Origin of the sequence: Alistipes senegalensis JC50, from assembly GCF_025145645.1 — a bacterium.
Classification (GTDB): Bacteria; Bacteroidota; Bacteroidia; order Bacteroidales; family Rikenellaceae; genus Alistipes; species Alistipes senegalensis.
On the sequence record NZ_CP102252.1, the window covers coordinates 1,268,177 to 1,325,847 of the forward strand.

Here is a 57,671-nt window from a genome sequence, read left to right on the forward strand (position 1 = left end):
AAACAGAACACCGTCCAGTACGACAATCTCAAAAAGCGGCTGGACAGCCAGACCGCATCCGCCGACAAGGCAAAGCAGCGGCTCGACACGCTGACCCGGCAGATGAACGTCAATACGATGACCATCGGGGAACTCCGCAAGCATGTAAGGAACCTTTCCCGGGAACTGAGCCAGATGGACCCGCGGGATGCCAGGTGGAAAAAGCTGAACGCCGAGCTGCAAACTACAAAGAACCGACTGCACGAGCTGACCGGCGTCTCTCGGGGAATACAGGGCGTGTTCGACAAACTGGGATTCGGGAAAATAGAGGCTGCCGTCGGAAAACTGTTCGTCTACTACAACGTCCTCAAGGGCATCTTCAGTCTCTTCACCGGCGGGATCAACAAAATCCGGGAGTTCGAGCAGGCGAACGTGAACCTCTCGACGATCCTCGGCGTCCATGTCTCCCAGATGACGGGGCTCACCAAATCGGCGTTGGAACTCGGACGGACGACCGAATACACCGCATCCCAGGTCACGAACCTGCAAACCGAACTGGCCAAGCTGGGCTTCAACCAGCCGCAGATATTGCAGATGACGAAACCCGTGTTGCAGTTCGCCACGGCCGTCGGAGCGGAACTCCCGGAAGCCGCGGCGCTGGCCGGCGCAACGCTCCGGGCCTTCGGCAAGGATGTATCCGAGACGGATGACGTACTGGCGACGATGGCCGTAGGGTGCAACAAGTCCGCCCTCTCGTTCGAGTACCTGCAAACCGCCATGTCGATCGTCGGGCCGGTGGCCAAAACGTTCCGGTTCGATGTCAAGGATACCATCGCCCTGCTCGGAACCCTTGCAAACAGCGGCTTCGATGCTTCGAGCGCCGCGACGGCGACCCGCAACATCCTGCTCAACCTCGCCGATGCGAACGGGAAACTCGCCAAGGAACTCGGCCAGCCCATACGCTCCCTGCCGGACCTGATCGACGGGCTCCAGCGGCTCGACGCCAAAGGCATCGACCTGGCCAAGACCCTCGAACTGACCGACAAGCGCAGCGTGGCGGCATTCAACACGCTCCTGCGGGGTGCCGGCTCGATGGGAGAACTCCGCGACAGCCTGCAAGATGTCGGCGGGGAACTCAAACGCATACAGGAAGAGCGGCTGAACACTGTCGAAGGTTCCGTAAAACTCTTGCAGAGCGCATGGGAGGGGCTGATGCTCTCCTTCTACAACAGCAGGGGATTCATAAAGGCCGTAATCGACGGGATCACCGGGCTGATCGAAGGCGTCACCAAACTGATCGGGCCCAGCGAATCCCTCATAGACCAGTTCGACCAGCAGCTCGACAGGGTGGCCACGCTGGAAAGCACCATCCCTCCGCTGGTTTCAGAGTACGAAACGCTCCGCAGCAAAACCGAACTGAATGCCGACGAACACGAGCGGCTCAAAACCGTCACCAAAGAACTCGCCGATGCCTACCCCGGGGCAATCAGCGCTGTCGATGAATACGGTAACGCCATAGAGGTCAACACGGAAAAAATCAACCGGTTTCTCGAATCCGAACGTGCCCGTCTGAGATACGTCTATGCCGATTCGATCAAGGACCTCGAAAAAGAGGTGGAGAAGCAACAACGGATTATTGAGAACGCTCAATCGCAAATCGAAAGAGGAACTACTTATACAGGAGGTTCGCTCGGCGGTGATATTGGGCGCATACGCGATCTGAATTCCGAAGAAGTAACAGCACTCCAGCGAACTATCGCCCATGCCCAAGAAATCCGACAGGGCGCCCTGGCACAGCTCAAACGCCTGAACGGTCAGGAATTGGAGGAGATGATCTCGGCCCAGAACGAGCGGCGCGAGGTTGAGAAAGCCGCCGCGGAAGAGGAAAAGAAGCAGCGCGAAGAAGAGGAAAAGGCGCGTCAGGAAAAGCAGGCGCAGCAAGCCGCGGCCGCAGCGGCCTACAAAGGGCTCGACGAAAAGGAGATCGCCGAGCGCATTGCGCTCCGAAAGAGATTCCTCGACGGGAAGATCGCCACCGAAAAGGAGTACAACGACCAGCTCCTGCAACTCAACATCGATTCCCTGAACAGGCGTCTCAATTCCGGAGAACTGAAAGGCAAGGAGCGCCTCAAAGTCGAGGAGCAGCTCACCACCCTGCTCCTGCAACAAAAGAAACAGGAACAAAAAGACCTCGAAGAGATCGAGAAACAACGCATCGACAGCATCACCGATCCCGTCGAGAAGGAGGAGGCGCTCTATGCCCAGCAGCAGAAAAAGTACGCCGGAAACACGGCCATGCTCGAGCAACTCGCCCGAAGCCATGCACGCAAACTCACGGAGATAAAACTCAAGCAGGCCCTCGATGCCCTGAAAACCGAGGAGAACCGCTACAAGCAGGAGCGGGCCCTGATGGTAACCCAGCATAACGAGGAGCTATCCTTGGAGACCCTCACCGCCGCACAGCGCAAAAAGATCAAGAAACAGCTGATCGAAGAGCTGAAAGCCTTCGACACCGAATACTACTCCGGAATGCTGTCAAAAATCCAGACGCTTTTCTCCGAAGGACAGATCGACATTCCTACGGCCGAAGGTCTCCTCAAATCGATAGACCTCGATTCTGAACTGCTGAGCGACGAGGAAAAACAGCATCTCCAGGAGATGATCGATACTATCACTGTCAAACTCGCCGCGGCGAAGAACGCCGTAAAGGATCTGGGATATTCGTTCGCGACCAAGCAGGGCGACATCTTGGGGTTTTCGCAGGACGATTGGGATCGGTTCTTCGAAAACATATCCAACGGCCAGGGCGGAACCGATGAACTGAGAATGGGCTTAATGGCCGCCGCAGAGGCTGCCGAGATGGCGATGTCTCTCTATTCAGGCTACGACAAAATGATGACGGCCAAGGAGAATGCCTCGCTCAAGAAGTTCAAAAAGAACCAGGACGAACGCAAAAAATCCATGGAGAACAGGCTCGATGCCGGGCTGATGACTCAGGAACAATACGACGCCGAGACCGAGCGCATGGACAAGGAGTATGACAAGAAACAGGAGGAACTGGAAATCAAGCAGGCCAAACGCCAGAAGGCCCAAAATCTCGCTCAAGCCACGATCGCAACGGCGCGGGCCGTGGCCGAAGCTCTTCCCCGCCTCGGTCTGGCAGCAATCGCCGCTGCCATGGGTGCCGCGCAGATCGCCATGATCGCCGCAACGCCCATCGCCGGAGCCGCAGAGGGCGGCCTGCTCGTCGCACGCACTCAAGACGGCCGAAAATTCCAGGCATCCGTAGAACCCGACAAGCGGGGATATGTCGAGCGGCCCACGGTCATCACCGGGGAGGACGGACTCGAGTACGTCATCCCCAACGATGCCATGAAGAACCCCACGGCCCGGCCGATCATCGGACTCTTCGAAACCGTGCGGCGGCAGGGAAACCTTGCGGACTTCAATTTCGGCGAAGTGCTCCCGGCTCTCTACAACATTCCCGGCAGGGCCGCAGGCGGAGCCATTTCCCCGGGACAAGCAATCGACACGATCAATGCAAGTCCGACGGCTTCCACCGCATCCGAAGGTTCTGATCCGGCACTCGTCAGGCTGCTCTACACGGCGGTGGTCCGGCTGACCGAACGCCTCGACGAGCCCATCCGCGCCGATGTATCCCTGATGGGCAAGGCCGGGCTGATCGAGAAGCAGCGCGAATACGAACGTATGATGAACCGCGGAAAACTCAAATAGACATGTTACTGATCAAAAGTCTCGAATCCGGACGCACGCTCGACATCACACCCGGGCAGGAGATAACGCTCACCCTCGAAAATCCCCTCTTCGCAGACGACCGCATGCCTGTGGCCGTCTCAACGGGCATCGAGTTCCCGCTCTCGCCGACAAACAAAGCGGAATTCCGATTCGTCAATGTCATGATGATTCCGCCCGCCGTGCAGAAGATTCCCGCCGCCATCATCTTCGAGGGGTTCGAGTTATTCTCCGGGGAGCTCCAGTTCGACGAGTTCTCCGACCAAACGCTCAAATACACATTCGTAGGTGCCGATGCGACAGAAGCATTTTCCGGGAATATCCACGAAATAGCGTGCCGGGACTACTCAGGCATGGCAATGTCAACATTCGTGCAGAACGCCCGCAAAGGAGATTATCCAGATATCGGACTCCCGATGATCGTCCGCAAGGCCAACAGCGCAAAGATCGAATATCCCACGGCCGCAGGAGAGGCGGAATGCTCTTCGATCGACAAATACGCCAACTACCTCTACACCAACACCCCCTATATCATTCCGGCAATCAAGGCAGCCTATCTGTTGGAGAAGATCCACCCCAGGCTGATCTTCCCATCCCAAGTCCAGGACTATCTCGATCGTATGGCCATACTCGGAACCTACAAGCCCGAAGCGTGGCAAAATGACCGATACGGTATCCCCTATACAACACCCAGCTGGAACAATCCATATATCGGAGACGGATTCAATGCCGCGGAGGCCCTGCCCGAGATGACAAAGACGGAATTCGTCATCAACATCCTCAAAATGTTCTGCGCGACCATATTCCCCGAGAAAGGACGCTACAGCGTGCGTACCAACAGTTCGATACTCCAAGACAAGACATTTATCGACTGGACGCAGAAAGTATCGGACGTCTATGCCATCGTTGCCGGAGAGACCGGAAGCTACTCCCTGGAATACGCCAACGGCGAGCAGAGCTACGACCCTGCCAAAGAGGAAGATTTCGGCGAAGAACTCGCACAAAGCATCTATTCCGCATCCAACTACGAGGAACTGATCTCCAAATTCCGGACTTCGGACAACTACGTCGATGTTCGTGTGACATTCTCCGGGAACGTCTATTCGGGAAAGGCCGTAAAAGCCTACTTGTACTGGAGCCGCCCTTCGGGCGTGACGGGAGGAGTTATTTTCAACAAGACAGAAACCTCGATACCACTCATTGACATCGTATTCCAAGCCAATGTCAACAAGGTCGAGTTGTCTGAAGGAGGCGGCGACGGCCAAAACTACGAAAACAACATCGGCTTCATCTGTACCCCTTGCATCCCGGCAAATGTCGCAACGCTTATCTATACCGGATCTACGAACGCACAAGTGACGCTCCGCGCCATGGCACCCGTCGTCGATATCCCCACCGTCGGCGGAAACCGCCCTTCGGACGTATACATCGGGTTACTGATCGAAAACAACTTCTTCGATCAGGGAAACTATTTCACGCGCCCCGAGCCCTACATCGACGGAGGCTCCGAGATGGCGAACACACGTTATTCCATCGCCATCGGAGGCACCAACGGGCTCTATGCCAAATTCCACGAGACATTTGCGCAATGGCAGGTAAAGAAGAAAGACTCCGTAAAGGCCGATGTGGTACTTTCTCCCGCCGACATCGCGCAACTCAAACTCTGGCGCAAGATCATGCTTTACAACCGGCTCTTTCTCATCAAGACCATGGAAATCACGCTCTCAGACAGAGCGACGGTAGCATTCGCCAATGCCGAGTTCGTAGAGGTGTAAATGTCCTTTCATCCCGACTTCTGAAACCATACATTTGACGAAAAAAACATGGGATTCACAATTCGCGGTCACTATGCGATCTCCTTTACGGAGAATGCCAGCAATCTCGTTTTCTCCGAAGTCGAGAGTCCGATGCGCATATCGTATTTCATAGACGACAACGTGATAGTCGATAATGTCGAACTACACCCGGATGCGAACGGGGAGGTCATCATCCACGTCCGCCAGCTGGTTCGGCTTGTCCCTCCGCTGGCCGGTCCGTGCACGACCTCCAAAAACCTCCCGCAGGTGGCGTGGAGAGCTAACAAAGCAGGCGAAAGCATAAGATTGGGCAGCTACTTAATGCCGGGAGGAGTATCGAAACCCTTCGACACGGCGTCTGAAATCATCGACTTCTTCGCCCGGAACTTTCTGACGCACCAGCCGCAGATCATCGAAACGACGCCCCTGCAACCGCAATGGCTGGCATTTGTCAGGACGTACCCCTACCAGACAATGGAACTTCACACCACGCTTTATACCGCCGACGGCCGTACATTCACCAAACAGATTTCGGAGACCCCCGGTTCCTACACATACAATCAGATCGACACGAGCTTCAGCGCCTGCTGGCAGGAGTTCTGCAAGGAAAAGGACCTCGTTCCCATCGCCTACGATGTTTTCGGAACCAGCCAAAAGGCCCAAATATCGGATGGGGTCACGACTTTAATCGACAAGCCCAACCACCCGATCGGACAGCGCTATCTCCTGCGCAAGGCCCGTATGGACGATCAATGCTTCGGGTTCGTGAACGGCATGGGAGGCTTCGACACGCTGATGATGCAAGGAAGGACCATTCTCAAACCGGAGGGAGATGCCGAGACCTTCACCAACTCCGAGGTCGAAAAGGAACTGACCAACAACTATACCTCCTACTGGGAGACTTCCACCGGCTATATCGATTCGGAACGCATGGCCGCACAATACCAGGATTTCATCAAAAGCCGCGACCGCTGGGTCTGCCGCGACGGCGAATGGCATCGGATCATCGTAGATGAATACAAAGCCGAGCACACGGCACGCGAACTGAATGCTTACACCTTCAAATACCACCTTGCGGAACGCAACGAGCGGCGTTTTTACGATCGGGAGGAACTCCCCGAGCCGCAGATCACACCCGGAGAATTTTTCCCCGAGGGACGATAATATTTGTCCTTTCAAGACCGACGCCGACCGTCTAATTTTACCTCAAACGACCTGCACATGGAAACGAAAGCCGCAAAGATACGACTCAACAACCAAACCGATTTTTCATTCATCGAACAGTTTCAAGAATCCGATGACAACGGGAATCAGGTCCCGGCTCCCGTTCCCGAAGACAGCGTAGATTTCGAAATCGAATTCTTCGCCGACAACGGCGTCCGGTTCAAGGTATCCCGCAAAAACGGCATATACGATCATTGTGAAAAACTCGACGACAACCGGCTCTGCGTATATGTCCCCCTGTCCAAATGTTTCCTCGGCAGCGGATGGCTCTGTCAGAAATTATGGATCAGCTCGCCCGGTGCGTTTTGGAACAACGCCGCGAGGAATATCTGCATCCCCTCCTGTCCCGGGATTTGGCTCTGGAACGGACCCAGCGACGACGTGAAAACGTCGGCAGAGATCGAAGCATTCATCGGCACGGTATACCGCGGCAAAGACGGCAGCACGCCCCACATCGGAGAGAACGGGAACTGGTGGATAGGAAACACAGATACGGGATCTCGGGCGGAACCGGTCCACTTCGGCTCCCGGGAGATGTTTCCGGAAACCGGATATGCCGGAATACTCTACATCGACACGGCAAATGACCGGACATACCGCTGGGACGAGGCGTCGGCCGCATACCGCTGTGTCGGATGGGGCGTCAACGATGATGACGAAGTAGTACTCACGGCACAAGAGTAGGAGACATGATTCTGAACGATAACGACTGACATCTATGGCAACGAAAATATTAAAAGGAAAGTTCCTGCCCCAATACAGGACCGCGGCGCAATGGAGCGCCGCGAACCCCGTATTACTCGCCGGGGAGATCGGCATCGAGAGCGACACCCGGAAGTTCAAGTTCGGGGACGGCGCGACGGCATGGAACAGTCTCGGATATGCCGGAAGCGGAGGTGATTCCGCCGAACGATTGTCCGGGGCTTTGGAGATTACCGATTTCGCGGATTTCCCGGATACGACTGTATTCGAGAAACCGGGCGACATCGTGCCGATCCGTGTTGACGTCGGAGACAACTCTCCGAACGAGTCCTCCGGACTGTTTGTGGGTACTGCTCAGGCGTGGGAGAGATGGGTTTCCGGAGGCGCTGAAAATCAGATAGTGTATTCCGTAATAGACACACAATCCGGCAAGGCGTATTCCGGAAGGACGACGGGCGCAGGAGGGAGCATCCAATGGGTGGAATCCGGCGGTGGAGTGAACGGTTTGCTGGGAAGTGTCAAGTCCCTCACCACTTCATTCTGGAATTTAATATCCTCCAATGTTTCCGACATTCAAGCCTTCGTGATAAGAGAAAACTCGCCCGAAGTGCCCGCAGAATATAAGGGGGTAGGATTCGGGTTCGCCAAATACTACCGAGACGATGTCGGAATGGCCTCTGTCACAATGAAACTCAACTCCGGGAGTGTAAAGACTTTCAATGTAACATTCTACGGAGACGGTTCCGATGCCTACTGGGAAGAAACTGGCGGTTCATCCGGCAGCAGTCTGCCGTTCGACGGCCCCATTCCCGGGTATGAACTCGTATACTCCGACACCGGCGCGGTCCTGCAACTTGCATCGGGAACCGGGGTGACGATAAATTTCGACAAGGCGATACCCGCGGCCCAAATGTTCACATCCAAAGCCCGGTTTATGATTGAGGCCGACATTGTCAGTGTTTCCGGGAATACATTGTCCAATGTAGCGAGAGTACCCATTGCCATATTCAAGCCGACAGCAGCCGGGCAACCGGTTTTCGAGTACATGATTCAGTCGATAGCTACGGGGACCAATATCGGACGCGTCAGGCTCATCATAACATCATGGATAAGGGAATCCGGCTCTACTGGCGATATTACCGGATGCAACTTGATGGCGCAGGTCAACAACCTGAATCCCTCCATGAACTACGCTCTGACATTCCCCGGAATGTATGTAAAATCATCGGGGGGGGGACAGTAGCCGATGACGAACCGGCGGTTCCGGACGAGCGCGTGGTCATCATCGACGTGCACGCCTGCGGAGTTGAAGCTGGCGAAGGTATAGAGCTTACATTCGAACTCATATCTATCTGTTCAGGCTGGTATACTGTGGGTGACGATCTGAAGGTTCGAGTTTCGTTCGCCCAAGTATCCAGCGAGCTGGGCGAAGAGTTAGCAAACTATGTAGGTGAGCGGTTCTATATCGAAGCCAGCAACAACGGCGAATGTTGGTTCGGGCCAGTCCCCGCCTCCGGAAACATCGAGGCGGAATTAGTTTAATACCAAAACATTAAACTCTATTGCCCCGGGGGCTCTGACCGGCGCCCGGGGCGCACGAAACACAAAACGACAATTATGACCGGAAAATTTACAGAAACAGTCCTGAACATGGGGTGCAAACTGGCAGAGATATTCCAAACGATTCAAGGATGGTGCGTCGCCATGTGCGTCTTCGTGGCGAATTTCTTCGCCGGATACGAGACGGCTATCAATGCCGTGATCGTATGTGTAGCCCTCGATACGGCCTGGGGCATTGCGGCCCAAATCAAACGCGGACATTTCGCGCTCTCCGAACTCGGACGGCATGGAATGTTATCGAAGCTCGCCCTGTATGCTTCGGTGATCGTCGGATTTATTCTGATCGAGCGAATGGCAGGTGTGGAAAGCCATATCGCGGTGGTGACGGTATGCACCCTGATCTGTCTGGTCGAACTCTGGTCGATGGGAGGATCGGCCCTGATCGTAAACCCGAAAATGCGGTTTCTACGAATATTCCGTGAAGTGCTCGCCGGAGAAGTCGCCCGTAAAATGCAGGTCCCGGTCGAAGAGGCCAAAAAGTATTTGGACGGAACGAACGAGGCTTTATAATATAACCGAAAAAAATGGCAACGAAAAAAGAACAGATCGAATTTGTCCGGAAGATTTACCCCGCGGCGGCCCGGCTGTATCGCTCCGGCGGAGTGCATCCGCTTTTCGTGACGGCGCAGGCAGCCCTCGAAACCGGATGGAAGATAAAGGGCGTCGGCAACAACATCTTCGGGATCACGAAGGGCAGCAGCTGGACCGGCCCGGTGTCGCTGGAACTGACGACCGAATATTTCAAGACCCCGAATGTGAAGTTCAAGGCCCCGGAACGGGTCGTATCGGTCGAGCAAGTGGCCCCCGGAAAATACAAATACCGCGTCTACCGGTATTTCCGAAATTTCGCGTCGCTGGATGAATGTCTCGACAATCACCTGGAACTGCTCCGCAAACCGGGCTATGCCGATGCGTGGCCCTACCGCGATGATCCGAAAGAGTTTGCCCGCCGGCTGATGGACGGGACGGGTGCGAAGTACGCCACGGCGCCGGACTATGCCGAAGTGATGGCCTCGGTGATCGACAACGTGGCGCGGATCGCAAAGACAGAAGGTTTACTCTAACTTAAATATCAAAACGTATGAAATTCTCCGAAATCATCGATCGGCTTAACGAGGGAGAGGCGTTCAGCCGTTATTCAAGCCCTGCATGGGCTGGTAAGTTCATCGTCAAACAGATTCCGCAGACAGTACCAGCGGAAGTCGTTCCCCGCATGACCAGTTTACCGGATCGTGCGAAAGCTGTTATCGGAACAATAGGGGACGGCAGCATATCGTATCACGACCAGGTGCTGATCATCGAAGTAAACGACGACTGCTCGAAATCCCATGCAACGTCCTACATCCCCACATGGGAGGATATTTTCGCTGACGACTGGCAGGTACTATGAAACGCATTCTGATTATCACCCTGCTCGTGATAGGCGGGTTGTTATGGTTGCAAACGGTCCGCCTGCGGGGCGAACGGGCCGAGCGCAGGCGCGTCCAGTCCAACAACGAGGTCTTGACCGACAGCGTGGAGTTCTATCGAACCGAGAGCGGAAAACACGCCGCATCCCGGCAGGTGCTCGAACTCAGGGCGTCGGAGATGGAACGCTACAACGCACAACTGACCGCGCAAGTCCGGGAGCTGCGGATCAAGGTCCGGCGGCTGGAGGCGGCGGCCACGACGGCCACGCGGACCGAAGTGCAGATCACGGCGCCCCTGGAACCCGCAGGTCCGCAGCCGACAGCGTGGGAGAAATATGGCGCAGGGGTGCGAAGGGCTGCCGATTCGGTAAAGGCCGCCCTCGATCGGGAATTCTCCGGACTGCCGAAAGTCCCCGAAGCGAAGATTTTCAGATGGGCGGATCGGCATGTGAGCGTAGACGGCATAATCCGGACCGATTCGGTGAGCTGCCACGTTACAAGCATCGACACCCTCCGGCAAATCGTACACCGGGTTCCGCGGCGATTCCTATTTATCCGCTGGGGCACGAAAGCAATCCGGCAGGAGGTCGTGTCGTCGAACCCGCACACACAGATCGTTTATACTGAATACATCCAATTTACCAAGAAAACACGATGAAAGAATTTCTGAGAATCGTATGGGCGGTGTTGCTCTACCTATGGCAGCTCCCGCAGAACCTAATCGGCCTTGTGTACTTGGCATTCTGCTTCGACCGCGTGAAGATCACCAAGCAAGGCGGGGCGGTGTTCTACGCAACGAAGCACGTCCGGGGAGGAATGACGATGGGACGCTATGTTTTTATCTCTCCCAAGAACATAGCCCGAGAACCCGTATACGATCACGAGTTCGGCCATGTCAGACAATCGAAACGGTGGGGATGGCTGTGGCTGCCCGTATTCGCCATTCCGAGCGGCCTGCATTGCCTTTTCTGCCGCGCGGCTAACTACTACCATTTTTATACCGAGAGGTCGGCAAATCGGCTCGGAGGAATACCCAACTACAAAGGGGAATACCACTACCACATGGACGGACTGATAGTCACGTATTGGGACAAACTAATTGCTCTCAAAAACAAATATTTCGCATAACAGCAAATCTCAACCGATTGAGACCCCAAAAAGAGAAGAGGACGGTGTTGACCGCCCTCTTCTCCACTTATAAGATACCTTTGTAACTCTGAAGGCGTGGATTAGCGTTCAAAACATCCCGTGGTGTATAGGCATCCGTAATCTGAAGCGACGAGTGCCGCGCCTGCTCCTTAACGGAAAGAGGGTCAAGCCCCGACCGAAGCATATCCGTGATACCCGAATCCTTCAGCGAATAGAACTTGTATTCCTTCGGGAATTTCAACGCCGGAACAATTTCGTTATTCCAATAGTGGCGATAACTCCGTTCGCTGCACAACTTAGGCCCCGGCCGGAACCCGGTAGAGAAAATATAATACGAAGTCGGAGCATTGAAAAAATCCAAATCGACGAGCATTTCCAGAATCGGCGTCGGAAGCGTAACCACCCCCGATTTTTTATTTTTCGAAATCTGGCCGTCAATATAGACCGTTTGTTTAGCGACATTAATGTCCTGCAAGCGAAGACGACATATCTCCTTCGGACGGATAAGCATATAATGTAGAAAATAGCAGACCAGCAGGAACGGCCGGTTGTGTGCGTCGAGCCAGTCATGGAGACGTTGCATATCCGCCGGCGCGATGACCGTTCGGTTCTTTGTGCCCGTACCCTTCCCGATGCTCTTCAGCCCCTCCGTTGGTTTGCTCTTCAGATACAAATGCTGAACCAGAAACGACGAGAACTCCCGCAGAAAGGCCAGATTGTTGTTGCGCGTGGTCGGCGAATTGCCCCGTTCGACATAGACGTAATCCAGAAAGCGCACACAAAACGAACGGTCGAACTGATAGACATAACGAATGGGCGATGCTTGTTGCGCATTCCAGCGTTCCATGATACCCGCCGAACAATTATAGCCATGTACGGTCGATTTTCGGAGAACACCGTCATCCTGTAACTTCCGGAGGTAATTTCGGTAGTGCACCAATACATCCGAAAATAGTTTATAGGTATAATCCGCCTCTGCCTCCACCCACGGATTCCACCCCGTTTCGAGTTTCGCAGAAAGACGATGACAAACTTGCGCAGCATACCGCCGGCGCTGTGAGGCATTCCCCACCGAATTTATCTTGATCCGTTTGCGCCGCATTTCACCCTTCGCCGGGTCGAACGCATAAAAGGAAATGAACCAGCAGGAGCCGGTGTGTAGTTTCGGATAAGTGAAAGAAAGAATTTCGTTTAGCGCGGAATTTCGCGCAGTTTCAACTGACAACATTTTTTTTACATTTTCACCGAAGTAAAAATGTATATCATTGAAAATCAGCCCGCCAAGAAGAAGAAACTATGTCCCGTTTCTGTCCCGGCATATTTACGAAAATTCTCGCAATATATTGATTGTCAATAACTTGCGAGAATCTCAGTAGTGGATAGGGGATTCGAACCCCTATGTCATGCGTGAGAGGCATGTATCCTAACCCTTAGATGAATCCACCGGTTTTGTGGTGCAAAGATAACGCCTTCTTTCGAATCTCCAAAATTTTCCGCCGAAAACTGTGATTTTTTTCGCAAAAAGCCCTCCAAACCCACTTTTTAATTATCTTTATAACAGCTAAAAGACTTTCAGCCATGAAAACCCGCATCTCCCTGCTTCTCGCCGCCGCGCTCCTTGCCGCCGGTTCCTGCACGAAACGCCCCGTACAACCCCGCTTCGGCATCGCGGCCACCGACACGCTCGTCAGCCGCAACGGAATCGCCTGCAAGATCGAATACCGATTCGCGTCGATCCTCAACGCTGGGAAATCCCCCGCCCTCACGGCGATCGAGCAGGCGAACATCGGCTATTTCTTCGATCTGGAAGCCTTCTCCGGCACGGTGCGGGAGGCCGCTGCCGCCGCCATCGGTCAGTTCGCCGACATCTACCTCGCCGACAGCCTGCCGACAGGCTCCGGCAATGCGGAATACGAAATCTCCGCCGAATCCGAAGGCGCCGTCGTGGACACCCTGGTCGTCTACACCATCACGCAGTCGAGTTACACCGGCGGTGCGCACGGCATGTACAGCCGCGAGAACTACGTCTACTCGCTCGACGGAGGCTACGAAATCACCCTGGCCGATCTCTTCACCGAAGCGCAGCTGGAGAGCCTCGGCCGGCTGATCCGCCGGAAACTCTACGAACAATACGACGTTCGGGACGACGAAGGGCTCGTTGCCGCCGGGTTCTGCCCCGAATACATCGCCCCGACGGAGAATTTCCTCGTCACGCCCGAAAGCATCGTTTTCTGTTACAATCCGTATGAAATCGGGTGCTATGCGCTCGGGAGCGTCGAGGTGGAGGTGACCCGCGAAGAGCTGGCCGGGCTCTGAAGGCGCCGGCCGGAAAAGAAAAAAGGTCCGAGTCTCACGACTAGGACCTTCTTTTTCGGCGGGGAACCACCCCCTCCGAAAATGAGGTTCAATCGGAGGTATTCGACCCATCGAACGAGTACCGTTCCCAGGTCTTAGCAACGGATCGTTCCGCTACAACCTGCCGATTTCCTCAACCAACCTAAAACTACTAACCTAAATGAACCTTAAAACTTCACTGCAAAGATAAGGGGCATTTTTCAATTATGCAAATATTTTACGAATATCTTAAATATATTTAACAATTTGGTAACATAGCGTGCTCCCGAAAACCGCTTACCCGATTAAGGCGCTATTCCCGCAAGCAATTCAACATGAGCCACTTCACTCCGGGTAAACTTCGGGTAAAACTGAAAAACTCTGAAAAAGAAAACCGCACCGGACAAAACATGCGGACAACGAAAGGCAAAGACAAAAAAAGGAAACCCGGAATCAGAACCGGAGTTCCTCTTCCACAGTTTCCTCACCAACCTAAAACTACTAACCTAAATGAACCTTAAAACTTCGCTGCAAAGATAAGCCGAAAAAAGATACCTTGCAAGTTTTATTAAAAAATTTTTCGAATTTATTGATATTTTTTAATATCACTACACCTCGGCAAAACGCAAGTAACTGTCAATCAACACGAACAGTCGACCGGGCGACGATCCGTAAGATTTTCCGGCGGAAAGCGTGCAGTATTTCGGAAATACCGCATTTAGAGAATATAATTGTTATGTACTGCTCGTAACAGATAAAATTGCTATTTTTGCCGAATGATTCCGACAGCCTCTGTTGCATACACGATTTCCAGCAAAACCCCGGCAGAGATTTTGCACATTCGCTATTGCCTATCCTCGAACTCCTAACCTAACCAATAGTTTTACAGTACGATGACTGTTTCGTTGATCATTACCACTTACAACTGGCCGCGTGCGCTCTATCTGTGTCTCGACAGCGTGATGCAGCAGACCGTCATGCCCTCCGAGATATTGGTTGCGGACGACGGATCGGGTATCAGCACCCGCGATGTCGTGAGGCATTTTCAGAACATCTCGCCGGTTCCCGTGCACCACATCTGGCACGAGGACCGCGGATTCCGCGTCGCAGCCATCCGCAACAAGGCCATCGCCGCCAGCTCCGGCGACTATGTTATCCATGTCGATGGCGACCTGATCCTGCAACGCAATTTCATTCAGGACCATATCCTCTTCGCCCGGGAGGGGTGTTATGTTTCGGGCTCCCGCGGCATCATCACCGAAATGCTGACCCAAAAGGTCCTCAGCGGAGAGATCACCTCACTGTCGGCGCTGACCAAAGGCGTGCGCAACAGCAACAACGTCATGCGCGTGCCCGTCATGGCCATCGTCTACCGCATGATCGCCCCCTCGCAGGCCCCCAGAAGCTGCAATCTGGGGTTGTGGCGCCGGGACCTGATCCGCGTCAACGGATTCGACGAGGCATTCGAGGGCTGGGGATACGAAGATACGGAACTGGGGCTGCGTCTGAACAACAGCGGCGTACAGCAGCGTCGCATGAAATTCCAGGGCGTCGTCTTCCACCTCCATCACGACAAAGCCTCACGGGCAAACTGCGCCATCAACGAACTGCGCTATCTGGAAAGCATCCGCGAGCACCGCACCCGCTGCGAAAAGGGCCTCGACCGGCACCTTACCCCGAAAATATCCTATCTCGGGGGGGGGTCTGCCGCCGTCGTCGGGGGCTGATCGACAGGCACTTCCTCTGCAAACTATTTTTCAAACGATGATTTTTCGGGGAATCGCTTCCCGAGGAATTGCCGTACCCGGAGGCGGTCTTCGTCCGTCATCCGGGCGTCGTCATTCAGACAGAACAGCGACGGATCATACTTCTCCATCACGGCCTCCAGGTCCGGCGTATAGGCGGGAATACAGCGCGAATCGCTCCCGCAGCCGACGCCCAGGAGAGCGCGAAACCGCTGCAGGGCGTTTTCCGATTTGTTATACCGCGTAACCTCGCGCAGCGAGGCCTCCCCGCGGGCAAGGGCGTAATAAAGCACCAGCGAACGCTGCCAGTCGTCGCGCGAACGGAAACGATGGCCCTCCGTGGGGGCCAGTTCGCCGCGGAACGCTTCGAGAGCGGCGAGGAAATCGCTGCGGCGGCAGGCATCGACGTTATGATGGGGCGCCAGCCCGGAACAACGGCCGCAGCGGGCCCGCACCAGCTCCTGCATACGCAGGATCGTGTGGCAGTAAATATCGTCGTCGTGCCGTTTCAGCGACTGCTTCTTGAGCCGCACGACGGGGCGTCCTCCTTCGCCGAAGAAAAAACCGGGATCGACGGGACGGCTGAAAAACATATCGTCGTTGGCATAGAGAAAATGTTCGGCCAAACCGGGAATCCGGGGCAGGAACAATTCGATCGTACAGGAATTGAAGACGGGAAGGATTTCGGCGGGCATGATCTCACGGTGCGAAACCACCCGCACACGCGGATTCGACGTGTCGAGCCATGCGGGCGTCTGGTCGTCGGTCAGGATGTAGATGCGGCGAATCCACGGCGCATATCGCTCGGCCGAGCGCAGCGAATAGCGCAGTTCATCGTTCTCGACGAAACGGCACTCCCCAGCCGCTTCGGGGTCCACCCGTCTGTCGGCAGGCAGGTAAGCGTTCTTCTTCGCCAGCCACACCGGATCGTTGCCGTCGACCCAGAGGTATACCAGATCAATCTCCATAGTCGTACTCATTTGTCGGCGGCGCGTCTCCGCCAGACCGGAATCAGGTCGAACAGCCGGAAGGTCTGCCGGTCGCCGCACTCCTTGATTTTCAGCCACGTGATGCCCCAACGGTCGTACGTGCGGCGGGTGATGCGCCGGAACCGCGCGTCGAGATGCAGCCCGTGCGCCGCCATATAATCGCCGAATGCCTTATGGGCCAGGTATTTGTCCTGCTGTTTTTTCGGGGTCTGGCGGCTCTTGGTGATCGAGGTCGCATTCACCACGTAGCGGTAGACCACGTCGGGCACCGTCACCACATCCCCGCCCTCGCACAGCACGCGCATCGTGTATTCGACATCCTCGTAGCAGACCCGCTCGCGGAAACGCAGTCCCAGCCGCAGCAGCATTTCCCGGCGCAGGAGTTTGTTCATCACGTAGAAGTCGGGCGGACAGCGGCAAACGCGGAACTTCTCCTGCACGTCGGCCACCACCTGCCGTTCGGTATAGCGGATCGTCCATTTCGAATACGAGGGGCGTATCTTCAGCATCGAGGCGCACGCCACGTCGGCCCCCGTCTCCCGGGCCGCCTCGTAGAGCCGTTCGCAGTAGGCCGGGTCGATCCAGTCGTCGGAATCGACATAGAGGACGAACTCCCCCGTCGCGGCATCGAAACCGCGGTTGCGGGCGCCGCCCAACCCGCGGTTCTCCTGCGAGATCACGCGGATGCGCGCATCTTCGGCCGCATAGCGGTTCAGAATGTCGATCGAGCGGTCGGGACTTCCGTCATCGACACAGATGATCTCGATGTCGCGCAGGGTCTGTCCCACCACGCTGTCCAAGCATCGGGCCAGGAACGGCTCGACGTTGTAGACCGGAATGATAACGCTTACTTTCGGTTCCATCGGTTATCGGATATAATTTTTCACCGCTTCGGCGATTCGTTCGCCGTCGAGCGCCGCGGAGATGATGCCGCCGGCATACCCCGCCCCTTCGCCTGCGGGGAACAACCCCTCCGTCTCGGGGTGCATCAGCGTCCCGGGGTCGCGCGGCACGCGCACGGGAGTCGAGGTCCGCGACTCCACGCCCACGACCAGCGCCTCGGCAGTCACATAGCCCTGCATCCGGCGGCCGAAGGTCGTGAGCCCCTGCCGCAGTCCCTGCGCGATGAAGCCGGGCATCCAGCGGTCGAGCCGCGAGGGGGTGACACCGGGAATGTAGGAGGTCGCGGGCAGCGATCCGCTCGCACGTCCCGCCACGAAGTCGGTAACCCGCTGTGCCGGAGCGATCTGGTGCTCCCCGCCCTCGCGGCGGGCCAACTCCTCGAACTGCTGCTGGAACCGCAGCCCCGCCAACTCGCCCCACTCGCTCCGCAGGTGTTCGAAATCCGCCAGACGCACCTCGGTCACCAGTCCGGAATTGGCATAGGGCGACGTGCGGCCGCTGGGCGACATGCCGTTGACCACCGACTGCGCGGCATCGGTCATGGCCGGGACGATGAATCCCCCGGGACACATGCAGAACGAGTAAACCCCGCGGCCGTTCTCCTGGCTCACCAGCGAATAGGAGGCCGCCGGGAGGTATTCGCCGCGCGCCTCGCAATGATACTGGATCGAGTCGATCAACGCCTGCGGATGCTCGATGCGCACCCCCATAGCGAAAGGTTTGGCCTCGACGCGCACGCCGCGGCGGTGGAGCAGTTCGTAAATATCGCGCGCCGAATGGCCTGTGGCGAGCACCACGGCGGCGCCTTCGATCAGGCTGTCGCCGCACCACACGCCGCGGATGCGGCCCTTTTCGATCTTCAGGTCCGTGACGCGGCTTTCGAAGCGGAACACGCCGCCCGCATCGACGATCGTCTGCCGGATGTTCTGCATGATGCGCGGCAGACGGTCGGTGCCGATATGCGGATGCGCCTCGTAGAGTATTTCGGGCGTCGCGCCGTGGAACACGAGCGTTTGCAGCGCCTTGTTGTAGTCGCCGCGCTTCTTGCTGCGCGTGAAGAGCTTGCCGTCGGAGAAGGTCCCGGCCCCGCCCTCACCGAAAGCGTAGTTCGAATCGGGATCGACAGCACCGTTGCGGTTGATCTGCGCGATGTCGCACTTGCGGGCCGAGACATCGCGGCCGCGCTCCAGAATCACGGGCCGCAGCCCCAGTTCGATCAGCCGCAGGGCGGCGAACAACCCCGCGGGCCCCGAGCCCACGATCACCACCTCCGTACGACCCTCGACCGAGGGATAGTCGAAATGCACCGGTCTGGGCTGCGGCTCGCGGTCGGCATAGATCTCCAGCGTGAGATTCACCTTCACCTGCCGCTGACGGGCGTCGATCGACCGTTTCACGACCCTCGCCAGCGCGATGTCCGCCTCGCGGATGCCCATGCGACGGGCTGCCTGCGCGGTGTAGAACTTCGCATCGGCGGCCTGCCGGGGTGTGAGCGTGAGGGTTATCTGCTGCGGCATATTACGGAATTTTGTCTACAAAAATAACCAAAAAACCCGGATAATCCCCTTCACCGATTGCTATTTGTGAATTTTTGCCTACCTTTGTCTTACCGATGCGGATATGGTGTAATTGGTAGCCACGTCAGACTTAGGATCTGATGCCTTACGGCGTGGGGGTTCGAGTCCCTTTATCCGCACAAAACGACTTTCGGGGACGGATTTTCGAATCCGTCCTCTTTTTCGTCCGTATATTAAGAATGAAATCCGCTCCTGCTGCAATATGCGGCAGGAGCGGATTCTTTTTTCCGGCAGTCGGCGGTTATTCGACCGTAAGCGTGATCGGATAGTGATCCGAAAGATAAGTCACACCGTAATTCGGCGAAGTGACCGTCTGAAAACGGACCGGCTTAACGCCCTTGTAAAATATGTGGTCGAGATTCCAGCGTGCCGACGGCGTTCCGCCGCCGAAATTGTTATAACTGTAAGCGCTGTCGCGGTCGGGAGCCTTCTCCCGGCCCGACTGCATCCACGCATAGTAAGGCGCCAGCGCCGACCGGCGTGTATCGTCGGCAGCGTAGGAGCAGTTCATGTCGCCCACGATAAAGACGGGCAGGCTCCCGGCGATCTCCTTCATTTTATTCACATTGAGCTGCGCACACTTCAAGCGCGCCTCATTGTCCGCAGCCGAGGTATTCGATTCGGGGAAGTGCGTCGAAAGGAAGACGAACTCCCGCCCCGAAGCATTGTCTTTCAAATGCACCCACACGGAGGAGCGGCGAGCCGAATTGGTCGCATCCCACGGTGCGGAGGGCGTCTCGGGAGTCTCGCTCAGGTAGAAATACCCCCAATCGACACGCGTGAAGAGATCGGTACGGTAAAGCACCGTCGAATTTCCGCCGGAACCCGTTCCGGTGTTCGGCACTTCGAGCAGTTCGTATTTCGTGAGCATCGTTTTCAGGTAATTGCGCTGCTCGGTGCGCGACTCCTGCATGCCGATCACTCCGGGATTCACATCCTTGATCATATCGACACAAGGCTTCCGGCGCTGCGACCAAGACTTTTCGCCCTGATCCGTCGTATTGCTGTAACGGATGTTGAAAGACATCACTTTCAGGGAAAACACTTCGGAAGAGGGTCCTTCGGGAGCCGGAGTCGGCTCCTCGCCTTCCGATTTGCCCGAGGAACATCCCAGGGCGAAAAATGCCGCAGCATAAAACAGATATTGCAATTTTTTCATTTTCGTTCGTATTTAACAATTCGTATTCGTTCGACCGTCCATTCACAACTGACTGTAATGGAAGCGTATCTCCTGCGGCGCCTTGTGCTCGCGCACGGCCGTCGCAGCCACCCGTCCGGCCGACTGGCCCAGTATGACGGAATTGGAATTGACCCGGTAGCTGGAATGGGCGATGAAATCGCCGCTGATGCAACGGCCCACCATCATCAGCCCCTTGACATCCCGGGCGATCAGGGCCCGCAGCGGAATGTCGTAGGGCTTCGACTTGATGCCGCGCGTATAGGAGCCTCCCTTGCCCTCGCTTTCGAGATGCACCGAATGGACATCGACTCCGTAACACACCTCGCAGACAGCGTCTTCGTGGCGGCGTCCTTCGACCAGATCCTGCTCCGTAACCGTGTAAAGCCCGTGAATGCGCCGGCCTTCGCGGCATCCGATCTGCGACGCCGTGGCCACGAGCTTCAGCCCCTCCCAGCGGCCGCCCAGCGAGCGGAGCGAATCGACGATCCTGTGCACTTCGCGGCGGCCTTCGATGCTCGCCCTCGTCAGGTCGTCGCGGCTGATGCTCTTAGCGCCGTACTGGTGCGTCGCCATCAGCGCATAGAGATCGTCGTGGAGCAGGAACAGACACGGCATCTTGTAGCTCGCCTCGAAACCGCCCCGGCGGATTTCGGCAATCAGATTCCGTTTGGACGCCCTCCGGGTCTTCCGGCCGTTCCACAGCACGCAGTCCTCGATCTCCTCGAAACGGGCTCCCGTCACCAGCCCCAGCATCGACATCGGCTGCACATGCCCGTCGGCATCGCCCCAGTCGAATCCGCAGCCGCTCAACGCAGCAACGTCGCCGTCGCCCGTCGCGTCGATGAAGATCTCCCCGGCGATCGCCTCGCGGCCCGACTTGGATTCGGTGACGACATGCGTGATGCGCCCCCGGTCCACGACGGCCGCCACGACCGACGTATAAAGCAGCACTTCGATCTTATGCTCGGCGCACAGTTCGTCGAGCAGCAGTTTCATCCGCTCGACATCGAACGTAAAAAGTTCGTCGGTCCAGACCTTCGTATTGCGCCACTTGCGTTCGGTGAGCGTCTGCTTCAGTTCCTGCATCAGACCCGTCTTGTTCTCGTGGTCGAGCATGACGCCCAGCAGCCCGGCCGTCCAGGTGCCGCCCAGAAACCCGGCATGCTCGACGAGCACGACCCGGGCCCCCGAACGGGCCGCCTCGACGGCGGCGCCGATACCGGCAGGACCTCCGCCGCAAACCACGACATCGGCCGTACGGCTTACCGGCACGCGGCGTTTCTTCTCCGCAACGTTCCCGTCCGGAGTCACGGAGTCCTCCACCGTTTCCGCGGCGGAAAGCACCTTTCCCGCAGAGAGCAGCAAAGTCGCGGCTCCCGCCTTTTTCAGAAAATCCCGTCTGTCCATAGCCTGCCGGTTATTTGGTTACGACAATGTCATCCAGGAACCATTGTCCCGTGTTGCTGAACGCCAGTCTGGTCGAAGCCGTCGCTCCGGCCACGCGCACCGTGAAGGTACGCCACGTGAAACAGTCGTCGCGCTTCGTGAACTCTCCGGTCATATCGGGCTGCGCCTCGACCGTACCGTCGCCCTCGGCCACCTGCACCGTGATCTCCTTCTTATCAATGGCATCCGTGGAGCTGCACCGGACCACGGCTTTGAACGAAACGACGATGTCGGTCGGCGTCGAGCCGAGCGATGCGAGCGCCGGCGTGGTCAGCACGCCCTTGGCCGCCAGGCGGACATATCCGATGGAGGCGGTCACGGTTCCCGAAACGCTCCAGCCCTCCGGAGCGTCATAGGCCGCCCCGGTCACATAGGCCAGGTGGCCGATGTCCGACATGTAATCCAGTCCCGAAAGGCATTCGTCGAATCCCTGAGCCAGTACGACCTGCTCGCCTACGGGCATCGTCGTCGTGTGGTAGGCTTTCTTTTCGAACTGGGATATGCAGCATCCGAACGTGAAACGGACGATGTGCGACGGGTCGATCGCAGTGCCCTTGACAGGCGTGTCGCCGGCCTTGGCCACACGCACGTAGAGCGTGCTTCCCTTGGCCAGAGGAGCGGAAGTCGGAATGGTGAAGACCGCCTGCCGGTGGTTGTAGGCATCCGCGTTGATGTTGGGCAGCAGCGCGAACGACACCGATTTGTCCTCATTGACGGAACTTTCCGTCGGGCAGGCGCTCTTGCCGTTCCAGGCATAGAACGCGTCGATATCGTGCCAGGTCGCATTGTCGCCGCTCCACTCCACTTTCCAATCGCGGGGGACGGCGCAGAGCGAAGAGGAGTTGGTCAGCATGCCGAAGCCGAACGAAAGCGTCCCCGACAATTCGCTGGTCACGGGAACCGCCACGGTCCACGCGGCATTTTCCGCATCCCAGCCCGAAGCCCTCAGCACACCGGTGTAATAACGGTCCGCGGTCAGGCCGGCCGCCGTCATATCGCCGGCTCCGGTCAGCGTGATGCTCGCCCCGTCATTGAACAGGAAAGCGTTCTTCGCCTCGTTGACCTTGCCGCTGACACAGTTGTCGATGTCGCCCTTGACGAATTCGATCAGGTGTACGAAAGGCTGGAATCCGGTCAGATAGGAGGCGGCTCCCTGCACGACGGGCAGCTGCACGCTCTTCGACTCGTCCCGCAGCTGCACGCACACCTGCCCCGACCGCGAAACGCTGTTGCTGGGATTCTTGGCGAACGAAAGGGTCACGCTCCCGTTGCCGATACCTTGCGCGGGCTCGACCGAGATCCAGGGAGCCGTATCGCCATCGGTCCCCGTGGCAATCACCGACCAGTAGCCGTCGCTCTCGACATCGAACGTGCGGATGTCGCCGTCCCCGGCGATGTCGTCCAGCACCACCTGCGAGGGAACCGAGACATTCGCCTTGCCCCCGGTCACATTGTTTTCATTTTCACATCCGGGCAGCAGCACAGCGGCGACCATCGCTGCTGCCGGAAAGATACCTATAAAATAACGTTTCATGAGAATCTGTTTTTTAATTAATAAGTTGCGCGGAGCGGCCGTCAGCCGGAGCGCCGTTGCAGCCGAAGGCTCCGTTCCGTTTCAAACTTTCGGATCACAATACATAACCGACACCGAAAGACAACGAAACACGCCTGTTTCGACCGCGGACACCCATCCGACAGGGAGCCGATCCCCGTTGTGAACCGCGATGCCCGTTACCGAAGAATCCGGCCGGAACCGGAAATCGTCGAGCGAGGCACACTGAAATACAAAAGATGAAATCTGCAAAAAACGCGGCTATTTCTTTGTTTTTACAAAATATCCACGTATATTCGCATTGTCTACCACACGGTTTTCAGCCTTCCAACTCTGTTCCGTGTGGGCAGGTAGGCATCACAAATATACTACTAATTTAATTATTATGAAAAAACTTCCGACATTTTTTTCTAATGCGGGGGGGGGAATTTAGGTAATTTCATTTTAGCATCTCTTTTATTTCTCATCGAAACCCTCTTTTTCTCCACTTCCGCCTTCTCCCAGGGAAGAACAATTCAAGGGACCGTGCAAACAGAGCAAGGTAAACCCATCTACGGAGCCACCGTCATCGTTCAGAACACCACGCTCGGCACCACGACCGACGCAGACGGAAAATTCTCCATCAAACTCGACGCAGGCACCCAGCCCGTCCTGCAAATCTCATTTATCGGTTACGAAACCCAGACAGTCCCCGCCGCCGGCAAAACGCAGGTGGAGGTAATCCTGCGCGAAGCCGTCAACGAGATGGACGACGTGGTGGTGGTCGGCTACGGCACGATGCGCAAAAAGGATCTTACGGGCGCCATCGCCAGCGTTGACGGCACGGCACTCACCGCCCGCAAAACCAGCCAGATTTCGAACGCCCTTCAAGGGGCTTTGCCCGGAGTCACCGTGACGAGGACCAATTCAGCCCCCGGCGCCAATGCCACCATCCGCATCCGCGGCATCACCTCGATGAAGGACAGCTCGCCGCTGGTCATCATCGACGGCGCTCCCGGAGCGATCGGCGATGTCAATCCGGCCGATGTGGAGAATATCTCCGTGCTGAAAGACGCCGCCTCGGCCGCCATCTACGGAGCCCGCGCCGCCGCCGGCGTGATCCTCATCACCACCAAACGCGCCAAGAGCGGCGAACCGACCTCGGTGGACTACACCTATTCGATCTCGCTCGACTATCCGACCCGCATGCCCGAATACGAAGACGCCGTGGGCTACATGAAGGCCCAGAACGAACAGATGTACAACGACACGCCGTCGGGCGGTCTGTACAGCGTCTACACGCAGGAGGAGATCGCCGACTACCGGAAATTCCACGCGCAGAATCCCGATCTCTATCCGGACACCGACTGGCTCGGCATGATCCTCAAAAAGAACGCCCTGCGCCAGTCGCACGCCCTGAGCATCTCCTCCGCCGGCAAGACCACGCGCACGAAAATCAGCCTGGGCTACGACGATGTGGACGGTCTTTTCCGGAAGAACCTTTCGTGGAAACGCTTCACCGTGCGGGCCAACAACGACATCCGGCTGGCCAAATGGCTCAACGTGTCGCTCGACCTGAACATGCGCAAAACCAAGTCGGTGAATCCCTATTACAGCCCGTCGAGTACGATGCGCTACATGCCGCCGACGTTCGCCGCCGAGTGGAGCGACGGCCGTACCGCCTCGGGAAAAGAGGGCATCAACCCCTACGGCAAGATGATGGAGGGCGGTACGAAACGCAACGAGACGTGGCTCGGAGGCGGCAAGTTCCAGGTCGAGATCACGCCCGTCAAAGGGCTGAAAATCACGGGTGCGTTCGTACCCAAATACGTGTTCGAAAAGGACAAGGATTTCAACATCGCCGTGCCCTACACGCCCTGGAACGATCCCACGGTCACGCCCTCGTACCTCTCCGGCGCCACGACCACAGACCTCAAGGAGAGCCGCACGGACACCTATACGCACACCACCCAGCTCTTCGCCAACTACGACATCGACCTGGGACGCAACGGCGACCATCACCTGAGCGTCATGGCCGGCGTCGAGGACTATTACAAACACTACGAGGACATCTACGCCTCCCGCGACCAGTTCAAGATCAGCTACTACCCCTATCTGTCGATGGGCTCCACCGAGCTGATGGGGGCCGGCGTGAACAACTCGCCCTACGAAAACGCCTACGTCTCGGTGTTCGGCCGCGTGAACTACAACTACAAATCGAAATATTACGCCCAGGCGAACTTCCGCTACGACGGCTCGGGACGCTTCAAGAAAGGCAACCGCTGGGGATTCTTCCCCTCGGTGTCGGCCGGCTGGGTCCTCACGCAGGAGAAATTCATGGAGGGGGCGCGCAACGTACTCTCGTTCCTCAAGCTGCGCGCATCTTACGGACAGCTGGGCAACGACCGCATCGGCAACTACCCCTACCAATCGACCCTTTCGTCGAACGACCCGGTGGGTTTCGTCGGTTCCTCAAGTCTGGTACAGGCCCTGCAAGGGTTCTCGGCCTATCAGATGGTTCTCGACGACATCACCTGGGAGACCACCGAAACCTATGACGTGGGCATCGACGTCAATTTCCTCAACGACCGCCTGCGGATCACGGCCGACTACTATAAAAAGACCACGCGCGACATGCTCATCCTGGTGGACATCCCCTCCTATCTGGGCTACACGGCCCCCTATAAGAACTCGGGCGACATGAACACCAAAGGCTGGGACCTCTCCGTCGCGTGGAGCGACCATATCGGCGACGATTTCAGCTACTCGGTCGCCGTGAATCTCTCGGATTACAAGTCGATGATGGGCTACATCGGCAACGACTACCAGCTCAGCGGCGGCACAATCATCCAGTCGAACACGGAATATAAAGCCTGGTACGGCTACCGGAGCAACGGACTGTTCCAGACCGCCGAAGAGGTGGCCGGCAATCCGACGGTCTCGTCGTCGAACCAGCCGGGCGACGTGCGCTACGTCGATCTGAGCGGCAAGGACGGCACGCCCGACGGCACGATCTCGGCGACGTACGACCGCACGGTGATCGGCAGCTCGATGCCGCGCTACAACTTCGGCGGCAGCATCAACCTCGCCTACAAGGGTTTCGACTTGGGGTGCACGTTCCAGGGCGTAGCCAAACGCGACGCGCTGCTGACCGACGAAATGGTCCAGCCGCTGCGCACGGGCTGGTACAACGTGCCGAAATTCGTGGTCAACGACCATTGGAGCGTCTTCAACACCATCGAACAGAACCGCCGCGTGCGCTATCCCCGCTACTCGCAGAACAGCGGCACCACGACGGCCAACTACGCCGTGTCGGACTACTGGCTCATCGACGGCTCCTATTTCCGCATCAAGGACATCACGCTGGGCTACACCCTGCCGCAGAGATGGCTGCGGAAAATCTTCGTCAAGGACCTGCGCCTCTCGGCCACGCTGTCCGACTTCTTCACGTTCAGCCACTTCCCCAAGGGCTGGGACCCGGAGGTCAGCTCGACGGGCTACCCCATCACCAAATCCGTCATCTTCACGGCTTCCATCAAATTCTAATCTCCCGCGTTCATGAAAACATCAACGAAATACATCGCGCTCTGTACGGCCGCCGCACTGCTCGGCACGGCCTGCACGAATCTGGATCTCAACCCGCTCGACAATCCCTCGGCCGAAACGTGGTACGACGACGGCCCGAAGATCGAGATGTCGCTCAACACCCTGCTGCTCCAGCAGTTCTGGCCCCAGGAACGCTACGAGTTCACCGGATCGGGAGTCATGGACATGGACGAGATCACCGACGACCTGATGCGGCGCAACGCGCTGGTCGCCTTCAAGGCCGGAACCCTCACCGCCACCCATGCCGCCACGACGAACATGTGGAGCCTGACCTACAAGGGAATCACGCGCTGCAACGCCATCCTCGAAAACATGCCCAAAGCCAAGGCCAGCCTCGATCCCGAACTGTACGAACGCTACGAAGGCTGCGCGCGCTTCTACCGGGCCTGCTTCTACTCGCGGATCATGATGCTCTTCGGCGATCCGGTCTATTTCACCCGCGACATTCCACTCGAAGAAGCCTACGACATCGGCCGCACCCCCTGCGAGGAGGTTCTCGAACACGTCTACGACGATTTCGACTATGCCGCCGCCCACTGCCCGGAGACCTATCAGGGAGCCGTGGTGCGTGCGACCCAAGGCGCAGCCTACGCCATGAAGGCCCGCGTGGCGCTCTATTTCGCCTCGCTCTACACCTATGACGCCGCCATGCGCGACGCCGACAAAGCCGCCTATCATTACGGCATCGCCCGCGACGCCGCCAAGGCGTGCATGGACCTGAACGTCTACCAGCTCCACGCCGACTTCGGCGAACTGTTCCTGAACAAGACGCACAACGCCGAAGAGTCGGTCTTCTGCATCCCCCGTTCGCTGGCCTACGCCGCCGACAACAAACGGCAGTACCTCCAGGGGACGAGCATCACGGCCAACATCCCCATCGGACTGGGCGGCACCATTTCGGAGTTCCCGACCTGGGACCTCTTCTGCGCGTTCCTCTGCACCGACGGCAAGCCCATCGACGAATCGCCGCTCTACGACCCGGCCGATCCGTTCAAGAACCGCGACCCGCGCCTGGCGGAGAGCATCGTGGAGTTCGGCACGGATTTCTGCGGCGTGGTCTACGACCCGCGCTTCGATGTCGAACAGGTCTGGGACTCGAACGTCGGACGCAACATCACCAACCCCGACAACATCGTGACGGCCAGCGAATCGCGTCTTCCGTCGCGCACCGGGCTGGTGCAGCGCAAAGGCATCGACAAGGACTGGACGGACGACTATCAGGCCGACCCCGACAAGATCATCATGCGCTACGCCGACGTGCTGCTCATGTATGCCGAGGCGAAGATCGAGCTGAACGAGATCGACGATGCGACCCTCGAAGCCATGAACCGGGTCCGCGCCCGCGCCTACGGGGTCCAGCACACCGAAACGGACAAGTATCCGGCGATCGTCACCCGCAGCCAAAGCGAACTGCGCACCATTCTGCGCACCGAACGCCGGATGGAGTTCGCGTTCGAGCGGCTGCGCATCTATGACCTCCTGCGCTGGCGGATCGCCGAGAAGGTGCTCAATTACAGCGACTGGACGATCAAGTACAACGCAGGCGCCAACGTACTGAAAAAGGTGATGACCGACGGACAGTGGTTCATCCCCACGCCCGCGATCGACGAGAGCGGATGTCCGGAGATGGACGCCACTTTCAGCCGGGAAAACCGCCCCCACATCACCGCGCTTTACAACCGGGTATTCAATCCGGAGATACACTATCTCTGGCCGCTGCCCGCAACCGACGTGCTCGTGAACAAGAACCTCAAACAAAATTACGGCTATTGACCGGAACCATACGCCGCGGCGGGAGTCCGACACCCGCCGCGGCGTATAAAAAACGCATGAACGACCATCCAACCATCCGAATATGAAAAAAACGATCCGCTATCTTCTGTCCGGCCTCGCGCTGCTCTCCCTCGGAGCCTGCACCTCCTCCGACAACGAAGACGGGAGCGGCGGCAACGACGGCGGCCTGACTTTCGTTACGGTCGTATCGTTCAACATCCGTGTAGACAACGCCGCCGACGGAGACAACGCCTGGGACAACCGCAAACCGGCATCCGCCGCCATGATAAGACAGGAACGGCCTACGGTCATGGGGCTTCAAGAGGCGCAGCCCCATCAAATCACCTATCTGGCCAAAAACTGCCCGGACTACGCCTGGTACGGGCTGGGACGCGACACGGGCGCTATTCCGCCCGAAACCGAAAGCTACGCGGCAGAGGAGTGCATGGCCGTTTTTTACCTTACGACCGAAGTCGAACTGCTCGACAAGGGGACCTTCTGGCTCTCCCAGACTCCCGACATCCCCTCCAAAGGCTGGGATGCCGCCTATAACCGGACATGCACGTGGGGACTTTTCGAGCACAAAGCCTCCGGCAAGCGATTCTACCACCTAAACACGCACCTCGACCATCAGGGCGCCACAGCACGCGAGGAGTCCATCAAGCTCATCGCCTCGAAAATCAAACAATTCAACACGGAGTCATACCCGGTATTCCTCACGGCGGATTTCAATTCGGACACGACGGACAACATTTTCGCTCCGTTGTTCCGCACCATGCGCGATGCGCGCAGAACGGCATCCGACACGGACAGCGAAGCCACGTATAACGGCTACAAAACCACCTCCGCCTACAAGCTCGACCACATTTTCTATTCGGGCTGCACGGCCTCCCTGTTCAAAACCCTGACCGGGAATTACGGTGCGCCCTACATCTCGGACCACTACCCCGTAAAGGCCCGGTTCATTCTCCCCTAAACAGTTCATCTATGAAAAGAGCGACAATTCTTCTTACGGCCCTGTGGCTGACGCTGGGCGCAACGGCCGGGAATCCCGAAGCCGACCCGCGGGCCGTCGTCGAGGCGGGCAACGCACGCTTCACGGTGCTCACCCCGCAGCTGATCCGCATGGAGTGGAGCGAGGACGGCCGGTTCGAAGACCGCGCCACGCTGACCTTCGTCAACCGCCGGACGCCCGTGCCGGACTTCAAGGTCCGCGACACGAAATCCCGGCTGACCATCACCACCCCGGCCCTGACGCTGACCTACACCAAAGGCGGCAGGTTTTCGGACAAAAACCTGAAAGCCGTCTTCCGGCTCAACGGCCGCGAGGTCGTATGGACACCCGGCACGGAGGACCCGCAGAATCTCATGGGCACGACCCGCACGCTCGACAGATGCGACGGCAAGAAGCTGGGGCGCGAACCGATGGAGCAAGGGCTCCTTTCGCGTTCGGGATGGGCCGTCGTGGACGACAGCCCGCGCCACGTGCTGACGCCCGACGGCTCCGTGTGGAAGGAGTGGGTCGAAGCGCGCCCCGCAGGCGACCGGCAGGACCTGTATCTCTTCGCCTACGGGCACGACTACAAACAGGCGCTGGCCGATTTCCAGCTCGTCGCAGGCCGGGCGCCGCTGCCCCCGAAGTACACCTTCGGCTACTGGTGGAGCCGCTACTGGCAGTATTCGGACAACGAGTTCGTAGATCTGGTGCAGAAACTCAAGTCGATGGACGTGCCGCTCGACGTGCTGATCATCGACATGGACTGGCACGAGACCTGGAGGCTGCGCAAGAAGAACCCTCCCAGGGACGAATACGGACAGCGCATCGGCTGGACCGGCTACACCTGGCAAAAAGAGCTCTTCCCCTCGCCCGCGAATTTCCTCCGATGGACCGAAAACGAGCAGCTGAAGGTCGCGCTCAACCTCCATCCCGCCTCGGGCATCCAGCCCTGCGAGGATGTCTACGACGCTTTCACCCGGGAATACGGGTGGACCGAAAAGGGCAAGAGCGTGCCGTTCCGCATCGACGACCGGAAGTGGGCCGACGCCTATTTCAAGACCGTGCTGAGCCCGATGGAGCGTGACGGCGTGGATTTCTGGTGGCTCGACTGGCAGCAGTGGACCGAATCGAAGTTCACCCCCGGGCTGTCGAACACCTTCTGGCTCAACCACACCTTCTTCCGCCATGCCGAGCGGCAGAATCCCGAACTGCGGCCCTTCATCTACCACCGCTGGGGCGGACTCGGATCGCACCGCTATCCGCTGGCATTCTCGGGCGACACCTACGCCACGTGGGGCACGCTGGCCTACCTGCCGCAATTCACCGCCACCTCCTCGAACGTAAACTACGGCTACTGGGGACACGACATCGGCGGCCACTTGTTCCGCGCGGAGCAGACGCACACCGATCCGGAGCTCTACACCCGCTGGCTCCAGTACGGCGTCTTCACCCCGATCTTCAAAACCCACTCCACGAAGGACCCGCGCATCGAGCGTTACATCTGGTGTTTCCCCGACCAGCTCTTCATCCTGCGCGATGCCATCCGCCTGCGCTACACCCTGGCGCCCTACATCTACGCCGCCGCCCGCGAAAACTACGACACCGGCGTCGGAATGTGCCGCCCGATGTACTACGATCACCCCGAGCAGGACGCGGCCTACGAAGTCCCCGAGCAGTTCATGTTCGGCAACGACATCCTCGCCACGGCCGTCGCGGAACCCGCCGACAGCGTCACGGGGCTGGCCGCGCGCCGCATCTGGTTCCCCGAGGGACAATGGTACGACTGCGCCACGGGAGCCATGTACGAGGGCGGCCGCACCGAGGAGCTGCACTACACCCTCGCCGAAAATCCCTGGTACGCCCGGGCCGGAGCCATCCTCCCGATGAATCCCCCGACGGTCAAAAACCTCCAGCAGCCCTGCGACACCCTCGTGCTGACCTTCATCCCGGGGGCCGACGGAGAGTTGAACCACTACGAGGACGACGGCATCAGCCAGCACTACACGACCGACTATGCGGTCACGCGGGTCACGAAGAAGCAGGAGGGCAACACCGTCCGCGCCGTCATCGCGCCCCGCGAAGGCTCCTATGCGGGAGCTCCCGAGAGCCGCAGCTACGAACTGCGATTCCCCGCGACCTTCCCGCCCCGGACGGTGAAGATCGACAGCCGCGAAATTCCCTACGCCCGCTTCCCGAAGGCCGGCCAATGGACCTACGACGCCTACACGCTCGCCCCGGTCGTCTACACGGGCGCCGCACCCTGCGACAAGCCCCTCGCTGTGGAGCTCATCCTCGACGACGACGCGGCGGCCCGTCAACCGGAGCTATACGGCAAAAGCGGCATTTTCAAACGCTGCACGGAACTCACCGTCGAATTCAAACTCGAACAGGGTCGCTTCGGGGAGACCTACCTGATGCTGCCCAAGGAGTATCTCGGCGTTTCGCAATGCCCCAACTTCATTCAGGAGGAGCCTTTCCGCATCCGCGAATTCATCGACGCTTTCGACGGCAACCGGGCGGCGCTGTTCCGGACAACCGACAAACTGGAAATCATCGGAGAAAACTTCAAAAAACGACTGCGAGAACAGATCGGAACATTGTAATTCATCCCTCCCGTAAAACAAGAGAACATGAAAAAGATCATCGGGCTGTTCCTGGCCCTTGCGATCTGCCTGCCCGTTTCGGCCCGGCAGAAGCCGAAAACGAACCGGAAAGCGCTCGTACGTACGGTCGCGGCCCTGACTGCAAAAATCGACAGTCTGAGAGGCGTCGTCGATGCCCTGGAACGGCAATGCGTGCCGGTCCGCAAAGAGATCGACCCCGCCTGGGAAAAATGGCAGGACGTGCGCTACAACTACGGCTTCGACCCCGAAGAACAACCCGTCTACAATACGGTGGAAGGTGTTCTGGAATCCACCTCGATGCTCTCGGTGCGCGGCGGCCGGGGCCGCTGGCACAGCAATGCGGCCAAGCCCCGAACCTCGTTCATCGACGGAGGCCACCTCTTCGAAGGGTGGAACGGCTCGGAAACCTGCCGTCTGACCATGCTGATCGGCAAACAGGCCCCCGACATCGCCTGCATCCAGGTCTACTCCCCGAAAGGACTCTACCGCCCGGTCCGGCATTTCGGATGGGTCAAACTCGGTTCCGACGACCGGAACGAAGGCGTGGATTTCGGCCGCCGCTGGGCCGTGTCGTTCGTACCGTTCTCTTTGGCCGCGCTGGACGACGCCCCGACCGACATGTGGTATGAAAATGCGCAGTTAGACGGCAAGTCGATCCCGGTCGGAACGCTCTACTACGACCGGAGCGTTGACAAGGTGCGCTGCTTCACCGAAAACGGCTGGAAATACCTCGCATTCGAATAATACGCGATCACTCAGTCTCTTGCAAAATTCATTAATAAAACCTGCAAATGTGCGAAAGCACAAGGCGACCTTCGGGGACGGATTTTCGAATCCGTCCTCTTTTTCGTTCGTATATCCGGCCGGAAAACCGGGCATACGCCCCCGGATTCGAATAGGTCGGACAAACACACTTTTTCGAATTATTCACGAAACTTGCCGAATTATTCCTAATTTTGTATCGGAACCGGAATCTTACCGGACATGAAAATAATACAACAGAAGATCATCCCGACCATACGATTATGAAACACACACTGCGCCTTTTGCTGACCGTAGGACTGTCTCTGGTCTGCGTCAGCCTGTACGCCCAAAAACTCCCCAACTACCCGATCCCGCAACGGCCCGACACGCTGCGCATCCTCGGCATCGGCAACAGCTTCACCGACGACGGCATGATGTACCTGCCCGAACTGCTGGAGGCCGCCGGAATCCGGAACGTCGTATTGGGGCGCCTCTACATCGGAGGCTGTTCGCTCGAACGTCATTGCAGGGAGTATGCCGCCGGCAATACTTCGTACACCTATTCCAAATCGACGGACAACCGCTGGGAAACCGTCTCGAAGAAAGCCACCCTGCTGGACGGGCTCACCGACGAGCGGTGGGATGTCGTGGTGCTTCAACAGGCGTCGGGCAAGTCGGGCATGTACCAGACCTACCGGCCCTGGTTCGACCGGCTGGCGGAGATCGTGCGGTGGCACTGCCCCAACGCAGGGGCCTGCATCGCCTGGCAGCAGACCTGGGCCTATGCCCGCAATTCGGAACACAGGGATTTCGGACGCTACGAGAAAAGCCAGCGGCTGATGTACGATGCGATCACGGCCTCGGTCGGGCAGCTCCTCGCGGACACCTCCGTCGAGGTGGTCATCCCCTCGGGAACGGCGATCCAGGACCTGCGCGCCACCGAACTGTGCGACTCGCTGGACCTGACGCGCGACGGCTACCACCTGAGCCTGAAAGCGGGACGCTACACGGCAGCCTGCACCTGGTTCCAGTCGCTCGTGGCTCCGGCTTTCGGGACGAGCGTCGCGGAAAACGGATGCCGTTTGGAGGGTACGCCCCACGCCCTGACGGAACGCGAAGCCGAACTCTGCCGGGAGGCCGCGCGAAGGGCCTGCATCCGGAGGTTCAGCGTCTGGAACGGCACCCCGGCCGACGAAATCCGTGCTGCGGCACAGTAAGGGCCGCCGATATTTGGCGCAACGCCGAGAATCCGTTATCTTTACGCCGCATTGAAATCATTCCGATTATGCAGGATCTGACAAACGGCCGCTGCGGTTGGTGCGGAACCGACGAACTGTATGTGAAATACCACGACGAAGAGTGGGGCGAACCCGTCACCGACGACAGGACGCTGTTCGAATTCTTGGTGCTGGAGAGCGCCCAGGCCGGATTGAGTTGGATAACGATCCTCCGCAAGCGCGAAGGGTATCGCAAGGCTTTCTGCGATTTCGACGCCGAACGGGTGGCCCGAATGACCGACGAAGATGTCGAACGGCTGATGCACACGGACGGCATCGTGAGAAACCGGCTGAAAATCAAGGCCGCGATCACGAACGCACGGCTGTTCCTCCTTCTGCAAAAGGAGTTCGGGAGTTTCTACGACTACACGCTGTCGTTCTTTCCCGACCGGAAGCCGATCGTCAACTCGTTCCGGTCGCTGAGCGAAATCCCGGTGTCGTCGCCCGAGTCCGACGCCATGAGCAGGGACATGAAAAAACGGGGATTCAAATTCTTCGGGTCCACGATCTGCTACGCCCATCTGCAAGCCACAGGGTTCGTCAACGATCATCTGACCGGCTGCATCTGCCGGAAAAAGAGCGCCGCAGAGCGCTAACCGCCGGATTTCAACCGCAGTCCGGCCGGCGAAAGCCGCGGCGAACCGTCCGGTTTGGTACGCAATTTGCTCGGGAACCGGCAAATCCATATACCATGAAGAATTTCACCACACTGATCGAAAACTCGAAGCAAGCCGTCCGCTACTGGTGGCTGCTGCTGATCGTCGGCATCGCGCTGTTCGCAGTCGGCGTGCTGACCTTCGTCTACCCGGCCCAGAGCTATCTGGGCATGTCGCTCATCTTCGGCTGGCTGATGCTGGTCTCGGGCATCCTCGAAGTGGTGCTCTCGTCGGCCAACCGCCATTTCATCACCGGCCGCGGCTGGATGATGGCCGGAGGCATCATCGAGATCATCCTCGGCATCATCCTGATCTTCAACGTCGCGCTCTCGGCCGCCACGCTGCCCATCTTCCTGGGCTTCTGGCTGATGCTGCGCGGATTCAGCTCCATCGGACTGGGCGGGGACATGAGCGCCCTGGAGATTCCCGGCGCCGGATGGACCGTCTTCACGGGCGTCCTGCTCCTGCTGTGCTCGCTGTGGATTCTGTTTCAGCCGCTGGTGTTCGGCACCGCAGCCGTCATCGTCTGGGTCGGCATCACCCTGCTTTTCGCGGGTGTCGCGGCCTGCTCGCTGGCCCTCCAGCTCCGCAACGCCCACCGCTGCCTCAGCGGCGACTGTTAGAGTTCGCTTCCTATGACAAGCGGGGCGTCACCGAAGTGACGCCCCGCTTGTCCGTTTATCGGCCGCCTCTTCCGCGGCACGCTGCAAATACTCCTGCAAAACGAGCGCATGGTTCTCGGCGGCGTTCTTCGAGGCGTAGAGCAGCGTCACGGTCCCGGCATCCGCGATTTCGCGGACGAAATCCCGCACGGCCTGCGAGTTGCGCAACTCCTCCGTATAACGGCGGCGGAACTCCTGCCACCGCGCCGCAGGATCGGCGTGATACCACGTGCGCAGCTCGGCCGAGGGCGCAATCTCCCGGGCCCACACATCGTATTGCAGGGCTGCCTTGCGAACGCCCCGCGGCCAAAGTTTGTCCACCAGCACCCGGCAGCCGTCGTCCGGCGCCGGCGCTTCGTAAACCCGTTTGATCCGTATCCGTGTCATGATTGTTCGTTTCGAAGGGAGAGATGCAAAAAACGGACCTGAGAACTCCAAAATGAAGGGCGCCTCCCGGCGCCCTTCCCCATCAAAAATTAACCCTTAAAAATTATCCCCGTTTCGGAAGACCTCCGAGAGGTAATGATGCAAATAACACAAATCCGCATCGCCTTGAATCACCTCCCGCATCATCAAATCCTCGTCCTCAGAGATGCCGTTGTCTGAAACCTCATTTTTGTCAATATCCTCCATAGGCCCTGTCATTAACTTGCTTTGTTCATATAACGCGGCCAGCCGGGGGATTATTGTGCAATGTCAGCTCAGAATCAGATTTTTTTCTTTGATCATTCTCCGCAGGTTGATGAGCGCATAGCGCATGCGCCCCAGCGCGGTGTTGATACTCACGTTGGTCTGCTCGGCTATATCCTTGAAACTCAGACCCGAGAAATAGCGCATCATCACCACTTCGCGCTGTTCGGCGGGCAGCAGTTCGACCAATGCGCGCACGTCGCGTTCGATCTGTTCGCAGACCATAGCGTCCTCGACGGTGCGTTCGGCCAGTTTCAGCGTGCCCAGCACGTCGTAGCCGGCCTCGGACTCGCTGACCGACTTGTTCTGACGCTGTGCGCGGAAGTGGTCGATCACCTGGTTGTGGGCGATGCGCAGTATCCACGAAAGGAACTTGCCGTTATCGGTATAACGGCCTTCGTCGATCACGCGGACGGCTTTGATGAATGTCTCCTGGAAAATATCGTCCGCCACATCACGGTCCTTGACCATCATGTGGATATAGTCCTTCACCCTGCGGCTGTGGCGTTCGATAAGTTGGGATATGGCACTCCGGTCACCTGAAAGGTAGTGATTAAGCAATACCTGGTCACTTAATACTTGCACGTTCATACTCTCGTCTCCTAATTAGTTACTAAGAGTAGATTTCTTTCCCGATAGGCAATCCTTTTAGAGTTACAGTTGTCGTCGATAATCATTGTTCGGGCCTTGTGAAACATCGGAGTTTCCGGAGGCTTTACGTTGGCAAGGTAAGCACATTTTCCGAAAAATCCAAATTTTTCTACTCTGCCGGAAATTGCCGGCACAATTTTCAGCCCGAGACATGCAAATTCCGTGCCACAAACCGCCGCTCATTTCAGCGGCTCCACATGAACGGCGATCATCGTTCCCTCGCCGAAACGCTCCCGCAGGCGGCGTTCGATTCCGACCGTCAGGGCATGGGAGCGCGCGACGGTCATCGCCCCATCGACGCGGATATGAATCTCGATGGCGATAGCGGCGCCGATACGCCGCGTGCGGAGGTTGTGCGGCTCCCGGACGGCGGGATCGAGCGTCACGATGCGCAGGATCTCCCGCTCCGTCTCTTCGGGGAGCGACTTTTCGAGCAGCTCGCCCACCCCCGTGCGGATCAGGTCGAAAGCCACCTTGAAGATGAACACCGCCACGATCAGCGCGGCGATCGGGTCGGCGATGCGCCACTTGTCGCCCAGAAAATAGGCGCATCCGATGCCGACGAGCGTTCCGAGCGACGAAAGGGCGTCGCTGCGGTGGTGCCAGGCGTTGGCCACGACGCTGGGGCTGTCGATGGCGCGCCCTTCGCGCACGGTATAGCGGTAGAGAATCTCCTTGGCCGCGATCGAAAGGACTGCCGCCACGAGGGCGACCAGCCCGGGCCGGGGCAGCACTCCGCCGTCGAGCACCGACCGGACGGCCCCGATGCTGTTGACGAGGATTCCGACGCCCACGACTCCCAGCGCCATGCTGATGAGGATCGTGGCTAAGGTTTCGTACTTGCCGTGACCGTAGTCGTGCCCGTCGTCCCGGGGCTTGGCCGAGATCCGCGCGAAGACGATCACGACGACATCGGTCGCCAGGTCGGAGAACGAATGCACGGCATCGGCGACCATCGCGCCGCTTCGCCCGAAGACGCCGGCGGCGAGTTTAGCGAGCGACAGCACGAGATTGACCGCGAAACCGACGAGGGTCACGCGGTAAATGCGTCGTTTCCGGATTTCTGCGGCGTCTGACATGGATAAAAGTTAGCGGTTAAAAATACGAAAAAAGTCCATAGCATCACTCCCTCAAAATGCGTTGTTTTTGCTCTCGGAGGAGTATATTTATGAAGTGTAGCCCGGCGTGTTTTTGATTTCAGGTGAGATAGTTTCGGGCATCGTGAAGAACGGGACGGATGGATAGTACTCAGGTATTATCCATTCATTTTTAGATAGAGTTGTAACTTAAAAAGTTATGACTCTATTTGCATATAGCAGGTAATGGTTAGGAAACAGTCGTATGCATTTGTTCGCATCTGCGTTCCATCTTGTCAAACAACTCCTGTTATTGAATACAAATTTAATAAAATGTCCCGATTTTTCAAATTGGATAATTTATTTAGAATGACTTCACCATGATAAATAGACAGTCCTCCAATGGTTATATTCCATCAAATGATCGTGAACAACAAAACTATCTCGGAGGATATGGGTTATCGTTCCGGAATATTGAGGAACATAAACACATTGACAAACGCTTATACACTAATATAGAGCGTATGACTTTAAATATTTGGTTCTCCCGTCTCTAAATAGATTGAACCTGATAGATAAGCCGATTATATGCGATGTTGAACCGTTCACATAAATATCGATCGCTTCTGAATCGTACGATAAGCCCCGGGGATCTTTGATTTTGAAAACTAGCAAATCTCCGGGGCGATCTATGACGAATCGGTTATCGACCGGTGTGTTTATCGGGCATTGCCCCCTCCGGAACGTCAATTACGATGTCGTTTCTGTTTGCGAAATGAAGACGATCTTTCGGAACAGGAGCGACCCAACGGCATATTCGTCCGCGCCAGGGCATACGGGAAAAATCCGAAGGCCGAAAATAAAAGGGCTGTCTGTTATTCCCTCCACCCGGACCTTTTCCCGAATCAACCCAAAGTCAGCCACGTCCGACTCCGTTTCAAGGCTGCGCACAGTCTGCCGCCCAGAAAGAAAAGGCGATAACGCACAATAGTCGATGGAACGATTAATCGAAATATTCTTTCCAGATTTCCGGCACATCGAACGGATAATAGTTGTCGATCTCCGCGGCGAGAGTAACCAATTGTTTCCGTTCAGGACTTCGAATCACTCCATCCCGACATACGGCGGCCCGGACCACCGTCGAATCGGTCACGGTAAAAGGAGCTTCGTAAAGCGAAGCGTCGGGCGTCGGCGGGGTTCCGTCTAACGTGTAGCGAATCTCTGCGGGATATTTCTCACAGTCGAGAGTCACCTCAACCGCTCTATTTCCGGAACGAATGCGAGTCGTGATCTCAACTTCGTCGCTCAGCGTAAAAGTATTTAGCCCCCGTTGCTGCAACAGTGGGATATGGGAGTTCATCCGGACTTTGAAATCGCTCCATTCGCGCTTCTCCTGCGGTGTCCATGCCAATTCTGCCACAGCCAGCAGACGCGGAAAGATCATGTATTCCTGTTGCTCTTCATCTTCGATATATTCAGCCCACGTACATCCCTGCACACCGACGATGCGGTCGGCGCGATCCGCCCGGATCGGCTCCACGGCCGCAGGGTCCACGAATTCGGCCCGGATGATCGACTCGTTGCGGGCCGCCGATTCCGGATCAGCCGGCACCGGCTCGAAAGCGTACATCTTTTTAATGGGAGAATATCCGTACATGGCACGCGGCTGAGTGGAAGGATCGGCCTGATACCAGTCGAAATAGAGCACTTCACCGGGTGTCATTACGGCATAATTGCCCCGATTAGCGGCTTCGATAGCCCCTTTCTGTCCACGATACGACATAACCAAGGTTTCGGAATGCAGTTCGTTGTGCAGTATTTCATCCCAGCCGACCATAACCCGCCCTTTCGAAGCGAGAAAATCCTGGATACGGGCGATCATATAGGGTTGGAGTCCCTGTATCCCGTCAAGTCTCTCCCGCTCGATCAGGGCCTGGCATTTCGGACAGGTCGCCCAGGCGACTTTCCGGGCCTCGTCGCCTCCGATATGGATGTATTTCGAAGGGAAAAGCTCCATAACTTCGGTAAGCACATCCTCCATAAAAGTATATACCTGTTCGTTGCCGACACAAAATTCTCCCGTCGTATAAGGTTTGCCCGTACAGCACAACTCCGGATAGCCGATGAACACGGCGTCGGAATGCGCCGGGAATTCGATCTCGGGAATGACCGTAATGTGCCGCTCGGCGGCGTAGGTCACGATCTCACGGATGTCCTCTTTGGTGAAATATCCGCCGTAAGCGCCCGGAGTTCCCTCGGGAAGATAGCGACGGTCGTTCCGGTCCCACCATGCATACCAATCCCGCTGCGTGCGGAATGCCCCTTCGGCGGTGAGCCGCGGATATTTGTCGATCCGGATGCGCCAACCACCGTTATCGGTCAGATGGAAATGGAATACGTTGAGTTTGTAGCGGGCCATTTCGTCCAGCATCTTCAGCACCTGACTTTTCGGAAAGAAATGCCGCGATACATCCATGTGCATGCCCCGGTAGGCAAACCGGGGCCGGTCGCTGACCCTTACGCAAGGAATACCCTTGTCGGTCATCAACTGTTCCAGCGTCCGTTTCCCATAGAAAATGCCGGTCTGGGTGGCGGCCGTGAGTCTCACCGACGAGCGATCGACCGTAAGTTCGTATCCCTCCCGTCCCAGCGCATCCATCCGGGAATTGTCCACAACTACGGTCGTGAAGTCGTCCACCGTCGTGTTTCCCGGCTGAAAATACCCGGACAGCACCTCCATTTCCGCCGGGCGCGGAATGAGATTCACCCGAATCGCTTCGTGTGAACAGCACCCGGAAAGGGCCATTAAACAAAGAAAAAGAATAGAGACTCCCCAGCCCGAACGGATACGTCCCGGCAACAATCGTTCATTCATGTCCAATTGATTTTTACATAAAATACGGCCCGGCCGTCAAGCCGGGCCGAAACATTCCTATTTACAGGACCACACGGTTATCTGCACTTCGGCAACATTCACATCGGAATCCTCGACCACATTGCCGTCGGCGTTCACCCGGGAGGTGATCTCGCATTTCACATACCGGTAGGTCGCATTTCCCTTGTCGAATTCGATCCGCCCGGTCGTGACCTCGGCTCCGGCGTCTTCCGTAGGTTTCGTCCGGTCGGAAGTGAAAGTCGTGATCAGCGTCCAGCTTTCGTTGCCGCCCCGATAGTCCTCCGGAGCATTGCTTCCATAGATATTCATCGTGCGGAGCTTCTGGCCGCCTTTGCCTCCGAATTTGTTCCAGTAGGTGAGCGTAATGCCCTGACATCCGGTTCCCAAATCCACATACCACGACGGAACGGTGCCTTTTTCTGCCTCCCCAACTGCGTCGGGGCCCCAATAGAGGTCCTTGTGCTCGTCGCTCCCGTCCATGATACCGTCATAAAGATACGAATCGTATTTTACGGAACCGTCCCAGTCGGTGAATACGGACGAAGCCCAGAAATTGTCATATCCGGGATCGGCTGCGCCGCTGATGGGAAGCGGCGCCGAGGACCAAACCTTATTCAGGTCGTCGTCGGTCTGGAAGTGATCCTCGATCGTTATGCTCGCATCCCACGGAGCATAGGTCAAACCCAACGTCAGTTCAGCATTCTTCAAGATCTCTTCCGCACGGCCTTCAAGCCGCGTGAGTTTGTCTGCCGGAATACTTCCGGAAAGACGTACGACGAAATCCTCATACGCGTCGCCCCGGAAAACCCGAAAATCCATCTTCACATTGGCCCTCGTCTCGTCCGAAGGCATCAGCACACTCCGGGCTGAAAAAACGGTTCCCTCTTTCGTCAACTCGATCCGCTTCGAAGCAGGCTCCCCCGTCGAAAAGTCGTACTGCCCCGTAAGGTCGACCCGGTCGTAGAGATCGCCTACGGTAAGTTCCACGGCCGTGACATCATTCGGGACATCGGTCAGGCGGACATCCAAGGCCCCGACCAGCCGTTGCAGGTCGGAGACGGGAACCGTCGCGCCGACATTCCGGGAAACGGACGCCGTACCGAGCACCATATCCGGAATAGTCTCGTTCATGTCCGTTACGGTCACGGTTGTGTTCTTTTTGGCCTCGTCCGAAGCCTCATAGAAAACATGAGGAACATCACGATCCATCATCAGCGCGACAAGCGAATAAGCCGCCTTTTCCACCACGAAAGGTTCGAGATCGCCGAACGAGTCGGCATGCTGGTATTTATAGCAGTCGGATGACATGTCGTTGAAAAGGTAGAGCGACACCCCATACTCACCGAGCCCCTCGAAGCCATCGCTTTCGGATGCAAGAACGGGCACGATCTTCCAAAGCTGATCCCCCTCTTCCGGTCTTTCGGATTTCGCCTTGTCCTCGTCGCACGAGCAAAGCAGAACGAGCGTGAGCGCAGGCAGCAACAGGAGACGTGCAAGGCGATCCGCCCATCCGCAGGCATTCCCGACATTCTGTTTTTTCATCATCATGGCTTTCATATTATATACTTGATTCTTCAGGCCCCGCAGGCCCACACGACTGCCGTTCGGGGCGATACCGGGAACGGACTGCTAAAGTCCGCTCCCGCAAATCCCCATTCAGCGTATCGCAGGAGGGAAACTCCTTTCCGACAACTATTTGTACTCCCAAGTCGAAACCTCCAGTTCGCCGACATTCACGTCGAGCACATCCGTAATGGTCGCACCGTCGATATTAACCTTAGATGTCATCACGCATTTTACATACTGATAGGAGACGCTTCCATCCTCCGAGAATGCGATCTTGCCCGTCGTCACTTGCGCCCCGGCGTCCGTGGTCGGAGTGGTCTTGTCGGAGGTGAAAGTCATGATCTTCACCCAATCCGCATTGCCACCGCCGTAATCGGCTCGCGTATTGCTTGCGTAAATGTCCATCGTCTTGATTTTCTGACCGCCCTTACCGCCAGCCTTGTTCCAGTAGTCGATGGTCACGCCCTGCTTGGCAGCGCCGAGGTTGATATACCAGATGGGAGCTGTACGGTCCCATTCGGCAGGACACCAATAGTTGCTTCCGTCCGTTTTGTTCCCGTCATAAAGGTTGTACTGCCAGAATGTCTCGCCCCAGCCGGAATCGCCTCCATCGGACGACGCCCAGAAATTGTCGTATCCAGGAGCGGCTGTACCGCTGATCGGAAGGGCTGTCGGACCCATCCACTGCTTGTCAGGGGTAGTCTCGTCGATGGTAAAGCTGTCGGAAAGATTCACCACCGTGCTGTCCCAGGCCGCGTAGGTAATCGCCGAGTTGAGGTTGACCTTCGAGGAGGAACTGCCGGCTTCGACCGTCGTCGCCAGTTCATACTGCCCGTTGGCCGCGATCCGGCCCGCAGGGGTGCTGGTGTAATCCGTGCCGTTGACGCTGTAAGTCAGCGAGAGGTTGGAAGCCTCCGTATCGGTAGGCATCACGATAGCGTTGCCGACGAACTTGCCTTCGGCATTCTTGGTGAGTACAAGACTTTTCGATGCGAACGCAGCTCCGCTCTTGGAAAACGCGCCGTCGAGACTCACCTGATCGTACATGTTGCCGATCGTCAGGGTGATGCTCTCGGCATCGACGTTCTCCAGTCCGCTGACCGTCACCGTGACCGATGCCACGACGCGCTTGAGCTGGAGTGCGGCCGCCGCGCCTTCGGCACCGACCGTAACGACGTCGGAATTACCGACCAACAGTTCGGGAATCTGAGCCGAAATGTCGGTTATTTTGACACGTGCATCGGCAACGGCATTCGAAGCGGCGACACCCGTAAAAGTGAGATTCGCCTCGTCGCTGGAAGCGACGGCGTAAACGGTGTAGCTGCCCGGCTCGACCGAGAAAGAACCTAAAGCCGCAGCATCGGCGGCGCTCTTTGCATCCGCAATGTTACCCTCCGACACCAGAATCGCCCAGTGTGCATAAGCAGCCTCGGCGGCATCCGCCGAGCGGGTCTCGATCTTCAGTTTCGGTCCGTTGTCGGGAGTACCTCCCGGAATCTCCTCCGAAGAGGAGCAGCCCGTCAGAATCATACCGGCCAGCATGGCGACGGCAAATGTGTACATGGAATACTTTTTCATAATTATGCGTTTAAGGTGGTTAATAAAATTTTTTTATTGATTTCAGGCGGTTATTCGAACGTCACGTTCCGGACGTATCCGTTTATCTCCAGATGAGGCCCCGATCCGTCGGTTACCGGCGAGCCGTTGACCGTGAAGTTCCCGATCGTCACTCCGTCGATCGACTGCGCGTCGCTGCGTCCTCTGATCCAGCTCGGAGTCGCCCGCGTACCGGTATAGGCGATGTTGCGCAGGGTGATGTTCCGGGCCCATTGTCCATAAAGTCCGTCGAACGCCCAGGCGTTGGTGAAGTGCGCGCAGAAAACCTTTCCGCCGTCGATGTCCTCGACAATGATGTTTTCGAACGCAATATCCTCGAACGTGCCGTTATCGGCGATCATCACCGCCATCGCTCCGGGATAGATCCCGTCGTTCTGACGGTTTTCCAGCACGATGTTGTCGTGGAACCGGATATTCCGGAATGCAATGCCCCGCGCCTCGGGACCGACGAGCATGTTGTGCGCCTTGTCGGCCCAGAAAACACAATTGCGGATCTCGTAATCGTAGACATCAAACTTGTTCTGCGCCAGATAATAGACCGTCCAGATGGAAGCGTCGGTGAACGATCCGTCGGAGGCGGTGTGCGCGGTGACGTAATCGGTCTTTCCGTTGAAGGCCTTGATAGTCACGTTGTCGTCGTAGTTGCGCTGGAACGTATTCTCGACCAGTACATTGCGGCAGCAGATGAAATCCATGCCGTCGGAGTTCATGATCCAGCCGATCTCCTTGATGTTGTCGATATGCACGCCCGTGCTTCCGACGATCTTGAGCGTCCAGTTCGGCGTGTCGCGCAGCAGGATGCCCTCGACCTTGAAACCGTCGCAGTCGAAGGTTTCGATCTGCGGCTGGCGGCCGTCGCCGTGATTCTCCTTTGACGAACAGAGGATGCCCCGCCCCCGGATCGTCAAGTTGCGGCATCCCTTGGCATAGATGCTGCCGTAGACCAGCGCCCCCTCGTCGAGATAGATCGTCTGATTATCCTTATAGAGAATCTCCTTGCGCCCCATATTATGAATGCCGGGACCGAAATAAGTTACGTTGGCACCCGTCGGGATCGCCGTGTCGGGCAGGTCGGGCAGGATGAAGAGGTTCTCCATTCGGTTGTCGTCGAACTCCACCGAAACCTTTTGCGCGGGATCGTCCAGTTCGAACTCGACGCTGTTCGGGGTCTGCACGTTGGGCACGATGCCGTAAGAAAGCGGACGAATCTCCACTTTCGAAAACGTCCCCGCACGGCGGGTCACACGGACCTTCAACGGAGCGGCGAACGCATCGGTGAACATTGCAAAGCCCATGTCATGCTGGACGTACCCCGCAGCCGGATTGGCGGCATAGTCCGAAACTTCGGCATTGTACACGAAAATCTCTTCCCAGCATCCGTTGCGGAAAATCTCCACCGTGAAATCGTCATTGGCCGGACGGTCGTCCATGGCGGGCAGCCCGTCGTCGGGAATCGTCGTCGGAGCGTCCCAGGGGAGATAGCTGATCACGGGCGTAAGTTTCAGGTCGGTATCGTCCTTAAATTTCGCCGCGACCGAAAGCGCGTATTTCCGATTAGCCTCGATACGCGTTTCCTGCACGGAAACATAATTCTTTCCGTTGATCGTGAAGCGGAACTCCAACGTCGCGGAGGCTGTGTCAGTCGGCAGGACGACGGCCTGGCCGACATAACGTCCCGCGCTGTTCCGAGCCAGCACGATCGCCTTTTCGGAAAATTCAGCCCCGCTGTTTCCGGGCGTTCCGTCGGAGGCGATCCGGTCGTACATCCGGGGAATCGAGACCGTGATACTTTCGCAGGAGAGCGCTTCCAGCCCCACGACAGTCACCGTAAGGTGAGCCACGGCCCGCTTCATCCCGACCGGAGCCGAAACCGATCCGGCGACGGCTTCGAAACGGCTGTTGCACCCGATCAGCAGGTCGGGAATCGGAGCGGTCATGTCCGTTATCCGGACGCCGTACTCCGACAGAGCGATCCCCTCCGCTGCCGGAAAGGTCAGATTATCCTCGTCCGCAGCAGCAACCGCCAGCATTCCATAGGTTCCCGGCTCTACCCGAAACGGTGCGAGCGCCGCGGCGGATGCCGCAGAGACGGACTGCGCAACAACGCCTTCACGGATCAGGCAGACACGGTGGGCATAGGCGGCCTCCGCAGTCACAGTCTGCGGCACGGCCCGCACCACAGCCATTCCGCCCGCAGCCAGGTCCGAATCGCACGCGGAGTCGGAGCAGGCGGTCGACAGCACGGCCGTACACAGGGCGAGACAGATTGTCAAGGTTCTTTTCATGGTACAAGTCTATTCGAACGTTACGTTTCGAACATATTCATTGATCTCCAGATGGGGGCCCGATCCGTCGGTTACCGGCGTACCGTTGACCGTGAAGTTCCCGATCGTCACTCCGTCGATCGACTGCGCGTCGTTGCGTCCTCTGATCCAGCTCGGAGTCGCCCGCGTACCGGTATAGGCGATGTTGCGCAGGGTGATGTTCCGGGCCCATTGTCCATAAAGTCCGTCGAACGCCCAGGCGTTGGTGAAGTGCGCGCAGAAAACCTTTCCGCCGTCGATGTCCTCGACAATGATGTTTTCGAACGCAATGTCCTCGAACGTGCCGTCGTCGGCGATCATCACCGCCATCGCCCCGGGATAAATCCCGTCGTCCTGACGGTTTTCCAGCACGATGTTGTCGTGGAACCGGATATTCCGGAATGCAATGCCCCGCGCCTCGGGGCCTACGAGCATATTGTGCGCCTTGTCGGCCCAGAAAACGCAGTTGCGGATCTCGTAGTTGCAGACCTCGAAATCGCGAAGCCCGGCAACCATCCAGATCGCCCCGTCGGAATAGGAGCCGTCGGCATTCGTATGGGAAGCGATGTATTCGGGCGTGGCATTGAAAGCCTTGATGGTCACGTTATCGTCGTAGTTACGCTGGAAGGTGTTTTCGACCAGCACATCGCGGCAGCAGATGAAATCCATGCCGTCGGAGTTCATGATCCAGCCGATCTCCTTGATATTGTCGATATGCACGCCCGTGCTCCCGACGATCTTGAGCGTCCAGTTCGGCGTGTCGCGCAGCAGGATGCCCTCGATCTTCAGATTGTCGCAATTGCGGAACTCCATCTGCGGCCGCCGGCCGGCGCCGTGATCCTCCTGCGACGAACAGAAAACACCTCGTCCTCGAATTGTAAGGTTGGCGGCATTTTCAGCCTCGATCCGTCCCAGCACGACCGCCCCTTCATCGAGATAGAGAATACGGCCGCTTTCATTCGCAATACGGATCACACCCGCATTGTGCACCCCGGGACCGAAATAAGTTACATTGGCACCCATCGGGATCGCCGTGTCGGGCAGGTCGGGCAGGATGAAGAGGTTCTCCATCCGATTGCCGTCGAACTCCACCGAAACCTTTTGCGCGGGATCGCCCAGTTCGAACTCGACGCTGTTCGGGGTCTGCACGTCGGGCACGATGCCGTAAGAGAGCGGACGAATCTCCACTTTCGAAAACGTCCCCGCACGGCGGGTCACGCGGACCTTCAACGGCTGCCGAAACGAGTCCGTAAACAAGGCGAACCCCATTGTATACTGGGTATATCCCGCCTCGGGATTGCCGGCATAATCGGAAACCCGGGCATTGTAAACGAAAATCTCCTCCCAGGTTCCGCCCCGAAAAACCTCGACCTTATAGGCGGCGTTTCCGGGCAGGACGTCCCGGCCCTCCCCATAGGCCGTTCCGGGCATCAGGCAAACAGCAAGTATCCAGAATACGCCCTGTGCAATCTTCAACAACATTCCTATTCGGTTTTAAATCCATACTTTTGCAGCAGAGCTTTCGCCTCTGCATCGGTCAATTCCTTGCCGGTCAACACTTTCAGCAGAGGACAGTTGATCCGGTAAATGCCATATTCCATATCGACAAATCCGAATCCGCCGTCGAGGCACTCCCAAAGCGTCCATGGAATATTATTTGCCTCCATGGCAGCCACCATATCCGTGAACCACGCCAAACGCATCGCTTCCGCGACGTTTTTACTGCATCCGAATTCGCCGCAATGTACCGCAAGTCCGGCATTCCGACCGTCGGACGCCGCATTGGACATTTCACCCATAATCCGGTCGGCATTGTAGGTCGTTTTGTGAAAAGAGGCATACTGCGGGTATTTGTCAGCATCCGACTGAGTGGGAATGACCACCCCCGGATATTGCACGGCTCCCTGATAGCCGACCCACGCCAGCATCTTATAATGCGACAGCAGCATCGGGAGATAATAATGGAACGACACAACCGCATTGGGATCTTCCTCGGCCACCCGTGCATACTTGATGTAGTTGTAGTCCTGCCAGCCCATTGCCGGGACGAATACGATCCGTTCGGGGTCCTGCTCTCGGACTGCCGTCAGAACCTCATTCTGAAGCTTGTTCCAACCAGTTGCGTCGGGCGTCCCGTCATGGGGCTCGTTCAGCAGTTCGAAGGCCACGCACTTCGGATTGTGGCCCTTGAATTCCGCCGCAAGTTTCCGCCAAACATGCACGAAATGGGCGCGAAATTCGGGATAGGCAGGGTCGTACAACTCCTCTTCCCGGTACCTGTCCGAGCCTTCACGGGGAGCCGGCGTGTGCAGGTCGAGAATCGCATACATGCCGTTTTGCTCGCACCATGTAAAAAGTTCGTGTAATTTCCCGACGGCCTTTTCGTTAAACCGCCCCTCCCGGTCGAAGATGCACAGCTCGTCGACAGGAACCCGGAAATGGTCGAATCCCAACTCTTTCCACAACGGGAACTGAGCGGGCGTGACATAGCCCAACCAGTCGCGATCGGCTTCCGTCATCCAATAAGCGAGGTTCACGCCGCGCCGAAACCGGAAATCAGAGAGATGATCCGCCACTGGTATCGGAGCAATGTCGGCAACCAGTCTATAAGTGTACGTATTGCGGTCTTTGTAAACGGAAAAACTCTCCCCGGTCGAAAGGTCGTACGAAACCTTTTCGCTTGTCGGCCGATAGCCGTCGGAAAGCGTGATATCCAGCGGTACGGCACCCAACAGCTCCTCCGGATATTCCGAAGCATAGATCGTCGTGATCGGGAACGAAACCGTCCTCGTCTCATGGTCAATCACTCCCTCGATCGGTTTCCCGCGAAACAGGAAAGAGGCCGACAAGACCGGGGTTTCGTTCCGGGCTGAGATTTCGTAGGAGACCTCCCCGGCTCCCGAGCTGACCGTCACGGTTCGGGGTTGCGTCAGGTCCATCGTCGTCTCCGGTTCCTTCGGAGAAACCATCGCATACCCGGGATTCAACTGGAACGTCAACTCCACGGCATCCACATCCCGCTTTTTGTCGAAAGTCAGACGGATCGTCCGCTTGCCGTCGTCGATGACCGCCGAAATGGAAGTCCGCCCGCCGTCGGCAGCGGTCACCAGGGCAAAAGGCTTATTCGCAAATACGCCGTCCAGTCCGGAATCTTCCCCACAAGCAGGCATCAATGCGACATAAATTAGCAGCAATATGTATTTCAAAAGTTTTTTCATCTTTATCGTTGCTTTTTCAATTATGATTGTCATTCGGCTTCGGGATCGACCAATTCCCGCACGACCTCGTAAAATTCGATCTCTGCGAGTGAAAAATAGGGCTGGTAGACATCGGTTCCTTTCACCACCTCGTATTTTACATGGGAAATAGGCTCTTCCGGCAGAAACTGCTCCGAAGTGTAGGAGGAACCCAGATCACCGGGCAGGTTATCCAATTGGGCCAGCAACGTCCACGTTTCGCCATCCGGGCTGCCGTAAATATTCACGGTCTTGGGCAGCGAACCGTTCGCTTTCTTACGGTTCCAATATTGGAATTTAAACGCTGAAACTTCCTTGCGAAGATCGAAAGTCAGGTGATGATAACCCGTAGGCTTCAATTCGGGATAGGTCCACTCATCCCAGAAACTCTGGAAAAAAGTATCCGGATTTCCATCCACAAGCAATTCCAAGGGGCCTTCGCTCGGCTCCTGGGCATTGGTAGCCAACTGGTCTGCTGCGAGCGGGATCGGATTCTCCGCAACAACCACATAATAGGACTCGGCCTTTTCACACTGCCGTTCGATATAGACGGGTTGCCCGGGCGTTCCGTTTACATCGTAAGCCGTAAATGTGAAACGGTACTTCCCATATCGGTTTAGCAGTCCGTCAATGTAGAGGGTGCCGGTATAGCGGCTGCACTGCTTCGAAATTGTCGTCTGCGTGCCGAAATCGTAATACGAAACCTCGGCATAGAGGAAGTCGCGGCTTTCGATCGGGTTCCATGTCAGTCGGATCGCTCCCGGAAATGCCTCGGCACGGATTCCCTGTACGGCGAGCGCCGTCATGACAGGCTCATCGTCCCCGCCGCACGAAACGCCGCACGAACAGGTAAAGAGCAACAGTATTTTATATATGCTTTTCATAGATGCAGTTTTTCAAATTCGTGATTCTGTCAATAACCCGGATTCTGGACGAACTTTCGTTCGTTCTTGTTGATGTCATCCTTGGGTATCGGCATCAGGTAATGCATCGGAGTCATGAACTTGCGCTGGACGATCACCTCGGTCACCCGGAAGAAATCGGCATCGGACTCCCCGTTGTAATTCATGCCTTTGGGGCGGACGTTGAAATACTTGTCGCCCTCTTTCCAACGGCGCACATCCCAGAAGCGGTGCCCCTCCAGATAAAGTTCGATAGTCCGCTCCTGACGTGCCATGCGGATCATTTCGTCGCGTCCAAGCGTCAGCCCCGCCTTTTCGAAAGCCTCGTCCACCGGGTCCAGTCCCGCCCGTTCGCGGACCGGTTTCAGCGCTGCTGCCGCTTCGTCAATCCGTCCCAAGTTGGCATAAGCCTCCGCAAGATTCAGGTACAGCTCTGCCATGCGAATCACCGGCCACGGATAATGCGGAGCGGCAACGTCCTCCTGAATGTTGTTGTAGAGCGGCGAACAACCCTTCTTATTGAGGTATCCCGTAGGGGTGTAGTTCGTCGTGCGCTCCTTGATGCCGAAAACATCGTTTTTGCGGAACTTCGTCTGCACGATGTTCGCGTTGTCGTCAGCTCCGTCGCGACGGAGCACTTCGTAATACCCGTTCTGGAAAGCCACCCACGCATAGAAGCGGGGTTCACGATCGATATTCAGGTTCATGGTCACACCGTCGCAGACATCGTTATGATACTCCCCGTAACGGTACCTCCCGGTATAGTCGTATTCCGGGTCGAGATCGATCGGAAGTCCGTTTTTGGAATAGAACATCTCGACCATCGTCAATGTCACGCCGACACCGTTGCCCGATGACGGACCCACGCGATAGGGAGTGGACTTGTATTGCAACCCATAGTGACCCTCTTTCCGGGTATCGGCCCACAGCACCTCTTTCGAAGTGTTGTAATCCATGAAATTCAGACGGAGCACCCGATGCACGGGATCGGTCGGTTGGGCGAACCTCGACGTAACCACCGGACTTTCGGTATAGAGTTTATAACCTGCGGCCTTAGCGACCTCAATGGCCTCCTCGGCTGCGGAAGCCGCCTTTTCCCATTTTGCCTCCGAATAAGTCTGGCTGATCAGATGGCGCCCGTCCACTTTGCTGACGAAATTTGCATAGTATTCGCTGTTTCCGTTGAAGAGCGGGGAAGCGGCATAGAGCCACAACCGTGATTTCAGCGCTTTGGCAGCAACGCTCGTGGCCCGGCCGTAGGCCGTGGAGGTCTGCTCTGCCGGCAGCATCCCGGCCGCTTCGTCGAACAGGTCAGAGATCCACTGCACACATACGTCGTAACTGTCCCGCTCGGGGAAGTCCGCCTTGTCCATATCGATGGACATGACGCCCTTGATAAGCGGAATCGGACCGTAGTTCTTCAAAAGCAGGAAATGGTAATAAGCGATCAGGAATTTCGCCTCTCCTTTGTAAATCCGGAGATTCGCCTCCGTCATGTTGGGCACTGCGTCGATATTTTCCAGCAAGATGTAGCACCGCCTGATACCTCCGAAAAGCGTATTCCAGTAGGAGATCACCGGTTCGCTGGCGTTGTAGTTTCCCTTCGGGAAGTTGGCGAAGGTCTCGTGTTCCCACGGGGTCACCACTTCATCGGCCGTCATCAGATCCAGCGAAGCTGTTTCGTGACGCGGATTGGGCAGGAACGAATAACAGGAATAGAGATAGCGTTCGGCCATCGTCGGGTTCTGGAAGGCGTCTTTCTCGTCCGGCGTCTCATCGGGGACTACGTCCAGATAACTGCACGCCTGAAACAGGAATGCGGCAGATAAAATCAGGGATAGAATATGTGTGTAATATTTCATAGGATTTCGTTTGGAATTTATTTTATAACGTCATCTGGATTCCAATGTTGAAAACCCGCTGGGTCGGATATTTCAGTCCCGATCCGCCGCCCTGTTCGGGGTCCCACAACTTGAATTTCGAGAAGGTCAGCAGGTTCGATCCGCTGATGTAGAAACGCATTTTCTTGTAGGTATAGCCGATCTCCGCGTTTTTCAGTTTCAGGAACGACGCGTCGCGGAGCCAGTAGGTCGAGGCAACCGTGTTGTTGCCGTATTCCACGACGCTCAACCGCGGATAGGCCGCATAGATATTCGGATTGCTTTCGCTCCAGTAATCGTCGGCGACGAACTGCATGACGTTGCGCTTGACATTGTTATTGATACCGAACGGATGGAATCCGCTCATCACGAGCGACGTATTGGCCGTACCCTGGAAGAAGACCGAGAAATCGAGTCCTTTCCACTGCGCTGAAAACCCGAACCCGTAGACGATCTCCGGCACTTCGGGATACCCTGCATAAATACGGTCGTTCGAATTGATCGTGTTGTCGTAGTTGCCGTTCGCATCGGGCTGGTTGACGTATTTGATGTCGCCGGCCATGATTTCACCGCCCAGCAGTTGTTCAGGACTGTATTTCACCTCGTTATTGTCGATAAACAGGCGTTGCGCCTCATAAAGCAGGAACGAATTGACCGAACGGCCGACCCGCGAAAGATTGGGATACTGCAGGTAATCCGGCTCATCCTGTTCAAGCACCCGGTTGCGGGCGAAGGTGAAGGTTCCTTTGGCAGAAATGAAGAAATCCTTGCCGATCTGATGGGTATAATCCATCGAGAGATCCAAACCGCGATTTCTCACCTTACCCAGATTGCCGTACACTTTTGTCGTAGCCGTTCCGAGAAAAGCCGGAACTGTGCCGCGTTCCAGGAAAATACCGCTCCGGACCTCCTGAAACAGATCGACCATTACATTCAGTCGGTTATAAAATTGCAGATCGACACCGACATTGAGTTTTTCTCCGGTTTCCCAAGTGATCTTCTTATTCTCGAAACGGTTGTAAACGGGACCGCTCAGCGTATACTCCCCGTCGGCGCCCGTCGTATATCCGGCTCCGGAAAGGGAGAGGTCCGACATGTACATGAAACGCGTCTCCTCGCTGTCGTTGCCCACAAGACCGTACGAACCGCGGAGTTTGAAATAAGAGACGGCCTTCTTGATAGGCGCCCAAAATTTCTCCTGACTGACCACGTATCCCACGGCCACCGAAGGGAAAAAGCCGAAGCGCCGTCCCTCGGCGAAATTCTCACTGCCGTTGTATCCGAAATTGGCCTCGATGAGGTAACGGTTGTCGTACCCGTAGGTCAGACGGCCCGCAAGGCCCTGTTTACGCTTGGGCAAAGAACTGAACAGACTACCGGGATTTCCGAGCGCAGTCTCCTCCTGATTATACACGACCATAGCACTCACGTCATGACGGCCGAAACTGCGGTTATAGTTGATCATTCCCTGGATATATATCTTGCGGTCTCCGTCAGTACTGCTGGAGGTGGCGAGTGTCGTACTTTGCTCGTTGCCGCGGATCTCCAGATCATAGTCTTCCAATCCGTCATCGCCCGTATGCGTACCCGAAATTTCGTAGGAATTATAACCTGCCGAACGCGATGTCTGGGTATAGGAATAGTTCTTGAAAGAGATCAGCGCCGAAGCGGAAAGCCCTTCGGTGATGAAATCGAAATTCTGATCCAGACTCAGATTGGCGTTCAATACGCTCTGGAACTCGTCTTTGTAGCCGGTAACCATTTCAGCCACGGGATTCTTCACCATGGCTTTGCCGCCCCAACGGATATGGTTTACCGTCGGATCGTCGGGAAAGGTTATCGGCATATCGGCGGGATTGCCGTTCATGATCATTCCGAAAATGTTTTCGCTGCTTTTCACCGGCCCGTGCGTATCCCGGAGCTGGGTGTTGATTTTCAGCGACACTTTGGTAGACTTCGTAAGATTGACGTTGACATTGTTCTGGAAAGCGTAACGCCAAACCGAGTAATTGTTGTTATAGGAGAAGTAATCCCGGCTCAGGTTCTTCAACATACCTTCCTCGTGACGGACGGTGGCGCTCATGAAGTAATCGACCCTCGAACTGCCGCCGCGGATATTGAAGTTAAAGTTTTCGTTGACTGCCAAATTTTTAAACATCTCATCGTACCAATTCACATCCGGATAGATATATTTGTTGCTGCCGGCCCGCGTACCGTCGATCTTCGCCTGCGTATAAGGAATCTGCCCCGTACCGCGCGTCAGAACCGACTCGTTGTACATCTGCATATAGGTCACCGCATCGACCGTTTCCGGGCGGCTCGTCGGAGTCGAAAGAGCCGTCTCAAAGCGAAAATTAATGACCGGCTTATCCAGATTCTTACCGTTCTTCGTCGTAACGATCATCACGCCGTTGGCTCCCCGCGAACCATAGAGAGCGGTCGCCGTAGCATCCTTGAGCACCGAAAAACTCTCGATAATCTCCGGGTCCAGCCCGTTCAGTTCATTCGCGTCGATAGCCACACCGTCAAGGATGATCAACGGCTTGGTCGCGGAACCGAACGTGGAGATACCGCGTATCCAGAAATCCGCCTGGTCGGCACCGGGCTGTCCATTGCGCTGCACGGCGATCACACCGGCCAGGCGTCCGGCAAACCCGGTCGACAAACTCGACGAAGGCATCCGCAGTTCCGCGGGAGCGATGGACTGTACCGAGCTCACCAGCATGCCTTTCTTTTGCTGGCCGTAACCCACCACCACAACTTCGTCCAACGCATTGGCGTCCTGTTTCAACGCCACGTTGAGATAATTCTCACGGCCAACCGCAATCTCCTGGGCTTCATACCCGACATAGGAGAAAAGCAGTGTTTTCCGGTTTGCCGGCAGGTTGATCGAAAACATTCCGTTCAGGTCCGTCGTAGTACCGATGGTCACACCTTTTACCTGTACGGTGGCTCCGATCAGCGGCTCTCCGGTGGCCGCATCGGTGACAGTACCGGAAACCGTTCGGGGAGCAGACTGTGCATATATTCCGCAAGGAACCGCGAAAATACCTCCGGACAACACGGCGAGCATAATCAACCGCGCAGTCCGCAACATATTATCAATCTTAATACATTTCATGATTTTCTGGGATCAAACATTAGCGATTCGTAGAGATGGGACCCGACTACAAATAGAGAACGGGATAAGAAGTAATGTCGTAAACGTGTGTCATGAGCATGTTTCATTTTACAATTTTCAGATAAAGTAGTTTCGGTTGAAATGCCGATACAAAATTCTTCTCTTATTTAGAAAAAAGGTCGAAATTTTACCGGAAAAACACCGTAAGGAAAATAAAGTGGGATTCCTTCGTTTTTTTTTGGATTTCGGCAACCCATTCGTTATTTTTGGCTATGCATTCATCTATAATCCAATGAAAAAGATCATTTTAACAACTCTTTGCTGTCTGACGGCCGCACTCACATCCGCAAGGGAAAAATCTCCGGTCACGATCATCATGCAGGTTTCGGACCCCCAGATGGGGTTCTATGCCGACAACCGCGACATGGCCTATGAAACCCGCACCCTCACAAAAACCGTCGAAGCAATAAACAGGCTCCGCCCCGATGTCGTCGTCTTCACCGGCGATTACGTGCACAATGCAGCGGACGAGAGCCAATGGACGGAATTCCTGCGGATCGTCGCAGAAATAAATCCCCGCATCAAGACCCTTTATCTCCCGGGCAACCACGACGTCCGGCTGGAAGAGGGTTCCGTCGATGTGGAACCCTACACGAAACACCTCGGAACCGACCGCTTCTGTGTGCGTGTGAACGGGATCCTACTGACCGGCATCAACTCGGATTACCTGAAAGACGAAACCCGGGACCCCTCGAAAGAAGAGAATCAGTTCCGGTGGCTGGCCCGTTCGCTCAAAAAGAAAAGGGCCAGCCGGACATCTCTTGTCTTCGCACACCACCCGTTCTTTCTCCGGCAAATCGACGAACCGGACGGCTATTCGACCATTTCGCCGGAAAAACGCCGGAGATATTTCGAACTGTTCCGGGAAACCGGTGTGCAAACCGTCTTTACGGGACATTTGCACGACAACGCGGAGACATCGTACGACAACATCGGAATGATAACCACGAGTGCCGTGGGCCGACCGTTGGGAGACGCTCCTTCGGGAGTGCGGATTATTGTCATCAAGGATCGAACGATCATCCACCGGTACTATCCGCTCGATGAAATACCGGACGCTCGAACCGGACTGATCCAGGCTCTCCGATAACGGAGTTCAAATTCCGGACAGTACGACGAGGCCGGTTCGACGAATCGGCCTCGTCGCTTTCAGAGCGTAAAAACCATTGCTATCGGATAGTGATCCGAAATGTAAGGCGCCCCGTAATCGCCGTCGAGGGTGACGAACTTTCGACATTTCATCCTGCCGCGGTAGAAAAGATGATCGAGAATAATCGTGTCCGGAGCCGATCCGAAACCATTGAATGTTCCCTTTTGATCGGTTTCCGCCGCTGTATCGCGTGCCGAAGCCATCAGTCTGGTCAACGGCTTGAGATGCGGATTGTCAATGGATGTATTAAGGTCTCCGCCCAAGATAACCGCCGCTTTCTTACCGGCAATCTGTCGAATCTTCGTCACGATCAGTTTCACGCCCTCCTCACGGGCAATTTTCCCTTGGTGGTCGAGGTGAGTGTTGAAATAGAAAAACTCTTTGCCCGAACTCTTGTCGCGCAATTCGACCCATGTTACCGTGCGGTTGCAGGCGGCATCCCATCCGCGCGACACGTTGTCGGGAGTCTCGCTGATCCAGAAGGTGCCGCTGTCCAGCAGTTCGAACCGGTCGCGGAGGTAGAACACCGCCATCGTTTCGCCGCCTTCGGCCCCGCCGTCACGATCTTCGCCGACACGGGCATACCGGGGACATTCGGTGTCGATGTAATACAACTGGTCTTGCATGGCTTCCTGCACGCCCATCACATCGGGAGCCTCCTGCCGGAGCATTTGCGCCGTGGAGTGACGACGGTTCGGCCAACTGTTGTCGCCGTCGCGCCCCCAACTGGTACGCATATTGAAAGAAATCAGTTTGATAGATACTGCATCCTGACCGGCCTGGACCGAGTTCGAGAAACAGAACGCAAGCAGCAAAAAAAGCATTGTCTTTTTCATCGGAATATTTA

At 56.8% G+C, this 57,671-nt stretch carries 44 protein-coding genes and 2 tRNA genes (2 of these 46 running past the window's edge); 23 read left to right on the forward strand and 23 right to left on the reverse strand.

Annotated features, from left to right (window positions below; translation table 11 throughout):
• The 11 genes from NQ519_RS04990 to NQ519_RS05040 form a co-directional block, all read left to right on the forward strand.
• On the forward strand, positions 1-3,714 hold the 3' portion of the coding sequence (locus NQ519_RS04990) for a phage tail tape measure protein (protein WP_019152261.1). The gene continues 159 nt to the left of window position 1, outside the view; only the last 3,714 of its 3,873 coding nucleotides appear in the window; the start codon falls outside the window, past its left edge; it ends in the stop codon at positions 3,712-3,714.
• A 2-nt stretch (positions 3,715-3,716) separates the two neighbouring features.
• Positions 3,717-5,507 (forward strand): hypothetical protein, encoded by a 1,791-nt coding sequence (locus NQ519_RS04995; protein WP_019152260.1) that lies wholly within the window; start codon positions 3,717-3,719, stop codon positions 5,505-5,507.
• A 48-nt stretch (positions 5,508-5,555) separates the two neighbouring features.
• A complete protein-coding gene (locus NQ519_RS05000) occupies positions 5,556-6,692 on the forward strand; it encodes a hypothetical protein (protein WP_019152259.1) in 1,137 nt (378 codons plus the stop codon).
• Positions 6,693-6,749: 57 nt separating this feature from the next.
• Positions 6,750-7,436 carry a hypothetical protein gene (locus tag NQ519_RS05005; RefSeq protein WP_019152258.1) on the forward strand — a complete coding sequence of 229 codons (687 nt, stop codon included), beginning with the start codon at positions 6,750-6,752 and terminating at the stop codon, positions 7,434-7,436.
• Between the two features lie 34 nt (positions 7,437-7,470).
• Positions 7,471-8,697, forward strand: coding sequence for a hyaluronate lyase N-terminal domain-containing protein (locus tag NQ519_RS05010; RefSeq protein WP_227901016.1), 1,227 nt, complete (start codon positions 7,471-7,473; stop codon positions 8,695-8,697).
• Between the two features lie 32 nt (positions 8,698-8,729).
• Entirely contained in the window at positions 8,730-8,996 is a 267-nt protein-coding gene (locus NQ519_RS05015) for a hypothetical protein (RefSeq protein WP_019152256.1), read from the forward strand.
• Positions 8,997-9,071: 75 nt separating this feature from the next.
• Positions 9,072-9,584 carry a phage holin family protein gene (locus tag NQ519_RS05020; protein WP_083871183.1) on the forward strand — a complete coding sequence of 171 codons (513 nt, stop codon included), beginning with the start codon at positions 9,072-9,074 and terminating at the stop codon, positions 9,582-9,584.
• A 14-nt stretch (positions 9,585-9,598) separates the two neighbouring features.
• Complete coding sequence (locus NQ519_RS05025; RefSeq protein ID WP_019152254.1) at positions 9,599-10,138, forward strand: glycoside hydrolase family 73 protein; 540 nt, start codon at positions 9,599-9,601, stop codon at positions 10,136-10,138.
• A 17-nt stretch (positions 10,139-10,155) separates the two neighbouring features.
• The gene (locus tag NQ519_RS05030; protein ID WP_019152253.1) at positions 10,156-10,464 is read left to right on the forward strand and encodes a Thoeris anti-defense Tad2 family protein; all 309 of its coding nucleotides are present in this window, start codon (positions 10,156-10,158) and stop codon (positions 10,462-10,464) included.
• Complete coding sequence (locus NQ519_RS05035) at positions 10,461-11,141, forward strand: DUF6549 family protein (RefSeq protein WP_019152252.1); 681 nt, start codon at positions 10,461-10,463, stop codon at positions 11,139-11,141. The genes NQ519_RS05030 and NQ519_RS05035 overlap by 4 nt, the downstream gene beginning before the upstream one ends.
• Positions 11,138-11,611, forward strand: coding sequence for a hypothetical protein (locus NQ519_RS05040; protein WP_019152251.1), 474 nt, complete (start codon positions 11,138-11,140; stop codon positions 11,609-11,611). The genes NQ519_RS05035 and NQ519_RS05040 overlap by 4 nt, the downstream gene beginning before the upstream one ends.
• Before the next feature lie 67 nt (positions 11,612-11,678).
• Here the strand turns inward: NQ519_RS05040 and NQ519_RS05045 are convergent, their stop codons facing one another.
• Together NQ519_RS05045 and NQ519_RS05050 are read right to left on the reverse strand one after the other, a co-directional pair.
• On the reverse strand, positions 11,679-12,860 hold the full coding sequence (locus tag NQ519_RS05045; protein WP_019152250.1) for a tyrosine-type recombinase/integrase: 1,182 nt from the start codon (positions 12,858-12,860) through the stop codon (positions 11,679-11,681).
• Between the two features lie 145 nt (positions 12,861-13,005).
• Positions 13,006-13,077: transfer RNA gene (locus NQ519_RS05050), tRNA-Glu, on the reverse strand.
• Positions 13,078-13,210: 133 nt separating this feature from the next.
• Here NQ519_RS05050 and NQ519_RS05055 point away from each other — a divergent pair.
• On the forward strand, positions 13,211-13,948 hold the full coding sequence (locus NQ519_RS05055; protein ID WP_019152249.1) for an RsiV family protein: 738 nt from the start codon (positions 13,211-13,213) through the stop codon (positions 13,946-13,948).
• A 911-nt stretch (positions 13,949-14,859) separates the two neighbouring features.
• Positions 14,860-15,693, forward strand: coding sequence for a glycosyltransferase family 2 protein (locus tag NQ519_RS05060; RefSeq protein ID WP_019152248.1), 834 nt, complete (start codon positions 14,860-14,862; stop codon positions 15,691-15,693).
• Between the two features lie 23 nt (positions 15,694-15,716).
• On the opposite strand, the gene NQ519_RS05065 is transcribed toward NQ519_RS05060, so the two are convergent.
• Genes NQ519_RS05065 through NQ519_RS05075 form a run of 3 tightly spaced genes read right to left on the reverse strand, consistent with a single transcriptional unit; the run spans position 15,717 to position 19,120 of the window.
• Positions 15,717-16,679 (reverse strand): stealth family protein, encoded by a 963-nt coding sequence (locus tag NQ519_RS05065; RefSeq protein WP_019152247.1) that lies wholly within the window; start codon positions 16,677-16,679, stop codon positions 15,717-15,719.
• A gap of 8 nt (positions 16,680-16,687) precedes the next feature.
• Positions 16,688-17,563 (reverse strand): glycosyltransferase family 2 protein, encoded by an 876-nt coding sequence (locus NQ519_RS05070; RefSeq protein ID WP_019152246.1) that lies wholly within the window; start codon positions 17,561-17,563, stop codon positions 16,688-16,690.
• Between the two features lie 3 nt (positions 17,564-17,566).
• Positions 17,567-19,120, reverse strand: a complete 1,554-nt coding sequence (locus tag NQ519_RS05075) for an NAD(P)/FAD-dependent oxidoreductase (protein ID WP_019152245.1) — start codon at positions 19,118-19,120, stop codon at positions 17,567-17,569.
• Between the two features lie 97 nt (positions 19,121-19,217).
• On the opposite strand from NQ519_RS05075, the gene NQ519_RS05080 reads away from it, so the two are divergent.
• Positions 19,218-19,299 (forward strand) — tRNA-Leu (locus tag NQ519_RS05080).
• Between the two features lie 122 nt (positions 19,300-19,421).
• Here NQ519_RS05080 and NQ519_RS05085 read toward each other — a convergent pair.
• From NQ519_RS05085 to NQ519_RS05095, 3 genes are read right to left on the reverse strand one after another with little or no spacing between them, the layout of a single operon-like run.
• On the reverse strand, positions 19,422-20,339 hold the full coding sequence (locus tag NQ519_RS05085; RefSeq protein WP_019152244.1) for an endonuclease/exonuclease/phosphatase family protein: 918 nt from the start codon (positions 20,337-20,339) through the stop codon (positions 19,422-19,424).
• Positions 20,340-20,381: 42 nt separating this feature from the next.
• Positions 20,382-21,767, reverse strand: coding sequence for an FAD-dependent oxidoreductase (locus NQ519_RS05090; RefSeq protein WP_019152243.1), 1,386 nt, complete (start codon positions 21,765-21,767; stop codon positions 20,382-20,384).
• 10 nt (positions 21,768-21,777) lie between these two features.
• The gene (locus tag NQ519_RS05095; RefSeq protein ID WP_044118792.1) at positions 21,778-23,340 is read right to left on the reverse strand and encodes a BACON domain-containing protein; all 1,563 of its coding nucleotides are present in this window, start codon (positions 23,338-23,340) and stop codon (positions 21,778-21,780) included.
• Positions 23,341-23,871: 531 nt separating this feature from the next.
• Here NQ519_RS05095 and NQ519_RS05100 point away from each other — a divergent pair.
• From NQ519_RS05100 to NQ519_RS05135, 8 genes are all read left to right on the forward strand, one after another.
• The gene (locus NQ519_RS05100; RefSeq protein ID WP_083871181.1) at positions 23,872-26,883 is read left to right on the forward strand and encodes a SusC/RagA family TonB-linked outer membrane protein; all 3,012 of its coding nucleotides are present in this window, start codon (positions 23,872-23,874) and stop codon (positions 26,881-26,883) included.
• Positions 26,884-26,895: 12 nt separating this feature from the next.
• Complete coding sequence (locus NQ519_RS05105; protein WP_019152240.1) at positions 26,896-28,716, forward strand: RagB/SusD family nutrient uptake outer membrane protein; 1,821 nt, start codon at positions 26,896-26,898, stop codon at positions 28,714-28,716.
• 82 nt (positions 28,717-28,798) lie between these two features.
• Positions 28,799-29,692, forward strand: a complete 894-nt coding sequence (locus NQ519_RS05110) for an endonuclease/exonuclease/phosphatase family protein (protein WP_019152239.1) — start codon at positions 28,799-28,801, stop codon at positions 29,690-29,692.
• An 11-nt stretch (positions 29,693-29,703) separates the two neighbouring features.
• Positions 29,704-32,316, forward strand: a complete 2,613-nt coding sequence (locus tag NQ519_RS05115) for a glycoside hydrolase family 31 protein (RefSeq protein WP_019152238.1) — start codon at positions 29,704-29,706, stop codon at positions 32,314-32,316.
• Between the two features lie 27 nt (positions 32,317-32,343).
• Entirely contained in the window at positions 32,344-33,081 is a 738-nt protein-coding gene (locus NQ519_RS05120; protein ID WP_019152237.1) for a hypothetical protein, read from the forward strand.
• Between the two features lie 281 nt (positions 33,082-33,362).
• Positions 33,363-34,298 carry a DUF4886 domain-containing protein gene (locus NQ519_RS05125; protein ID WP_019152236.1) on the forward strand — a complete coding sequence of 312 codons (936 nt, stop codon included), beginning with the start codon at positions 33,363-33,365 and terminating at the stop codon, positions 34,296-34,298.
• 68 nt (positions 34,299-34,366) lie between these two features.
• A complete protein-coding gene (locus NQ519_RS05130; protein ID WP_019152235.1) occupies positions 34,367-34,954 on the forward strand; it encodes a DNA-3-methyladenine glycosylase I in 588 nt (195 codons plus the stop codon).
• 95 nt (positions 34,955-35,049) lie between these two features.
• Complete coding sequence (locus NQ519_RS05135; RefSeq protein WP_019152234.1) at positions 35,050-35,637, forward strand: HdeD family acid-resistance protein; 588 nt, start codon at positions 35,050-35,052, stop codon at positions 35,635-35,637.
• A 27-nt stretch (positions 35,638-35,664) separates the two neighbouring features.
• Here NQ519_RS05135 and NQ519_RS05140 read toward each other — a convergent pair whose 3' ends face one another.
• The 13 genes from NQ519_RS05140 to NQ519_RS05200 form a co-directional block, all read right to left on the reverse strand.
• Positions 35,665-36,063, reverse strand: a complete 399-nt coding sequence (locus NQ519_RS05140; RefSeq protein WP_019152233.1) for a DUF488 domain-containing protein — start codon at positions 36,061-36,063, stop codon at positions 35,665-35,667.
• A gap of 96 nt (positions 36,064-36,159) precedes the next feature.
• A complete protein-coding gene (locus NQ519_RS05145) occupies positions 36,160-36,309 on the reverse strand; it encodes a hypothetical protein (protein ID WP_019152232.1) in 150 nt (49 codons plus the stop codon).
• 63 nt (positions 36,310-36,372) lie between these two features.
• Positions 36,373-36,957 carry an RNA polymerase sigma factor gene (locus tag NQ519_RS05150; protein ID WP_026076822.1) on the reverse strand — a complete coding sequence of 195 codons (585 nt, stop codon included), beginning with the start codon at positions 36,955-36,957 and terminating at the stop codon, positions 36,373-36,375.
• 239 nt (positions 36,958-37,196) lie between these two features.
• A complete protein-coding gene (locus tag NQ519_RS05155) occupies positions 37,197-38,096 on the reverse strand; it encodes a cation diffusion facilitator family transporter (RefSeq protein ID WP_019152230.1) in 900 nt (299 codons plus the stop codon).
• Between the two features lie 1,000 nt (positions 38,097-39,096).
• The gene (locus NQ519_RS05160; RefSeq protein WP_019152228.1) at positions 39,097-40,833 is read right to left on the reverse strand and encodes a beta-N-acetylhexosaminidase; all 1,737 of its coding nucleotides are present in this window, start codon (positions 40,831-40,833) and stop codon (positions 39,097-39,099) included.
• A 192-nt stretch (positions 40,834-41,025) separates the two neighbouring features.
• Positions 41,026-42,531, reverse strand: a complete 1,506-nt coding sequence (locus tag NQ519_RS05165) for a hypothetical protein (protein ID WP_240047964.1) — start codon at positions 42,529-42,531, stop codon at positions 41,026-41,028.
• 150 nt (positions 42,532-42,681) lie between these two features.
• Positions 42,682-44,133, reverse strand: a complete 1,452-nt coding sequence (locus tag NQ519_RS05170; RefSeq protein WP_019152227.1) for a fimbrillin family protein — start codon at positions 44,131-44,133, stop codon at positions 42,682-42,684.
• A gap of 50 nt (positions 44,134-44,183) precedes the next feature.
• A complete protein-coding gene (locus NQ519_RS05175) occupies positions 44,184-46,457 on the reverse strand; it encodes a glycosyl hydrolase family 28 protein (RefSeq protein WP_019152226.1) in 2,274 nt (757 codons plus the stop codon).
• Between the two features lie 9 nt (positions 46,458-46,466).
• Positions 46,467-47,957 carry a glycosyl hydrolase family 28 protein gene (locus NQ519_RS05180; RefSeq protein ID WP_026076819.1) on the reverse strand — a complete coding sequence of 497 codons (1,491 nt, stop codon included), beginning with the start codon at positions 47,955-47,957 and terminating at the stop codon, positions 46,467-46,469.
• Between the two features lie 2 nt (positions 47,958-47,959).
• On the reverse strand, positions 47,960-49,693 hold the full coding sequence (locus tag NQ519_RS05185) for a glycoside hydrolase family 5 protein (protein WP_227901014.1): 1,734 nt from the start codon (positions 49,691-49,693) through the stop codon (positions 47,960-47,962).
• Positions 49,694-49,722: 29 nt separating this feature from the next.
• Positions 49,723-50,595: a discoidin domain-containing protein gene (locus NQ519_RS05190; RefSeq protein WP_026076817.1), complete on the reverse strand. Its 873-nt coding sequence runs from the start codon at positions 50,593-50,595 to the stop codon at positions 49,723-49,725.
• Between the two features lie 29 nt (positions 50,596-50,624).
• Positions 50,625-52,475, reverse strand: coding sequence for a RagB/SusD family nutrient uptake outer membrane protein (locus tag NQ519_RS05195; RefSeq protein ID WP_009599100.1), 1,851 nt, complete (start codon positions 52,473-52,475; stop codon positions 50,625-50,627).
• Between the two features lie 22 nt (positions 52,476-52,497).
• Positions 52,498-55,590: a SusC/RagA family TonB-linked outer membrane protein gene (locus NQ519_RS05200; RefSeq protein ID WP_227901013.1), complete on the reverse strand. Its 3,093-nt coding sequence runs from the start codon at positions 55,588-55,590 to the stop codon at positions 52,498-52,500.
• 316 nt (positions 55,591-55,906) lie between these two features.
• On the opposite strand from NQ519_RS05200, the gene NQ519_RS05205 reads away from it, so the two are divergent.
• The gene (locus NQ519_RS05205; protein ID WP_227901012.1) at positions 55,907-56,764 is read left to right on the forward strand and encodes a metallophosphoesterase; all 858 of its coding nucleotides are present in this window, start codon (positions 55,907-55,909) and stop codon (positions 56,762-56,764) included.
• A 59-nt stretch (positions 56,765-56,823) separates the two neighbouring features.
• Here NQ519_RS05205 and NQ519_RS05210 read toward each other — a convergent pair whose 3' ends face one another.
• Positions 56,824-57,660 carry an endonuclease/exonuclease/phosphatase family protein gene (locus NQ519_RS05210; protein WP_019152220.1) on the reverse strand — a complete coding sequence of 279 codons (837 nt, stop codon included), beginning with the start codon at positions 57,658-57,660 and terminating at the stop codon, positions 56,824-56,826.
• Between the two features lie 8 nt (positions 57,661-57,668).
• Positions 57,669-57,671 carry the 3' portion of a glycoside hydrolase family 65 protein gene (locus NQ519_RS05215; protein ID WP_026076816.1) on the reverse strand. Its footprint extends 1,992 nt past the window's final position, so the window shows 3 of its 1,995 coding nt (coding positions 1,993-1,995); the start codon falls outside the window, past its right edge; its stop codon occupies positions 57,669-57,671.

What these genes read in the sequence shown, in the direction of transcription:
- NQ519_RS05165 (WP_240047964.1), bottom strand. Translation starts at nt 42,531, where the DNA reads ATGAAAAAACAGAATGTCGGGAATGCCTGCGGATGGGCGGATCGCCTT.
- NQ519_RS05135 (WP_019152234.1), top strand. Translation starts at nt 35,050, where the DNA reads ATGAAGAATTTCACCACACTGATCGAAAACTCGAAGCAAGCCGTCCGC.
- NQ519_RS05035 (WP_019152252.1), top strand. Translation starts at nt 10,461, where the DNA reads ATGAAACGCATTCTGATTATCACCCTGCTCGTGATAGGCGGGTTGTTA.
- NQ519_RS05175 (WP_019152226.1), bottom strand. Translation starts at nt 46,457, where the DNA reads ATGAAAAGAACCTTGACAATCTGTCTCGCCCTGTGTACGGCCGTGCTG.
- NQ519_RS05110 (WP_019152239.1), top strand. Translation starts at nt 28,799, where the DNA reads ATGAAAAAAACGATCCGCTATCTTCTGTCCGGCCTCGCGCTGCTCTCC.
- NQ519_RS05150 (WP_026076822.1), bottom strand. Translation starts at nt 36,957, where the DNA reads ATGAACGTGCAAGTATTAAGTGACCAGGTATTGCTTAATCACTACCTT.
- NQ519_RS05000 (WP_019152259.1), top strand. Translation starts at nt 5,556, where the DNA reads ATGGGATTCACAATTCGCGGTCACTATGCGATCTCCTTTACGGAGAAT.
- NQ519_RS05085 (WP_019152244.1), bottom strand. Translation starts at nt 20,339, where the DNA reads ATGAAAAAATTGCAATATCTGTTTTATGCTGCGGCATTTTTCGCCCTG.
- NQ519_RS05205 (WP_227901012.1), top strand. Translation starts at nt 55,907, where the DNA reads ATGAAAAAGATCATTTTAACAACTCTTTGCTGTCTGACGGCCGCACTC.
- NQ519_RS05145 (WP_019152232.1), bottom strand. Translation starts at nt 36,309, where the DNA reads ATGGAGGATATTGACAAAAATGAGGTTTCAGACAACGGCATCTCTGAG.
- NQ519_RS05040 (WP_019152251.1), top strand. Translation starts at nt 11,138, where the DNA reads ATGAAAGAATTTCTGAGAATCGTATGGGCGGTGTTGCTCTACCTATGG.
- NQ519_RS05200 (WP_227901013.1), bottom strand. Translation starts at nt 55,590, where the DNA reads ATGTTGCGGACTGCGCGGTTGATTATGCTCGCCGTGTTGTCCGGAGGT.
- NQ519_RS05155 (WP_019152230.1), bottom strand. Translation starts at nt 38,096, where the DNA reads ATGTCAGACGCCGCAGAAATCCGGAAACGACGCATTTACCGCGTGACC.
- NQ519_RS05185 (WP_227901014.1), bottom strand. Translation starts at nt 49,693, where the DNA reads ATGAAAAAACTTTTGAAATACATATTGCTGCTAATTTATGTCGCATTG.
- NQ519_RS05210 (WP_019152220.1), bottom strand. Translation starts at nt 57,660, where the DNA reads ATGAAAAAGACAATGCTTTTTTTGCTGCTTGCGTTCTGTTTCTCGAAC.
- NQ519_RS05130 (WP_019152235.1), top strand. Translation starts at nt 34,367, where the DNA reads ATGCAGGATCTGACAAACGGCCGCTGCGGTTGGTGCGGAACCGACGAA.
- NQ519_RS05170 (WP_019152227.1), bottom strand. Translation starts at nt 44,133, where the DNA reads ATGAAAAAGTATTCCATGTACACATTTGCCGTCGCCATGCTGGCCGGT.
- NQ519_RS05115 (WP_019152238.1), top strand. Translation starts at nt 29,704, where the DNA reads ATGAAAAGAGCGACAATTCTTCTTACGGCCCTGTGGCTGACGCTGGGC.
- NQ519_RS05180 (WP_026076819.1), bottom strand. Translation starts at nt 47,957, where the DNA reads ATGTTGTTGAAGATTGCACAGGGCGTATTCTGGATACTTGCTGTTTGC.
- NQ519_RS05140 (WP_019152233.1), bottom strand. Translation starts at nt 36,063, where the DNA reads ATGACACGGATACGGATCAAACGGGTTTACGAAGCGCCGGCGCCGGAC.
- NQ519_RS04995 (WP_019152260.1), top strand. Translation starts at nt 3,717, where the DNA reads ATGTTACTGATCAAAAGTCTCGAATCCGGACGCACGCTCGACATCACA.
- NQ519_RS05090 (WP_019152243.1), bottom strand. Translation starts at nt 21,767, where the DNA reads ATGGACAGACGGGATTTTCTGAAAAAGGCGGGAGCCGCGACTTTGCTG.
- NQ519_RS05005 (WP_019152258.1), top strand. Translation starts at nt 6,750, where the DNA reads ATGGAAACGAAAGCCGCAAAGATACGACTCAACAACCAAACCGATTTT.
- NQ519_RS05010 (WP_227901016.1), top strand. Translation starts at nt 7,471, where the DNA reads ATGGCAACGAAAATATTAAAAGGAAAGTTCCTGCCCCAATACAGGACC.
- NQ519_RS05020 (WP_083871183.1), top strand. Translation starts at nt 9,072, where the DNA reads ATGACCGGAAAATTTACAGAAACAGTCCTGAACATGGGGTGCAAACTG.
- NQ519_RS05070 (WP_019152246.1), bottom strand. Translation starts at nt 17,563, where the DNA reads ATGGAACCGAAAGTAAGCGTTATCATTCCGGTCTACAACGTCGAGCCG.
- NQ519_RS05075 (WP_019152245.1), bottom strand. Translation starts at nt 19,120, where the DNA reads ATGCCGCAGCAGATAACCCTCACGCTCACACCCCGGCAGGCCGCCGAT.
- NQ519_RS05195 (WP_009599100.1), bottom strand. Translation starts at nt 52,475, where the DNA reads ATGAAATATTACACACATATTCTATCCCTGATTTTATCTGCCGCATTC.
- NQ519_RS05055 (WP_019152249.1), top strand. Translation starts at nt 13,211, where the DNA reads ATGAAAACCCGCATCTCCCTGCTTCTCGCCGCCGCGCTCCTTGCCGCC.
- NQ519_RS05065 (WP_019152247.1), bottom strand. Translation starts at nt 16,679, where the DNA reads ATGGAGATTGATCTGGTATACCTCTGGGTCGACGGCAACGATCCGGTG.
- NQ519_RS05025 (WP_019152254.1), top strand. Translation starts at nt 9,599, where the DNA reads ATGGCAACGAAAAAAGAACAGATCGAATTTGTCCGGAAGATTTACCCC.
- NQ519_RS05125 (WP_019152236.1), top strand. Translation starts at nt 33,363, where the DNA reads ATGAAACACACACTGCGCCTTTTGCTGACCGTAGGACTGTCTCTGGTC.
- NQ519_RS05095 (WP_044118792.1), bottom strand. Translation starts at nt 23,340, where the DNA reads ATGAAACGTTATTTTATAGGTATCTTTCCGGCAGCAGCGATGGTCGCC.
- NQ519_RS05190 (WP_026076817.1), bottom strand. Translation starts at nt 50,595, where the DNA reads ATGAAAAGCATATATAAAATACTGTTGCTCTTTACCTGTTCGTGCGGC.
- NQ519_RS05060 (WP_019152248.1), top strand. Translation starts at nt 14,860, where the DNA reads ATGACTGTTTCGTTGATCATTACCACTTACAACTGGCCGCGTGCGCTC.
- NQ519_RS05120 (WP_019152237.1), top strand. Translation starts at nt 32,344, where the DNA reads ATGAAAAAGATCATCGGGCTGTTCCTGGCCCTTGCGATCTGCCTGCCC.
- NQ519_RS05045 (WP_019152250.1), bottom strand. Translation starts at nt 12,860, where the DNA reads ATGTTGTCAGTTGAAACTGCGCGAAATTCCGCGCTAAACGAAATTCTT.
- NQ519_RS05160 (WP_019152228.1), bottom strand. Translation starts at nt 40,833, where the DNA reads ATGGAGGTGCTGTCCGGGTATTTTCAGCCGGGAAACACGACGGTGGAC.
- NQ519_RS05030 (WP_019152253.1), top strand. Translation starts at nt 10,156, where the DNA reads ATGAAATTCTCCGAAATCATCGATCGGCTTAACGAGGGAGAGGCGTTC.
- NQ519_RS05105 (WP_019152240.1), top strand. Translation starts at nt 26,896, where the DNA reads ATGAAAACATCAACGAAATACATCGCGCTCTGTACGGCCGCCGCACTG.